This window comes from Jiangella muralis (assembly GCF_001270745.1).
In the GTDB taxonomy this organism is placed as follows: domain Bacteria; phylum Actinomycetota; class Actinomycetes; order Jiangellales; family Jiangellaceae; genus Jiangella; species Jiangella muralis.
Genome location: NZ_KQ434758.1, coordinates 208,275 through 265,945 on the forward strand (window position 1 = coordinate 208,275; position 57,671 = coordinate 265,945).

47 protein-coding genes (1 of these 47 only partly in view) are annotated in these 57,671 nt (G+C 72.8%); 14 read left to right on the forward strand and 33 right to left on the reverse strand.

Going from position 1 to position 57,671, the window contains the following annotated elements; genetic code table 11:
• Together ACW62_RS15910 and ACW62_RS15915 are read right to left on the reverse strand one after the other, a co-directional pair.
• Nucleotides 1-1,588, reverse strand: a 1,588-nt coding sequence (locus ACW62_RS15910; protein WP_053205091.1) for a choice-of-anchor G family protein, incomplete at its 3' end; no start/stop codon positions are given.
• Nucleotides 1,589-1,906: 318 nt separating this feature from the next.
• Nucleotides 1,907-2,599, reverse strand: coding sequence for an acyltransferase (locus tag ACW62_RS15915; RefSeq protein ID WP_053205092.1), 693 nt, complete (start codon nucleotides 2,597-2,599; stop codon nucleotides 1,907-1,909).
• Between the two features lie 67 nt (nucleotides 2,600-2,666).
• Here ACW62_RS15915 and ACW62_RS15920 point away from each other — a divergent pair, with 67 nt between their 5' ends.
• On the forward strand, nucleotides 2,667-3,230 hold the full coding sequence (locus ACW62_RS15920) for a GNAT family N-acetyltransferase (RefSeq protein ID WP_053205093.1): 564 nt from the start codon (nucleotides 2,667-2,669) through the stop codon (nucleotides 3,228-3,230).
• Nucleotides 3,231-3,398: 168 nt separating this feature from the next.
• Here ACW62_RS15920 and ACW62_RS15925 read toward each other — a convergent pair whose 3' ends face one another.
• Both ACW62_RS15925 and ACW62_RS15930 read right to left on the reverse strand, forming a co-directional pair.
• Nucleotides 3,399-4,349 (reverse strand): class I SAM-dependent methyltransferase, encoded by a 951-nt coding sequence (locus ACW62_RS15925; protein WP_053205094.1) that lies wholly within the window; start codon nucleotides 4,347-4,349, stop codon nucleotides 3,399-3,401.
• Nucleotides 4,349-5,128, reverse strand: coding sequence for an enoyl-CoA hydratase/isomerase family protein (locus ACW62_RS15930; protein WP_053205095.1), 780 nt, complete (start codon nucleotides 5,126-5,128; stop codon nucleotides 4,349-4,351). The genes ACW62_RS15925 and ACW62_RS15930 overlap by 1 nt, the downstream gene beginning before the upstream one ends.
• A 66-nt stretch (nucleotides 5,129-5,194) precedes the next feature.
• Between ACW62_RS15930 and glgX the strand changes: the two genes are divergently transcribed.
• Entirely contained in the window at nucleotides 5,195-7,345 is a 2,151-nt protein-coding gene (gene glgX, locus ACW62_RS15935; protein ID WP_053205096.1) for a glycogen debranching protein GlgX, read from the forward strand.
• A 32-nt stretch (nucleotides 7,346-7,377) separates the two neighbouring features.
• Nucleotides 7,378-7,911 carry a COG4315 family predicted lipoprotein gene (locus tag ACW62_RS15940; protein WP_053205097.1) on the forward strand — a complete coding sequence of 178 codons (534 nt, stop codon included), beginning with the start codon at nucleotides 7,378-7,380 and terminating at the stop codon, nucleotides 7,909-7,911.
• Nucleotides 7,912-7,950: 39 nt separating this feature from the next.
• Here the strand turns inward: ACW62_RS15940 and ACW62_RS15945 are convergent, their stop codons facing one another.
• From ACW62_RS15945 to ACW62_RS15955, 3 genes are all read right to left on the reverse strand, one after another.
• Nucleotides 7,951-8,943 (reverse strand): PDDEXK family nuclease, encoded by a 993-nt coding sequence (locus ACW62_RS15945; protein ID WP_157574791.1) that lies wholly within the window; start codon nucleotides 8,941-8,943, stop codon nucleotides 7,951-7,953.
• A 117-nt stretch (nucleotides 8,944-9,060) separates the two neighbouring features.
• A complete protein-coding gene (gene glgP / locus ACW62_RS15950; protein ID WP_053205099.1) occupies nucleotides 9,061-11,610 on the reverse strand; it encodes an alpha-glucan family phosphorylase in 2,550 nt (849 codons plus the stop codon).
• 93 nt (nucleotides 11,611-11,703) lie between these two features.
• Nucleotides 11,704-13,212 (reverse strand): LVIVD repeat-containing protein, encoded by a 1,509-nt coding sequence (locus tag ACW62_RS15955; protein ID WP_083459815.1) that lies wholly within the window; start codon nucleotides 13,210-13,212, stop codon nucleotides 11,704-11,706.
• Between the two features lie 194 nt (nucleotides 13,213-13,406).
• Between ACW62_RS15955 and ACW62_RS15960 the strand changes: the two genes are divergently transcribed.
• From ACW62_RS15960 to ACW62_RS15980, 5 genes are all read left to right on the forward strand, one after another.
• Nucleotides 13,407-14,075, forward strand: coding sequence for a DUF305 domain-containing protein (locus tag ACW62_RS15960; protein ID WP_053205100.1), 669 nt, complete (start codon nucleotides 13,407-13,409; stop codon nucleotides 14,073-14,075).
• 135 nt (nucleotides 14,076-14,210) lie between these two features.
• Nucleotides 14,211-15,911 (forward strand): maltose alpha-D-glucosyltransferase, encoded by a 1,701-nt coding sequence (gene treS / locus ACW62_RS15965; RefSeq protein ID WP_083459834.1) that lies wholly within the window; start codon nucleotides 14,211-14,213, stop codon nucleotides 15,909-15,911.
• Nucleotides 15,908-17,305 (forward strand): maltokinase N-terminal cap-like domain-containing protein, encoded by a 1,398-nt coding sequence (locus ACW62_RS15970; RefSeq protein WP_205629386.1) that lies wholly within the window; start codon nucleotides 15,908-15,910, stop codon nucleotides 17,303-17,305. Before treS ends, ACW62_RS15970 begins: the two co-directional genes overlap by 4 nt.
• A gap of 47 nt (nucleotides 17,306-17,352) precedes the next feature.
• Nucleotides 17,353-19,365 carry a hypothetical protein gene (locus tag ACW62_RS15975; RefSeq protein WP_053205102.1) on the forward strand — a complete coding sequence of 671 codons (2,013 nt, stop codon included), beginning with the start codon at nucleotides 17,353-17,355 and terminating at the stop codon, nucleotides 19,363-19,365.
• A 9-nt stretch (nucleotides 19,366-19,374) separates the two neighbouring features.
• Nucleotides 19,375-19,647: a hypothetical protein gene (locus ACW62_RS15980; RefSeq protein WP_157574792.1), complete on the forward strand. Its 273-nt coding sequence runs from the start codon at nucleotides 19,375-19,377 to the stop codon at nucleotides 19,645-19,647.
• Nucleotides 19,648-19,693: 46 nt separating this feature from the next.
• Here ACW62_RS15980 and ACW62_RS15985 read toward each other — a convergent pair whose 3' ends face one another.
• Nucleotides 19,694-20,713, reverse strand: a complete 1,020-nt coding sequence (locus ACW62_RS15985) for a hypothetical protein (RefSeq protein ID WP_157574793.1) — start codon at nucleotides 20,711-20,713, stop codon at nucleotides 19,694-19,696.
• A gap of 353 nt (nucleotides 20,714-21,066) precedes the next feature.
• Here ACW62_RS15985 and glgB point away from each other — a divergent pair, with 353 nt between their 5' ends.
• Entirely contained in the window at nucleotides 21,067-22,947 is a 1,881-nt protein-coding gene (gene glgB / locus ACW62_RS15990) for a 1,4-alpha-glucan branching protein GlgB (RefSeq protein ID WP_083459816.1), read from the forward strand.
• A gap of 51 nt (nucleotides 22,948-22,998) precedes the next feature.
• Here the strand turns inward: glgB and ACW62_RS15995 are convergent, their stop codons facing one another.
• A complete protein-coding gene (locus tag ACW62_RS15995) occupies nucleotides 22,999-25,755 on the reverse strand; it encodes a S8 family serine peptidase (RefSeq protein WP_083459817.1) in 2,757 nt (918 codons plus the stop codon).
• Nucleotides 25,756-25,972: 217 nt separating this feature from the next.
• Here ACW62_RS15995 and ACW62_RS16000 point away from each other — a divergent pair, with 217 nt between their 5' ends.
• Nucleotides 25,973-28,501 carry a M14 family zinc carboxypeptidase gene (locus tag ACW62_RS16000; protein WP_053205106.1) on the forward strand — a complete coding sequence of 843 codons (2,529 nt, stop codon included), beginning with the start codon at nucleotides 25,973-25,975 and terminating at the stop codon, nucleotides 28,499-28,501.
• A 48-nt stretch (nucleotides 28,502-28,549) separates the two neighbouring features.
• Here ACW62_RS16000 and ACW62_RS16005 read toward each other — a convergent pair whose 3' ends face one another.
• From ACW62_RS16005 to ACW62_RS16065, 13 genes are all read right to left on the reverse strand, one after another.
• Nucleotides 28,550-29,305, reverse strand: coding sequence for a putative protein N(5)-glutamine methyltransferase (locus ACW62_RS16005; RefSeq protein WP_205629387.1), 756 nt, complete (start codon nucleotides 29,303-29,305; stop codon nucleotides 28,550-28,552).
• Nucleotides 29,306-29,351: 46 nt separating this feature from the next.
• The gene (locus ACW62_RS16010) at nucleotides 29,352-30,209 is read right to left on the reverse strand and encodes an HpcH/HpaI aldolase/citrate lyase family protein (protein ID WP_053205107.1); all 858 of its coding nucleotides are present in this window, start codon (nucleotides 30,207-30,209) and stop codon (nucleotides 29,352-29,354) included.
• Nucleotides 30,206-31,393, reverse strand: a complete 1,188-nt coding sequence (locus ACW62_RS16015) for a CaiB/BaiF CoA transferase family protein (protein WP_083459819.1) — start codon at nucleotides 31,391-31,393, stop codon at nucleotides 30,206-30,208. Before ACW62_RS16015 ends, ACW62_RS16010 begins: the two co-directional genes overlap by 4 nt.
• On the reverse strand, nucleotides 31,390-33,306 hold the full coding sequence (locus ACW62_RS16020; protein ID WP_053205108.1) for an SUMF1/EgtB/PvdO family nonheme iron enzyme: 1,917 nt from the start codon (nucleotides 33,304-33,306) through the stop codon (nucleotides 31,390-31,392). The genes ACW62_RS16015 and ACW62_RS16020 overlap by 4 nt, the downstream gene beginning before the upstream one ends.
• Nucleotides 33,306-34,193, reverse strand: a complete 888-nt coding sequence (rbsK, locus tag ACW62_RS16025; protein ID WP_083459820.1) for a ribokinase — start codon at nucleotides 34,191-34,193, stop codon at nucleotides 33,306-33,308. Before rbsK ends, ACW62_RS16020 begins: the two co-directional genes overlap by 1 nt.
• The gene (locus ACW62_RS16030) at nucleotides 34,190-35,524 is read right to left on the reverse strand and encodes an ADP-ribosylglycohydrolase family protein (RefSeq protein ID WP_053205109.1); all 1,335 of its coding nucleotides are present in this window, start codon (nucleotides 35,522-35,524) and stop codon (nucleotides 34,190-34,192) included. Before ACW62_RS16030 ends, rbsK begins: the two co-directional genes overlap by 4 nt.
• Nucleotides 35,524-36,669: an ADP-ribosylglycohydrolase family protein gene (locus ACW62_RS16035; RefSeq protein ID WP_053205110.1), complete on the reverse strand. Its 1,146-nt coding sequence runs from the start codon at nucleotides 36,667-36,669 to the stop codon at nucleotides 35,524-35,526. Before ACW62_RS16035 ends, ACW62_RS16030 begins: the two co-directional genes overlap by 1 nt.
• Nucleotides 36,666-37,712: an ADP-ribosylglycohydrolase family protein gene (locus tag ACW62_RS16040; RefSeq protein ID WP_053205111.1), complete on the reverse strand. Its 1,047-nt coding sequence runs from the start codon at nucleotides 37,710-37,712 to the stop codon at nucleotides 36,666-36,668. The genes ACW62_RS16035 and ACW62_RS16040 overlap by 4 nt, the downstream gene beginning before the upstream one ends.
• 172 nt (nucleotides 37,713-37,884) lie before the next feature.
• Nucleotides 37,885-38,838, reverse strand: a complete 954-nt coding sequence (locus ACW62_RS16045) for an ADP-ribosylglycohydrolase family protein (RefSeq protein WP_053205112.1) — start codon at nucleotides 38,836-38,838, stop codon at nucleotides 37,885-37,887.
• A 34-nt stretch (nucleotides 38,839-38,872) separates the two neighbouring features.
• A complete protein-coding gene (locus ACW62_RS16050) occupies nucleotides 38,873-40,177 on the reverse strand; it encodes an ABC transporter substrate-binding protein (RefSeq protein ID WP_053205113.1) in 1,305 nt (434 codons plus the stop codon).
• A 26-nt stretch (nucleotides 40,178-40,203) separates the two neighbouring features.
• The gene (locus ACW62_RS16055; RefSeq protein ID WP_053205114.1) at nucleotides 40,204-41,040 is read right to left on the reverse strand and encodes a carbohydrate ABC transporter permease; all 837 of its coding nucleotides are present in this window, start codon (nucleotides 41,038-41,040) and stop codon (nucleotides 40,204-40,206) included.
• Between the two features lie 2 nt (nucleotides 41,041-41,042).
• A complete protein-coding gene (locus ACW62_RS16060; RefSeq protein WP_053205115.1) occupies nucleotides 41,043-41,978 on the reverse strand; it encodes a carbohydrate ABC transporter permease in 936 nt (311 codons plus the stop codon).
• Entirely contained in the window at nucleotides 41,975-42,979 is a 1,005-nt protein-coding gene (locus tag ACW62_RS16065) for a LacI family DNA-binding transcriptional regulator (RefSeq protein ID WP_053205116.1), read from the reverse strand. Before ACW62_RS16065 ends, ACW62_RS16060 begins: the two co-directional genes overlap by 4 nt.
• A 408-nt stretch (nucleotides 42,980-43,387) precedes the next feature.
• On the opposite strand from ACW62_RS16065, the gene ACW62_RS16070 reads away from it, so the two are divergent.
• A complete protein-coding gene (locus tag ACW62_RS16070; RefSeq protein ID WP_083459823.1) occupies nucleotides 43,388-45,604 on the forward strand; it encodes an alpha/beta hydrolase-fold protein in 2,217 nt (738 codons plus the stop codon).
• Here ACW62_RS16070 and ACW62_RS16075 read toward each other — a convergent pair.
• The 3 genes from ACW62_RS16075 to ACW62_RS16080 all read right to left on the reverse strand — a co-directional run bounded on the left by ACW62_RS16075 (nucleotide 45,601) and on the right by ACW62_RS16080 (nucleotide 48,537).
• The gene (locus tag ACW62_RS16075) at nucleotides 45,601-46,539 is read right to left on the reverse strand and encodes a tetratricopeptide repeat protein (RefSeq protein ID WP_053205118.1); all 939 of its coding nucleotides are present in this window, start codon (nucleotides 46,537-46,539) and stop codon (nucleotides 45,601-45,603) included. The two genes, ACW62_RS16070 and ACW62_RS16075, sit on opposite strands and share 4 nt — an antisense overlap.
• A 46-nt stretch (nucleotides 46,540-46,585) precedes the next feature.
• Nucleotides 46,586-46,762 carry a hypothetical protein gene (locus ACW62_RS34080; protein ID WP_157574794.1) on the reverse strand — a complete coding sequence of 59 codons (177 nt, stop codon included), beginning with the start codon at nucleotides 46,760-46,762 and terminating at the stop codon, nucleotides 46,586-46,588.
• A gap of 65 nt (nucleotides 46,763-46,827) precedes the next feature.
• On the reverse strand, nucleotides 46,828-48,537 hold the full coding sequence (locus ACW62_RS16080) for a coenzyme B12-dependent isobutyryl-CoA mutase large subunit (protein ID WP_053205119.1): 1,710 nt from the start codon (nucleotides 48,535-48,537) through the stop codon (nucleotides 46,828-46,830).
• Nucleotides 48,538-48,609: 72 nt separating this feature from the next.
• Between ACW62_RS16080 and ACW62_RS16085 the strand changes: the two genes are divergently transcribed.
• On the forward strand, nucleotides 48,610-49,065 hold the full coding sequence (locus ACW62_RS16085; RefSeq protein WP_053205195.1) for an RrF2 family transcriptional regulator: 456 nt from the start codon (nucleotides 48,610-48,612) through the stop codon (nucleotides 49,063-49,065).
• A 356-nt stretch (nucleotides 49,066-49,421) separates the two neighbouring features.
• On the opposite strand, the gene ACW62_RS16090 is transcribed toward ACW62_RS16085, so the two are convergent.
• Nucleotides 49,422-50,411, reverse strand: a complete 990-nt coding sequence (locus tag ACW62_RS16090) for an ABC transporter permease (RefSeq protein WP_053205120.1) — start codon at nucleotides 50,409-50,411, stop codon at nucleotides 49,422-49,424.
• Between the two features lie 101 nt (nucleotides 50,412-50,512).
• On the opposite strand from ACW62_RS16090, the gene ACW62_RS16095 reads away from it, so the two are divergent.
• Nucleotides 50,513-51,103, forward strand: coding sequence for a TetR/AcrR family transcriptional regulator (locus ACW62_RS16095; RefSeq protein WP_053205121.1), 591 nt, complete (start codon nucleotides 50,513-50,515; stop codon nucleotides 51,101-51,103).
• Here ACW62_RS16095 and ACW62_RS16100 read toward each other — a convergent pair.
• The 6 genes from ACW62_RS16100 to mce all read right to left on the reverse strand — a co-directional run bounded on the left by ACW62_RS16100 (nucleotide 51,093) and on the right by mce (nucleotide 55,142).
• Complete coding sequence (locus ACW62_RS16100; RefSeq protein WP_053205122.1) at nucleotides 51,093-51,599, reverse strand: MarR family winged helix-turn-helix transcriptional regulator; 507 nt, start codon at nucleotides 51,597-51,599, stop codon at nucleotides 51,093-51,095. The two genes, ACW62_RS16095 and ACW62_RS16100, sit on opposite strands and share 11 nt — an antisense overlap.
• A gap of 11 nt (nucleotides 51,600-51,610) precedes the next feature.
• Entirely contained in the window at nucleotides 51,611-52,309 is a 699-nt protein-coding gene (locus ACW62_RS16105; RefSeq protein WP_053205123.1) for a PH domain-containing protein, read from the reverse strand.
• A 10-nt stretch (nucleotides 52,310-52,319) separates the two neighbouring features.
• Nucleotides 52,320-52,472: a hypothetical protein gene (locus ACW62_RS34085; protein WP_157574795.1), complete on the reverse strand. Its 153-nt coding sequence runs from the start codon at nucleotides 52,470-52,472 to the stop codon at nucleotides 52,320-52,322.
• Nucleotides 52,473-52,574: 102 nt separating this feature from the next.
• Nucleotides 52,575-53,531, reverse strand: coding sequence for a methylmalonyl Co-A mutase-associated GTPase MeaB (gene meaB / locus ACW62_RS16110; RefSeq protein WP_053205124.1), 957 nt, complete (start codon nucleotides 53,529-53,531; stop codon nucleotides 52,575-52,577).
• Nucleotides 53,528-54,697: an acetyl-CoA C-acetyltransferase gene (locus ACW62_RS16115; protein ID WP_053205125.1), complete on the reverse strand. Its 1,170-nt coding sequence runs from the start codon at nucleotides 54,695-54,697 to the stop codon at nucleotides 53,528-53,530. Before ACW62_RS16115 ends, meaB begins: the two co-directional genes overlap by 4 nt.
• A 19-nt stretch (nucleotides 54,698-54,716) precedes the next feature.
• Nucleotides 54,717-55,142, reverse strand: coding sequence for a methylmalonyl-CoA epimerase (mce, locus tag ACW62_RS16120; RefSeq protein WP_053205126.1), 426 nt, complete (start codon nucleotides 55,140-55,142; stop codon nucleotides 54,717-54,719).
• A gap of 346 nt (nucleotides 55,143-55,488) precedes the next feature.
• Here mce and ACW62_RS16125 point away from each other — a divergent pair, with 346 nt between their 5' ends.
• The gene (locus ACW62_RS16125; RefSeq protein ID WP_157574796.1) at nucleotides 55,489-56,760 is read left to right on the forward strand and encodes a coiled-coil domain-containing protein; all 1,272 of its coding nucleotides are present in this window, start codon (nucleotides 55,489-55,491) and stop codon (nucleotides 56,758-56,760) included.
• 151 nt (nucleotides 56,761-56,911) lie between these two features.
• On the opposite strand, the gene ACW62_RS16130 is transcribed toward ACW62_RS16125, so the two are convergent.
• Nucleotides 56,912-57,671: the final stretch of an FG-GAP repeat domain-containing protein gene (locus ACW62_RS16130; protein ID WP_053205128.1), read on the reverse strand. The gene runs 1,019 nt beyond the window's last position; only the last 760 of its 1,779 coding nucleotides appear in the window; its start codon lies beyond the right edge, outside the window; the stop codon is at nucleotides 56,912-56,914.

Here is a 57,671-nt window from a genome sequence, read left to right on the forward strand (position 1 = left end):
CCACCTCGGTCCCGTCCACCTCAGTGCCGTCCACCTCAGTGCCGTCCACCTCGGTCCCGTCCACCTCGGTCCCGTCCACCTCAGTGCCGTCCACCTCAGTGCCGTCCACCTCGACCTCGGTCTCGCCACCGTCATCAGCGGTGGTGTTGGGACCAACGGTCGACTCGGCGAGGGTGAGCACCGCCGCCGGGGCGTCGGGGAGCGCCGTCACCTCGATGGCGGCCACGCTGTACGGACCGTCCGACGCCCGCGCCTGGGCGCTGACCGGCGCCTCCTGGTCGTCCTGGATGTTGAGCTTGATCGACAGGATCGACGCGAGCAGGTCGCCGACCGGGGTCAGAGACTCCGCCAGCGAGCTGACCAGGCCGGCGACGGTCTCGCCGAGCGTGGTCAGCGGGCCGCCCTCGGCGAACACCGCGTCCTCGATCACGCCGCCGACCGTGCTGATCAGCGTGTCGAGCACGGGCGCGATCAGCGCCGAGATCAGGCCGACGACAACACCCGTGCTGTTGTTGACGAACGCCGCCTCGCCGGTGAGCACGTCACCCAGGGTGCCGGTGAGCTGCAGGTCCAGCGTGCCCGGCAGCAGCCCGCCGACCTCGGCGTAGATCTTCACGTCCAGCGTCGCCGCGTTCAACGCGTTCTCGACCGTGTCGACGATGTCCGTGACCAGCGTGTCCAGCAGGTTGCCGATCGTCTCCGCCAGCTGCGAGATCACCTCGGGGCTGAGCAGCTCGGTGTTCGGCGCCTGGTCGTTCAGGCCGCCGGCCAGCGTATCCAGGTCGACGACCAGCGTGCCCTCGGCCAGGTTCAGCTCGACGCCGGTGCCCTCGCCCAGCGGCGTGGCCAGCAGCTCCTCGACCGCGCCGGCGAGGTCGGTCTCCAGCGACACCGTGATGTCGGGGTTCTCGACGCCGGCGACAGCCAGCAGGTTGAGCAGCCCCTCGACGGTCGAGAGGGTCTGGGCGATGGTGCCCTCGGGCCCGGCCAGCCCGTTGACGACGTCGTCGACGGTGGCGACGGCGTCCTGGACCTGCGGCAGGAGATCGGCGAGCAGGGGAAGAGTCAGCTTCAGCTGACCGCCGGCGATCTCGTAGTCGCGGGTGACCTCGAACTCCTCACCGGACGGCGCCAGGTGCGCCTCCGACGAGATGGCGCCGAGCTCCAGCTCGAGGTCGGCGACGAGGTCGGTGAGGGCCTCGCCGAGCACGTCGGTGAGATCGAACGTCGCGTTGCCGGGGAACCCGGCCTCGGTGCCGGTGCCGACGCCGCCGTTGTCGGCGACCGCACCGGTGGCGGCGTGCGAGGCGCCGCCGTCCTCCGCCGACGCCCACTGGTTGACGGCGCCCAACTGGAGGAGGTCGCTCAGCGCCAGTTGCACGCCGCCGGGGACCGTCACGTTGAGGGTGTCGAGGATGGTGAGGTCGAGCGGGTTCGCCTCGGTGACCGGGTCGGGTGTGCCGAGGTTCTCGACCTCCACGCCGGCCAGTTCGGCGACGGCGTCGAGGTCCGTCCCGAGGATCTCGCCGCTGAGGAATCGCGCGGCCGAACGGGACTCGTCACCCTCGGCTGCCGATGCAGGAACCAACCATGCACCGACGGCGACTACCGGGGCTACTCCGGCTGCCAGGAGCGAAGCCGCTACCCGGCGCCGGCGATGTCTTTCCCAGGAAGTCATTCCTGCTCTCCTTGTGGTCGGGGACGTTGCCTCCGCGCCGTCCGCGTCGAACGCGCGGAACAAAGGGCGCGACCTAGGTCGAGGACCGGCCTGCTGACAGTGCGATATTACTGTCCCGACAAGGCGATTGACCTTCAGAATTGATGAATTACTCGTCCCCAGACGCGAAATGCTCTCGAACTATTCTTAGCGGAGAAAAAGGGACGGATCACGACCGACAGACCGGCGTCAATTCCGCCGATCCGGACAATCGTCCTGGCCTTTTTCTACGGGAACCGCCGGATTCCCGCGGTGCTTGAGAATTCGCGCGGGAACTCCCCCGGCGACGGCCAGATCGGGGATGGTCCCCCGGACGACGGCGTGCGCGGCGAGCACGCAGCCACGCCCGACGACGGCGCCGCGGAGCACCGTCACCTTGACCCCGAGCCAGCAGTCCGGCCCGATCCGCACCGGCGACTTGACGATCCCCTGGTCCTTGACCGGCGTCGCGAGGTCGTCGAAGCGGTGGTCGAAGTCGGTGACGTACACCCAGTCGGCCAGCAGCGTCCGGGCGCCGATCTCGATGTCCAGGTAGCAGGTGACGGTCGACGACGACCCGAGGACGGCCTTGTCGCCGACCCGCAGCGTCCCCTCGTGCGCGCTGAGCCGGGTGCCGTCGCCGATGTGCACCCACCGGCCGAGCAGCACGCGCCCGTACCCGCGCCGGCCGGAGACCCGCGCGCGCCGGCCGAGGAACACCATGCCCTCGGTGACCACCTCGGGGTGCAGCAGCCGCAGCCGCAGCAGCCGCGCGTACCTGACCAGGTACCACCACGTCCACGCCCGGTGCCGCAGCACCCACCGCAGCGACGACGGCGTCAGGTAGCGCGCCTGCCGGGGGGCGCGGGGACGGCGGAACGGCACCGCCTCACGGTATGTCATGACGGCCTGATCAGCCCGTTACGGCGCGGAGACGGCCGCGAAACACCCGGGGCGGAGCCTGGCCGGTATGAAGGACTCGGCTCACCTGTTCTCCGGCTCCGGCGTCACGACCCGGCTCCGCGACGGGCGCTCGGTCACCGTCCGGGCCGCCACGGCGCGCGACGCCGGTGACGTCAGCGCGATGCACCTGCGCTGCTCCACCGAGACCGTCCGGCACCGCTACCACTCCGTCCCGCCGATGACCGGGCGGTTCCTCGCCCAGCTCGTCGGCACCGAGATCGCGCTGGTGGCCGTGGCGCCGAACCGGGCGGTGGTGGCGCTCGCCAACCTCGGCCGCGACGACGGCGACGCCGGCGGCGCCGGCGAGCTGGCCGTCGTCGTTGAGGACCGCTGGCAGCGGGCCGGTCTCGGCGCGACACTGCTGGACCACCTGGTCGACATGGCCCGGCTGGTCGGCTACCACGAGGTCTACACCGTCGGGCTGCCCGGCAACCGCTGGTACCGCACGACGCTGGCCAGGCACGGCCGCACCCGGCTGGAGCGGTCGGACGGCTACGACGCGATGCGGCTGTCGCTGCGCTCGCCGCCGGACCGGCTCCCGGAGGAACTGGGCGCGTCGGCAGCAGCGTGACGAGCCGCTGGTGCTCTGCCGTCGGATGTGACCGCAGAGCACCATCGCGCGATCGAGGTCTGCCGTCGGATGTGACCGCAGAGCACCATCGCGCGATCGAGGTCTGCCACCAGATGCGACGGCAGAGCACCAGCGCCTCGTGCGGCCTCACCGGCGCCCGGCGGCGAGCTACTCCGGCCGGACCGCCGTGACCGACACGTTGTAGAACAGCTCGCTCGGCACCACCCGGGCCAGCACGCGGTCGGCCGCCGACAGCCGCAGCCAGCTCTTGTACGCGAACATCGCCCAGCCCCAGCCGAGCCGGTCGGGGTTGACGGCGTGCTCGAACGTGCGCACCGGCCAGCCGAACCAGGCCGCCGTCAGCTCCTCGGTGACGGCCCGGGTGTGGGTGAACCCTGCCCGGGTGACCAGCGCCGTCAGCGCGCCGGGGTCGAACGTGTGCAGGTCGACGACGGACTCCAGCGCGGCCGCGCGGGACGACTCGTCCAGCTCCTCCTGCGGCCGCGACCACGACCCGCGCAGCCCGGGCAGCCGGGTGGCCCGCGTCGCCGTCCACCAGGTGGCCCGCGACAGCGCCCGGGCGACGCGGTCGCCGTACTTCGTCGGCTCGCCGCAGATGACGACCCGCCCGCCGGGCCGCAGCACCCGCAGCATCTCGCGGAACGCCTGCTCGACGTCGGGCAGGTGGTGGATGACGGCGTGCCCGACGACGACGTCAAAGGTCTCGTCGTCGAACGGCAGCCGCTCGGCGTCGGCCACCTCGCCGGCGATCTCGAAGCCGAGCCCGCGGGCGTTGCGCCGGGCCGCCTCGACCATGCCCGGCGAGATGTCGGTGACGGTGACGTCGTCGAGCACGCCGGCCTGGCGCAGGTTCAGCGAGAAGAACCCGGTGCCGGCGCCGATCTCCAGCGCCCGCTCGTACGGCCAGCCGTCCGCGCCCGCGGCGGCGGTGAACCGGTCGCGCGCGTAGGAGACGCAGCGCTCGTCGAACGAGATCGACCACTTGTCGTCGTAGGTCTGCGCCTCCCAATCGTGGTAGAGCACCTGGGCCAGCTTGGTGTCGTTCCAGGCCCGCTCGACGTCCTCCGCCGACGCCGGCGGCCGCGCGTTCCCGCTCATCAGCGGCCCTCGAACGCGGCCTTGCCAGGGCCGTTCTCGATGAACGAGCGCATCCCGGTCGTGCGGTCCTCGGTCGCGAACAGCCCGGCGAACAGGTGCCGCTCGATCTCCAGCCCGGTGTCGAGGTCGGTGGACACCCCGCGGTCGATGGCCTCCTTGGCCGCCCGCAGCGCATACGCCGGGCCCGTCGCGAACCGCGCCGCCCACTTGACGGCGGCCGCGTACACGTCGCCGTCCACGACGCGGTCGACCAGCCCGATCGCCAGCGCCTCGTCGGCGCCGACCATGCGCCCGGTGTAGATGAGGTCCTTCGCCTTCGACGGGCCGATCAGCCGGGCCAGCCGCTGGGTGCCGCCGGCGCCGGGGATCAGCCCGAGCAGGATCTCCGGCTGGCCCAGCTTCGCGTCGGCCGCGGCGAAGCGCAGGTCGCAGGCGAGCGTCAGCTCACAGCCGCCGCCCAGCGCGTACCCGGTGACGGCGGCGACGGTCGGCTTCGGGATGCGGGCGATGGCGGTGAACGCGGCCTGCAGCTCGACCGACCGGTCGACCATGTCGGTGTAGGTCCAGCCGGCCATCTCCTTGATGTCCGCGCCGGCCGCGAACACCTTCTCGCCGCCGTAGACGACGACGGCGCGCACGTCCCGGCGCGACGTCGCCTCGACGGCGGCCGCCAGCAGGCCGTCCTGCATGGCGGCGTCCAGGGCGTTCATCGGCGGACGGTCCAGCCGGATCGTCCCGACGCCGTCCGCGACCTCCAGTCGCACCACGTTTTCGCTCATCCCGGCACCGTACCCGGCGGGCTCGTCACCTGGTGGAAGAGGTTCTTGCCGCAACCATGAGAAACAATGCCCCGCGTGGATGTCGCGATGGAGCCTTGGCCCGGTCACTGGACCCCGCTCGGAGCCACCTACGACGTGGCGGCCACGAACTTCGCCCTGTGGGCCCCCGACGCCGAGCGGGTCGAGGTCTGCCTGTTCGACGAGGACGACGCCGAGACGCGGCTGGTGCTGCCCAACCGGACGTTCGACATCTGGCACGGCGCGGTCCCCGGGGTGCGGCCCGGCCAGCGGTACGGATTCCGGGTGCACGGCCCGTGGGACCCGGCCACCGGCCGCCGCTTCAACCCGGCGAAGCTGCTCACCGACCCGTACGCCCGCGCCGTCGACGGCGCGCTGACCGCGCACCCGGCCCTCTACGGCCACGTCCGTCCGTCCATGGACGAGGGCGGCGACCACCACGTGCGCGACGACCGCGACTCCGCCCCGTACGTCCCGAAGTCCGTCGTCGTCGACCACCACCCGTTCGACTGGCGCGGCGACGCCCCGCCGCGGGTGCCGTGGGCCGAGACCGTCCTCTACGAGACGCACGTGCGCGGCTTCACCATGCGCCACCCGGACGTCCCCGCCGAACTGCGCGGCACCTACGCCGGGCTGGCCCACCCCGCGGCCATCGAGTACCTCACCAGCCTCGGCATCACGACCGTCGAGCTGCTGCCCGTCCACCAGTACGTCAGCGAGCCCGACTTCCTGCAACGCGGCTCGCTGAACTACTGGGGCTACAACACGCTGGCGTTCTTCGCGCCGCACAACGCGTACTCGTCGGCGGGCACCCGGGGCGAGCAGGTCGACGAGTTCAAGGCGATGGTCCGCGCGCTGCACGAGGCCGGGCTCGAGGTGATCCTCGACGTCGTCTACAACCACACGGCCGAGCAGGGCGACGGCGGCCCGACGCTGGCCTACCGCGGCATCGCGAACGAGGCGTACTACCACGTCGACCCGGCGGACCCGTCCCGCTACCTCGACTACACCGGCACCGGCAACACCTTCCGGGTCGCGCACCCGCAGGTGCTCGGGCTGGTCATGGACTCGCTGCGGTACTGGGTCGGCGAGATGCACGTCGACGGGTTCCGCTTCGACCTCGCGTCGGCGCTGGCCCGCTCGATGCACGACGTCGACATGCTCGGCTCGTTCATGACGGTCATCGGGCAGGACCCGGTGCTGCGCGAGGTGAAGCTGATCGCCGAGCCGTGGGACGTCGGGCCCGGCGGCTACCAGGTCGGCGAGTTCCCGCACCTGTGGACCGAGTGGAACGACCGCTACCGCGACTCCGTCCGCGACCACTGGCGCGGCGCCGCGGCCGGCGTCCGCGACCTCGCGTTCCGGCTCTCCGGCTCGTCCGACCTGTACGCCGACGACCGCCGCCGCCCGTACGCGTCCATCAACTACGTCACCGCGCACGACGGCTTCACCATGCGCGACCTCGTCTCCTACGACCGCAAGCACAACGAGGCCAACGGCGAGGAGAACCGCGACGGGACGGACGACAACCGGTCCTGGAACCACGGGGTCGAGGGCGACCCGGTGCCGCCGGACCCGGCGCTGCGCGAGCTGCGGCTGCGTCAGGTGAAGAACATGCTGACCACGATGCTGCTGTCGACCGGCGTGCCCATGCTGCTCTCCGGCGACGAGGGCGGGCGCACGCAGCGCGGCAACAACAACGCGTACTGCCAGGACAACGAGGTCAGCTGGATCGACTGGTCGCTGGCCGCCGAGCACCCGGAGCTGCTCGAGCACGTCCGCCGGCTGCTGCGGTTCCGCCGTGCCCACCCCGTCGTGCGGCAGCGCCGGTTCTTCGAGGGCGTGCCGGTCGTCGACGGCGGCCGCAAGGACATCGCGTGGTTCGCCCCGTCGGGTGCGGAGATGACCGAGGCCGAGTGGCACGACGGGTCACTGCGCACGCTCGGCATGTACCTGAACGGCGAGGGCATCCGGTCACGCGGCGTGCGCGGCGAGCCGATCCTGGACGAGTCGTTCCTGCTGTACGTCCACGCCGGCGCCGACCCCATCGACGTGCGGCTGCCCGGCCGGTTCTGGGCGGCGTCGTACGAGGTGGTGCTCGACACCGCCGCGGCCACGGCCGAGGGCCGGCGGCACCGCGCGGCCGGCCGGGTGCGGCTGACCGGGCGGTCCTGTCTGCTGCTGCGCGTGATCGACTGAATCCCCGCGGCCGGTTCGGCCGTACCACTGATATGAACACTTCGCTGCACACCGGGTCCCGGCGGCTCCGCCTGATCGGCGTGGCCGCGGCGGCCCTGCTCGCACTGAGCGCCTGCGGCTCGGACGACTCGTCGTCCGGCGACACCGCTACCCAGACGACGGACGGGATCGTCGGAACCCTGGAGATCTCGGACTTCGGCACCGTCCTCACCGACGCCGACGGCAACACGCTCTACACGACCGACGCCGAGGCCGACGGCACCATTCACTGCGTCGACGGCTGCGAGGACTTCTGGCCGCCGGTCGCCGCCACCTCGTCCGACGTACCGTCCGGGGTGTCCGGCGTGTCCGGCACCTTCGCCGTGGCCGACCGCCCGGACGGCTCGCAGCAACTCACCCTCGACGGCAAGCCGCTGTACACCTTCTCCGAGGACTCCGGGCCCGGCTCCTTCACCGGCGACGGCTTCGAGGACGACTTCCAGGGCACCCACTTCGTGTGGCACGCCGTCACCACCGACGGCTCCGCCCCGTCCAGCTCCGACACCGGCGGCGGCTACACCTACTGATGGTTGCGGGATCCGGGTAGCCAGAGCGACCCGGATCCCTCAACCACCGGCGAGGTACGCGGCCTCGATCTCCCGCAGCACCGCCTGTGGCTCGCCGCGCAGCCGCGTCGGCGACACCGGCAGCACCCGCCAGCCCAGCGCTGCGTAGCGTGCCCGTCGCTCCTCGGTGCGCCGGGGCGCGTCGCCGAAACCGTGGAAGCTCTGCGAGTCGACCTCGACCACCAGCCGGGCCTGCGGCCAGCAGGCGTCCGGCACGATCCCTCGGTGGCCCGGCAGCACCTGGTTCCACCGCGGTTCAGGCAGCAGCCGGCTGGTGAGCACGAGGTCCCGTAGCTCGCACTCCGGCGCCGACCGGCAGCCGGCCTCGATGTCCTTGATCCCTTGCCGGGCCAGGGCGCCGCCGCGCCGCGGCGCGGCGTCCACCTCGGTCCGCAGCTCGGCCACCGTCGCGCGACGGCGCTGGACCACTTCACACATGAGTGCCCGGGCGTCGCGCAATGCCAGCGGCCGCCGGGCATGGACGACTGTGTCCACCACGGCGCGCGCCGGCGGCGCCAGAACGACCACGCCGGCGCTCGGTACCATCCCATCGAGGACCAGCTCGAGCGGCGGCCCCGAGCGGCGCAGTTCCCGGAACCGTGCGTCGTCGATGCACCGCCTCGGCTCGGGCAGGTGCGAGGTACGGATGACCCGGACAAAGCCCACGTTCCCGCGATCGTGCCGGTAGTCCAGCAGGGCATCCACCGTCGCCGTCGGATCAGGCCCATACCGCAGCCCCCACCACCGGCACGCCCACGGACCCGTGACCATGCCCCCGGCGCCGACGACGAGTTCCGCGGTGCGAAGCCGGTGGATGTCCTGCAGCGGACCGGTGAAGGTCGCGTAGACACCGGGCACGACGCGCTGCCAGGGCCCGCCCGGCCGGACGGCATGCCGCAGCGCACCGATCGACATGCCCGCCGCCAGCGCCTGGGTCCGGGTGATCAACCCGTCCTGCGCGGCGGCGATCCGGAACACGTTCACGCGAGCCACACGAGCGAGCCTGCTCCACGCTGCGGGCCGGCGGAAGTGGGCTCGGGCGATCTGTGGACAACGCCCGAAGATGGTTGAGGGATCCGGGTTGCCAGGGCGACCCGGATCCCTCAACCATCACTCCGGCAGCGCAGCCAAACCCAGCTCGCTGCCATCCGAGAGCAGGGGGTGGTGGGGGACGACGCGGACGGTGTAGCCGAACGCGCCGGTGCGGTCGAGCTCGACCTCGCCGTCGAAGCGGTAGGCGCCGTCGTCCTGCCGCTCGCTCAGCGTCATCGGCGTGACGGCGGGTTCGCGCAGCGTGTCGGCGTCGTCGACCGGGCCGTGGACGACCTGGACGTCGACGTCGTCGGGGGTGAGCGGGCCGAGGGTGACGAAGGCGTGCAGCCGCAGCGTCTGGCCGCGCTCGAAGGTGTCGGCGGTGGTGGTCTCGACGTGGCCGACGCGGACGTGCGGCCAGGCGGCGCGGACCTGCTCCTTCCAGTCCGCCAGCGAGACCGCGCCGTCGAAGTCGGCGTTCAGGGAGCGGCTGGCCTGCGCCGCCGGCCGGTACAGCTGCTCGACGTAGTCGCGGACCATGCGGGTGGCCTGCACCTTCGGGCCGAGCGTGGTGAGGGTGTGGCGCAGCTGGTCGACCCAGCGGCGCGGGACGTCCTCGCCGTCGACGTCGTAGAAGCGGGGCGCGATCTCGTTCTCCAGCAGCTCGTAGAGCGCCGTCGCCTCGAGCTCGTCGCGGTAGGACGGGTCGTCGACGCCCTCGGCGGACGGGATGTCCCAGCCGTTGACGCCGTCGGACCACTCGTCCCACCAGCCGTCGCGGATGGACAGGTTCAACCCGGCGTTGAGCGCCGCCTTCATGCCGGACGTGCCGCACGCCTCGTACGGGCGCAGCGGGTTGTTCAGCCACACGTCGCAGCCGGGGTAGAGGTCCTGCGCCATGCCGATGCCGTAGTCGGGCAGGAACACGATGCGGTGCCGGATCTCGGGGTCGTCGGCGAAGCGGACCATCTCCTGGATCATCCGCTTGCCGCCGTCGTCGGCCGGGTGCGCCTTGCCGGCGATGACGAACTGGACCGGACGCTCCGGGTGCAGCAGCAGCGCCTTGAGCCGGGCGGGGTCGCGCAGCATCAGCGTGAGCCGCTTGTACGACGGCACCCGGCGGGCGAACCCGATGGTGAGGACGCCGGGGTCGAGGACGTCGTCGATCCAGCCCAGTTCGGCGGCGCCGGAGCCGCGGCCGTGCCAGGAGTCGCGCAGCCGCCGCCGGGCCGACGCGACCAGCCGGGCCCGCAACGTCCGCTTCGCCGACCACAGGTCGGCGTCGGAGACGGTGGCCGTGGCGGCCGTCCAGCCGCCGCCGGCGACGGCCTTCTCCTCCAGCCGCAGGATCTCCGGCGCCACCCACGTCGGCGCGTGCACGCCGTTGGTGATCGAGCTGATCGGCACCTCGCGCTCGTCGAACGACGGCCACAGCCCGGCGAACATGCCGCGGCTGACCTCGCCGTGCAGGGTGCTGACGCCGTTGGCGCGGGCGGCCAGCCGCAGCCCCATGACGGCCATGTTGAAGAAGGACGGGTCGCCGCCCTCGTAGTCCTCGGCGCCAAGCGCCAGGATCTGCTCGACGGACAGGCTCGGGCTGGCGTTGTCGCCGCCGAAGTGCTGCTTCACGAGGTCGACGGGGAAGCGGTCGATGCCGGCGGGCACCGGCGTGTGCGTGGTGAACACGGTGCCGGCCCGGGTGAACTCGAGCGCCGCCTCGTACGTCAGCCCGCGCTCCTCGACCAGCTCGCGGATGCGCTCGAGGCCGAGGAAGCCGGCGTGCCCCTCGTTGGTGTGGAACACCTCCGGCGCCGGCGCGCCGGTGATGCGGCAGTACGCGCGGACCGCCCGCACGCCGCCGACGCCCAGCAGCATCTCCTGCAGCAGCCGGTGCTCGCGGCTGCCGCCGTACAACCGGTCGGTGACGTCGCGCTCGACCGGGCCGTTGTCGTCGATGTAGGAGTCGAGCAGCAGCAGCGGCACCCGGCCGACCTGCGCCACCCAGACGGCCGCCGTCAGCACCCGCCCGCCCGGCATGCCGACGGTGACCTGCGCCGGCGTGCCGTCGGCCTCGCGCAGCCGCACCAGCGGCAGGTTGTCGGGGTCGACGACGGGGTACCGCTCCTGCTGCCAGCCCTCGCGCGACAGCGACTGCACGAAATACCCGTGCCGGTACAGCAGCCCGACGCCGATGATCGGCACACCGAGGTCGCTGGCCGCCTTCAGGTGGTCGCCGGCCAGGATGCCCAGGCCGCCGGAGTACTGCGGCAGCACGCGGGTGATGCCGAACTCGGGCGAGAAGTACGCGACGCCGCGCGGCGCGGCGCCGTCGTGGTCCTGGTACCAGCGCGCCTCGGTCAGGTACTGCTGGAGGTCGTCGTGGGCTGCCTGGACCAGCCCCAGGAACGCGGGGTCGGCGGCCAGCTCGGCCAGCCGCTCCGGCCGCACCTCACCGAGCAGCCGCACGGGGTCGTGCCCGACCTCGGCCCACAGCTCCGGGTCGACGGCCGCGAACAGCTCCTGCGTCGGCTGGTGCCACGACCACCGCAGATTCGTGACGAGTTCGCCGAGCGCGGCCAGCGGCTCGGGGAGGACGGTTCGGACCATGAGTCGTCGGATCGCACGCACGCGGATAACGCTAGTGCCTGACTGTTACATGGGCCTTACCGGCGGACCAGCGGACGGCGACCTGGCCGCCGTCCGCTCGTGCCGTTCGGAACCTCAGTACACCGGTTGCGTCTGAGGATTGAACTCGTCGTACCGGTTGCCCTTGGCCAGCGCGACCCTCGGGTCCCTGATGTTGAAGACGTCGAAGCCGCGCTGGATCTCGTTGGAGTAGACGTAGCCGTTGTAGTAGTACGTCGACCACGCGCCGCCGAGGATCAGCCGGTCGGCGTCGAGCGGTCCGCGGTCGAACCAGGCGATCTCGGTCGGGTTGTACGGGTCGGTGAAGTCGAACACCGAGATGCCGCCCTGGTACCACGCCTGGACGAAGATGTCCTTGCCCGGCACCGGGATCAGCGAGCCGTTGTGCGCCACGCAGTTCTCCGTGTTCGCCTGCTCGCGCGGGATCTTGTAGTACGACGCGAACTCCAGCGAGTCGCCGTCCCACGTGTAGATGGCGTTGGCGCCGCGGACCGGTCCGATGGTCGGGTTGCAGGTGGGACCGCCGCCACCGCCCAGCTCGTCGGTGAAGATGATCGACGTGCCGTCGTTGTTGAACGTCGCCGAGTGCCAGAAGGCGAAGTTCGCGTCGCGCACCTGGTCGAGGATCACCGGGTCGAGCGGGTCGGTGATGTCCATGACGATGCCGTCACCCATGCATGCGCCGGCGGCCAGGCCGAGGTCCGGGTAGGCGGTGATGTCGTGGCAGCCGCTGGTGTTGCGGCCCTGGTTGGCGGCGTCCGGGAAGAGCACCGGCTCGGCCGCGACGTGCGCCGACTCCGGGTCGTCCAGCGGGACGTCGATGATCGAGATCTTGTCGTGCGGCGGCTGGCAGTCGGCCAGTCCGCTGTTCGGGCCGTACGACGAGACGTAGATGTAGACGCTGTCGTCACCCGGCACCAGCGTGTGCGTGTGCGAACCGCACGTGGTCTCGACGGACGAGACGTAGTGCGGGTTGCGCGGGTCGCTGATGTCGAAGATCTTCATGCCCTCCCAGTAGTCCCGGCCGGCCGTGTCGCCGACGCTCGGCAGGTTCGTCGCGCTGCACGAGTCGTCGGTCCAGCGGGAGTCGGTGGACAGGAAGAGCAGGTCGCCGTAGACGGAGATGTCGTTCTGCGAGCCGGGGCAGAGCACCTGCGACACCAGCTGGGGCTTGCGCGGGTTGCGGATGTCGTAGACCGTGAAGCCCTCGTAGTTGCCGGCGAACGCGTACGTGCCCTGGAACGCCAGGTCGGAGTTGAACGCGCCCTCGGCGCTGAACGCGCCGCCCTTCGGCAGGTTCGTCTCCAGGCTCATGTTCGGGGAACTGGCGACGCCGCCGACCGGCAGGATGTCCGACGCCGCCTGGGCGTCCGCGATCTCGGCCTCGGTGAGGCAGTTCTCCTCGAAGTTGTCGCCGGCGCCCTCGAGCGCTTCGGCGTTGGCACATTCCTCGCCGGACGAGTCCCGCAGGAGCTCACCGTCGTCGGCGGCGGAGGTCCCGATGGCGCCGAGGGCCAGGCCGCTGCTCACCAGGGCGACCACGGATAGACCGGCCGCCCTCCTTCTCCATCGATGTCCGATCATGCGCACACCTCACCGGGGTAGAGAGGACGGGGCCGATCAAGGTCAGGGCCGCACAATAACGGCAATCAACCAGATTGGCCATACTTCTGTCACAATCCTGCGAAACCTCGACGTGTCCGGTTCCTGACACTCTTCGGCTGGCGCGGATTCGGCCGTACGCTGGCCCGATCCGTCCCCGGCCGGCTGGAGGAACGATGCGCCGCGCGACCCTCGGCACCACGACGGCGGCGATGGTCGCCGCCCTGCTCGCGCTGGCCGGTTGCAGCGGCGACGACGACGGTGGCCGCGGCGCCGCGCCGAGCACGTCCACCGTGACCGCCGACTCGCGGGTGATCCAGCCGGGCCGCCCGGGCGAGACGGCGGACGTGATCGAGCCGGGCGAGGACGTCGAGATCGTCGACGGCGGCCACAGCGAGACCGACGTCCGGTTCGTCGAGCAGATGATCCCGCACCACCGTCAGGCCGTCACGATGGCCGAGCTGGCCGTGGACCGTGCGCAGGACGAGCGCGTCCTGCTGGTCGCCGACCGGATCATCGCCGCGCAGGGCCCGGAGATCGCCGTCCTGGAGGGCTGGCTGACGGAGCGGGAGCTGCCGGTACCGGCCGCCGGCACCGAGCACGACCACGGCCTGCCCGGCATGATCACGCCGCTGCAGCTGGAGCAGCTGGGCAACATCAGCGGCGCGGAGTTCGACGAGTTGTTCCTCACCTACATGAGCCAGCACCACGCCGGCGCCATCGACATGGCCGCCGCCGAGCTGAACGGCGGCGTCAACCAGCTCGTGCTGGAGATGGCGAGTGACGTGAGCGTCGAGCAGGGCATCGAGATCGACCGCATGCGGGAGATCCTGGACAGCCTCTGAACACCCCGGACGAGGCGGTTTGCCCGCATCGAGGTGGGTATGAAGAATGGCTCAGCGGGCGGGCCGACGCCCGCATCGACACGTCGTCACGAGAGGTAACGTGCGTACCGCCTCTACCATCGAATGGTGCCGGCCATGAGCGAGACGCAGCAGGGCTGGGTCCTGCCCGCCCGCGGCACCGACCCCGAATGGTTCAAGCGTGCCGTCTTCTACGAGGTCCTGGTGCGGTCGTTCTACGACTCCCAGGGCGACGGCATCGGCGACCTCCAGGGGCTCACCCGCAAGCTCGACTACCTGCAGTGGCTGGGCGTCGACTGCCTGTGGCTGCCGCCGTTCTTCCCGTCGCCGCTGCGCGACGGCGGGTACGACGTCGCCGCCTACATGGACGTCGCGCCCGAGTTCGGCACGCTGGAGGACTTCTCCCAGTTCGTCGACGCCGCGCACAGCCGGGGCATGCGGGTCATGACCGACCTCGTCATGAACCACACCAGCGACCAGCACGCGTGGTTCCAGGCCTCCCGCGAGGACCCCGACGGCCCCTACGGCGACTTCTACGTGTGGGCCGACGACGACACCGGCTACCCGGACGTCCGGATCATCTTCAACGACACCGAGACGTCCAACTGGACCTACGACCCGGTGCGCCGGCAGTACTTCTGGCACCGCTTCTTCAGTCACCAGCCCGACCTCAACTTCGAGAACCCGGCCGTGCACGAGGCGATGCTCGACGTCGTCCGGTTCTGGCTGCGCCTGGGGGTCGACGGCTTCCGGCTCGACGCCGTCACGTACCTCTACGAGAAGGAGGGCACCAACGGCGAGAGCCTGCCCGAGACGCACGCCTTCCTGAAGAAGGTGCGCAAGGTGATGGACGACGAGTTCCCCGACACCGTGCTGCTGTGCGAGGCCAACCAGTGGCCCAGCGAGATGGTCGAGTACTTCGGCGACCCCGAGGTCGGCGGCGACGAGTGCCACATGGCGTTCAACTTCCCCGTCATGCCGCGCATCTTCATGGCGGTGCGGCGCGAGTCGCGCTACCCGATCAGCGAGATCATGGCGCAGACGCCGCAGATCCCGTCCGGCTGCCAGTGGGGCGTGTTCCTGCGCAACCACGACGAGCTGACGCTCGAGATGGTCACCGACGAGGAACGCGACTACATGTGGTCCGAGTACGCGAAGGACCCGCGGATGAAGGCCAACCTGGGCATCCGCCGGCGACTGGCGCCGCTGCTCGAGAACGACATGAACCAGATGCGGCTGTTCAACGCGCTGCTGCTGTCGCTGCCCGGCTCGCCGGTGCTCTACTACGGCGACGAGATCGGCATGGGCGACAACATCTGGCTGGGCGACCGCGACGCCGTCCGCACCCCCATGCAGTGGACGCCCGACCGCAACGCCGGCTTCTCCACCGCCGACCCGGGCCGGCTGGACCTCCCGGTCGTCATGGACGCCGTCTACGGCTACCAGGTCACCAACGTCGAGTCGCAGCTGGCGAACAAGTCGTCGCTGCTGCACTGGACCCAGCGCATGGTCGAGGTGCGCAAGCAGAACCCGGCGTTCGGCCTGGGCGACTTCGTCGACCTCGGCGGGTCGAACCCGACGGTGCTCACCTACGTGCGCACGTTCGGCGACGACATCGTGCTGTGCGTCAACAACCTGTCCCGGTTCCCGCAGCCGGTCGAGCTGGACCTGCGCCAGTACGAGGGCATGCAGCCGGTCGAGCTGATCGGCAGCGTGCGGTTCCCCGCCATCGGCGAGCTGCCGTACCTGCTGACGCTCGGCTCGCACGGGTTCTACTGGTTCCGGCTGGCCCGGCTGCCGGAGGAGTCGATGCCGTGACGGTCGACGAACGGTTGTCCGAGGCGGTGGCGCTGCTGCCCGAGTGGCTGCCGCACCAGCACTGGTTCACCGGCGCACGGTCCGCGCCGCTCGGGGTCCGCCCGGTGGCGGCCACGCTGCTGCACGACGGCGAGCCGCGGGTGTGGCACCTGCTGGCCGAGGTCACGCACGCCGACGGCGCCGACGTCTACCAGGTGCCGTTGTCGGTGCACAGCCAGCGCGCCGAGCGCCTCGACCACGTCCACCTCGGCCACACCGCCGACGGCCACGTCTACGACGCGCTGCACGACAAGGAGGCGACGGCGGCGCTGCTGGACCACTTCGCCGCCGACGCGCCCGCAACGGCGGGGCTGCGCTTCCACGTCAAGCCCGACGTCGAGGTGCCGTACGGCGAGCCGTCGCTGGTGCTGCCCGGCGAGCACCACAACACCAGCCTGGCCTACGGCAACGCGGCACTGCTCAAGGTGTTCCGCCGGGTCGACCCGGGCCTGAACCCCGACGTCGAGCTGAACGAGGCGCTCACCGACGCCGGCTCCACGCTGGTCGCGCCCTTCCTGGGCTGGGTCGACGGCGACTGGCCCGGCGCCGACGGGCCGGTATCGGGCAGCCTGGCGATGCTGCGCGGCTTCCTGACCACGGCGTCCGACGGCTGGGCGCTGGCCACCGCGAGCGTGCGCGACCTCTACGCCGAGGGCGACCTGCACGCCGACGAGGTGGGCGGCGACTTCGCGGCCGAGTCGTACCGCCTGGGCATGGCGACGGCGCGGGTGCACGAGACGCTGGCCGAGGTGCTGCCCACCGGCACTATGGCGCCGTCCGGCCTGAACCAGCTGGCCGACGCGATGGCCCGCCGGCTCGACACCGCCGTCGCGACGGTGCCCGAGCTGGAGCCGTTCGCCGCCGGGCTGCGGTCGCACTACGACGTGCTGCGCGAGCACACCGACGCGGTCGCCGTCCAGCGCGTCCACGGCGGCTACCACCTGGGGCAGGTGCTGCGCACCGTGCTGGGCTGGAAGCTGATCGACTTCGAGGGCGAGCTGATGGCGCCTGCGGCCGAGCGCAGGGCCATGCACTCCCCCGTCCGCGACGTCGCGCAACTGCTGCGCTCGTTCGACTACGCGGCCCGGCACCTGCTGATCACCGACCACCCGCCGGACGACCCCGCGCACGACCAGCTGGCCTACCGCGCGCACGAGTGGACGCAGCGCAACAGCGAGGCGTTCTGCAACGGCTACGCGTCGGCGGCGGTCCTCGACCCGCGCGACGAGCCGGAGCTGCTGACCGCCTACGAGACCGACACCGCGGTCTACGAGGTGGTCTTCGAAGCCCGGCGACGGCCCAGCTGGCTGCCGATCCCACTGGCCGCGGTGGAACGGCTGGCGCGCTCCGGCTAGCTCCGGGGTACCCTCTTCTCCGGGCACCTGACCTCGAAGGAGCGTGGATGACGGAGTACGTGTCCGTCCACCCGGACCGGTTGCGTGATCTCGCTCGCAAGCTGCAGGCGGCTGCGGGCACCGTGCGTGAGAAGACCCCTACCATCGTCGATGGCATCAGCGGCTGGGACGGGTCGTTCAGCGGGGCGAAACTGGACGCGCTGGCCGACTGGCTCGACAACCAGTGGGGGCCGATGTTCGACCGCGCCGACCTCGCCACCACCGCCGCCAACCAACCGGCGTACTCCACGCCGGGCAACAGGCTGTACGCCGTGCCGTGGGACGTCACCCAGCAGGACCTCGCCGAAGAGGGCGCCCAGGACGCGCGCGACCTCTCCTTGGCGATGAACAGCGAAGACGCGACCATTCGCGACGAGGCGCAGCGCGAGGCCGCCGAGGCCATGGAGGCGCACGCCGACGATCCCGCCTATCTGCAGGCGTTCTACAACAACGGCGGCGCCGAGGTCATCACCACGATGAACCGGCAGATCGCCGAGCAGGGCGTGCCGCCGTCGGACAAGAACCAGAACCGGCTGCGGCTGTTCGCCACCGGCGTCGCGGCGGTGAGCCGGTTCTCCGAGACCGGCGAGGTCACGCTCACCGAGGGCGCGCTCGACCCGCTGAGCTCGGTCGACAACACGCTCCAGAACGGCATCATGATGATGTACGGGCCGGGCGGCGACCAGTACGGTTCGGCGTTCCTGCGCACCGTCGCCGACAACGCCCTGCAGTGGCGCGAGGACAACGACCCGCCGCGGCCGCATTACAGCGCGCCGATGACCACCGCCGGCGGCTACGTGCCCGGCGGGTACGTCCAGAACGACGACGACTGGTGGACCCGCATCGGCATCGACGTCGACTACCTCGACAACAATGCCGAGGACGCCGCCAACGGCATGGAGTTGATGCAGCAGTTCGACCCCGTCAACTCCATCCTGAACCGCACCGGGGAGAACCCGGAGGCCAGCCGGCAGCTGCTCAGCGGCGACGACGGCCTCGAGAACGCCCAGCGGCTGGTCGACTACGACTGGCAGTCGCCCGGCGCGGTCCAGCACGACGACAGCGGCCCGGCGGCGACGGTGCTGATCGCGGCCACCCAGGACCGCGGCCCGGAGGAGGGCCAGGAGTCCGCGCAGGCGGCGGCGAACATCTTCCAGGCCGGTTACGAACTCAGCAAGCGCGACCGCGACGATTACGACAAGGAGCAGCTCCCGCAGTTGCCGTCGTCGCTGGCCGAGGCGATGGCGGTCGTCGGGTCCACGTACGCGCCCGACATGGCCGCCTCGACCGGTGAGCCCAACGCGACCATCAACGAGGTGGTCCGCGACGGCAACGGCTTCTACGTCTCCACCAACACCGTCGTCATGAACGGCTTCATGAAGGCGTTCATGACCGACCCGGAGGCCGCGGGGGCCTTCCGGGGCGCCGTCCAGGCACAGATGGAGGTGTCGGCCCAGCTGTTGTCGACCAACCAGTCCGACAACCCCGACCTGCTGCGCCAGTTCGGGTTCCTCAACGGCATGGTGTCGGTCGCCTTCGCCGACCAGGACTTCACCGAGGCCGAGGCGCGCGACGCCGCGAACAAGCAGAACCAGATCTACTTCGACGTCACCAAGGACTTCCTCGAGGCCATCCCGATCGCCGGCGAGTCGGCCGACTTCATGCGCTCGGTGGCCACCGCCATCGGCGGCTCGCAGAAGGAGAACCTGTTCCCGACCGACGGCACGCAGCAGGTCGAGAGCGACATCCAGTACCAGATGACCACCGACATCGCCGACATGCGCACCTACGTCGCGCAGGGCTTCATGAACTCGGGGGTCTACGCGCCGCCGGCCGACGCGTCGTACGTGCACGACGGCAAGATCGCGCCGAGCAACGACCAGGAGTGGGCCGAGTTCAACCGGTGGTGGAGCAGCCTGCCGGCCGAGTACGCGAACATCGCCAACGGCGCGCCCGACGGCTTCCGCGACGCCACCACCGTGTTCGCCCCCAACGACGACCGCTTCTCGGAACCGAAGTAGGAGCCCGCCATGCCCATTCCGTACGTGCAGGAATGCAGTGAATCGATGGGGGTCGTCCGCGGTGCGGCGACCGACATCGAGGAGGCCATCCAGGCCGTCCGCGACCTCCTCGGCGCCGAGACGTGGAAGGGTCCCCAGGCCACCAGCTGGGAGACCGACTTCGACGGCTTCGCCACCGAGGCGACCAACAGCCTCGGCACGCCGCTCGACGAGGCCATCCAGCAGTGCCGCGACAACGCCTCCAAGTGGCAGGCCGAGAGCGCGGGGACCGGCGCGAACTGACGTTCCCGCCCGCCGCCGGATCGGTCCGGCGGCGGGCGCGCCGGTGTCAGACGGCGGGCAGCGGCAGCTGCAGCACGCTGCTGCAGAGGTCGTCGAGCACGATCAGGCGGTCCTGCCACACCGTCAGCCCGGCCACGTAGCCCAGCCGGGCGTCCGTCGCGGCGACGTCGGCGTTGTCGCAGTCGGGACCGTCGCCGGACGCTGCTCCGGCGGCCAGCACGTCGACACCGTCGGCGCTGACGTGCAGGACGGCGCCGCCGCGGCTGCCGGGGACGCCGGTGCCGACGAAGAGCCCGTCGCCGCCGTCGCCGGTGACGGCCGTGACACTCTGCCCGGCCAGCTCGGCGGGGATCGCCCAGGGCGTGCGGCCGGTCTCGGTCAGCGACTCGTCCAGCACCACCAGATCGGTCGCGGTGAGGACCGTGACTCCGGTGGCGGTGCGGGCGCTGGCGATGACGCCCTCGACCGGCGGCTCCACCTGCTCCACCCCGGTGGGGTCGTCGACGCCGCCCTCGACCGTCCACCAGGTGCCCGCCCACTGCACCTGGACGCCGTCGGGGAGGTCGAGCAGAGCGGAGACGGGGACGTTCTCGACCTGGTCGGTCAGCGTCGCCACCTCGGTGAACTCGCCGTCGTCGAGGCCGATGGTGCCCAGCCGGGCCTCGGCGTTGTCGTCGACCAGCGCGAGCAGGCCGTCGGCGCCGGCCAGCGCCGTCACCGGCACCGACCACGGGTCGCCGTCGTCGTCGGTCAGCGGCCGGGCGAGGCCGTCGGACGAGAGCCCGAACAGGCCGCGCCGCCACTGGCTGCCGACGAGGTCGCCGCCGGAACCCGGCACGAGGAAGACCGGCTGCTCGAGCCGGGTGTCCGGGACGGCCTGCGCCTCGGTCAGGGGGTCGCCGCTGCCGTCGCCCATGATCCTGGTGAGCCGGCCGTCCTGGAGCGCGGGCAGCCCCGACGGCGTCGGGCTGGGGTCGTCGTCGTCGCCACCACCGCCACCGCCGTCGCAGGCCGCCGCCGTCAGCAGGACCGCGGCCAGGATCGCCGTCACTCTCACAGCTCGCACGAGGCCCAACGCTACCGGGCCCGGCGGCCGACAGGCCCACCCCGGCGCGCCACCGGGGCGAGATCACTGGGTGGGATCACTGTGCGTGCCGGGTGGCGTCGCTGTTGCCAGAGCAACAGTGATTCACCCCACCCGACGCAGTGAACTCACACAGTGGCGTTGGGGATCGCGCAAAGGGACGCGCCGGCCACCGTTGGCGGTACTGGGCCGTCCTCGACTCCCGGAGCCGTCTTCGATAGCGGGAGTCGGCTGCCTGGAACGACTCGGGCCGGCCGCCGAGCTCGCCGCTGCCCGCGTGTCCGAAGTGATCATGGGTCGCCTGTACTGACCCGCGAGGCCGATAGGCTCGGCGGATGATCGACGCGCGGCGACTCCTGGGTGAGGTCGACCTCCACCTCATCGGTGAGGGCCGGCACGAGCGGCTCTGGGACGTGCTGGGAGCCCGGGTCACCACCTTCGACGGCGTCGCGGGCACCGCGTTCACCGTGTGGGCGCCGAACGCTCGGCTGGTGCAGGTGGCCGGCGAGTTCAACGGCTGGGACGGCGGACGGCACACCATGGCCCGCGTGGGCGGCGGCGTGTGGGCGCTGTTCGTGCCGGGCGTCGGCGACGGCGCGCTGTACAAGTTCAAGGTGCACGGCGCCGACGGCAGTTGGCGCGACAAGGCCGACCCGATGGCGTTCCGCACCGAGGTGCCGCCGGCGCAGGCGTCGATCGTGCACGAGTCGCGCTACGAGTGGAACGACGAGGTGTGGCTGGCGGGCCGGCCCACGTCGGCGCACGCGCACCCGATGTCGGTGTACGAGGTGCACCTGGGGTCGTGGCGGCGCGGCCGCACGTACCGCGAGCTGGCCGTCGAGCTGGCGTCGTACGTCACGGAGCTGGGCTTCACGCACGTCGAGCTGCTGCCGGTCGCCGAGCACCCGTTCGGCGGATCGTGGGGCTACCAGGTCACGTCGTACTACGCGCCGACGGCACGGTTCGGCCACCCCGACGACTTCAAGTTCCTCGTCGACACCCTGCACCGGGCCGGCATCGGCGTGCTGCTCGACTGGGTGCCGGCGCACTTCCCGCGCGACGACTGGGCGCTGGCCCGGTTCGACGGCACCCCGCTCTACGAGCACCCCGACCCGCGCCGCGGCGAGCACCCCGACTGGGGCACCTACGTCTTCGACTTCGGCCGTCCCGAGGTGCGCAACTTCCTCGTCGCCAACGCCCTGTACTGGCTGACCGAGTACCACATCGACGGCCTGCGCGTCGACGCCGTCGCGTCCATGCTGTACCTCGACTACTCAAGGGCAGACGGCGCGTGGCTGCCGAACGCGCACGGCGGCCGCGAGAACCTCGACGCCATCGCGTTCCTGCAGGAGACCAACGCCACCGCGTACCGGTCGGTGCCGGGCATCGTCTCCGTCGCCGAAGAGTCCACCGCCTGGCCCGGCGTCACCCGTCCCACCCATCTCGGCGGCCTCGGGTTCGGGCTGAAGTGGAACATGGGCTGGATGCACGATTCGCTGGCCTACCTGTCCCGCGACCCGATCCACCGGCAGTACCACCACCATCAGCTGACGTTCTCGATGATGTACGCGTTCAGCGAGAACTTCGTCCTCCCCCTCTCCCACGACGAGGTCGTGCACGGGAAGGGGTCGCTGCTCGGCAAGCTGCCCGGCGACCGGTGGCAGCAGCTGGCCACCCTGCGCGCGTTCTACGCCTACATGTGGGCGCACCCGGGCAAGCAGCTGCTGTTCATGGGCGGCGAGCTGGCCCAGGAGACGGAGTGGGCCGAGGGCCGCGAGCTCGAGTGGTGGCTGCTCGACCGCCCGGCGCACGCGGGTGTGCAGCGGCTGGTCGCCGACCTCAACCGGGCCTACCGGGCGGCGCCGGAGCTGTGGGCGCTCGACTCCGACCCGGCCGGCTTCGAGTGGATCGACGCCAACGACGCCACCGGCAACGTGTTCTCGTTCCTGCGCCACGGCCCCGGCGGCGAGCTGCTGGTGTGCGTCGCGAACTTCAACGCGCGGCCACACGAGGGCTACCGGCTGGGGCTGCCGCACGCGGGACCGTGGCAGGAGGTGCTGAACACCGACGCCTCGCTCTACGGCGGGTCGGACGTCGGCAACCTCGGCGAGGTCGTCGCCGTCGACGAGCCCTGGCACGGCCGGCCCGCCTCCGCCCGGCTGCGGGTGCCACCGCTCGGCACGCTCTGGCTCCGCCCCTCCGGCGCGGGGACGTGATGGGTGGCGGTTTGCTGGCGCTATAGCCCCAGCAAACCGCCACTCACGGCGTCAGTTCCGGTCGACGACGATGGCCGGGGAATCCCAGGTCTCGACGTGGTCCGGGTCGGACGGGTCGCCCAGCGGCTTGGTCGCCGTCAGCCGCAGGACGTAGCGGCCGTCGGGCACGTCCACCCGCCGGTCGGCGCCGTTGCCGCGCGGCCGGGTGCCGTCCCAGGTGTAGGCGTTGAACGCGGTCGCCGCGCTGCTGCGCCCGACGAAGTCCTCGGAGAGGACGGTGTTCAGCCGGCCACCCGCGTACGGGCGCCCCGCCGTGCCGTCGGCCTTGGCGTGGAACAGCTGCACCGACACGTTCTGCGCCGCGTGCTCCAGGTGCGCGATGACGACCGGGTAGTCGCCCTCGGTCATGGAGAACGTCGCGCCCTCGGGCAGCAGGTCGTACTCGCCGCCCATCGTGCAGTTGACGCCGACGTAGCGCTCGCAGGCAGTGACGTCGCCCAGCGCGGGCAGCCCGAACCCGGCGTCGGTGAGGACCGGCAGCTGCTGGTAGTCGCCGACGAAGCCGGCGTACGGCACCCGTAGCGGCTGGCCCTCGGACGGCGTCAGGACGACCCAGCCGCCGTACTGGCCGAGGTCCGGTTCGGCCGGCGCCGTGACGGTCACGTCCACGGTCGCGGACGAACCCGCGGGCACCGTCACCGACGGAGCCGAGAACGCCACCGAAGCGCCGCCCTCGAAGAACTGCGGGTTGTTCGGCGCGCCCGCCGTGCTGATGCCGTCGGCGTGCGACAACTCGTACGTCACGTCCTCGTCGCCGTCGTTGGTCAGCGTCAGCGTCTGCTCCGACGGCCCCGCCTCGCTCTCACCGAGCGACAGCTTGCCCGGCGCCACGGCGACCGGCGCGAGGATCGCGTCGTCGATGTCGAGCATGCCGGCGCCCTGACGGTGGGCCGGCTCGACGTACCCGGCGCCCGGGACCAGCGACCAGTCGGCCGGGTCGGCGCTGTTCTGCAGCACGTCGCGGACCTGCTCGGGGCTGAGCGACGGGTGCGCCTGCAGCAGCAGGGCGACCGCGCCGGCGACGTGCGGCGACGACATCGAGGTGCCGGAGAGGACGGCGTAGCCGTCGCCCTCGAGCGGGTAGGTCGAGCGGATCAGCCCGCCCGGCGCGCCGAGGTCCGGCTTCAGCGACAGGTCCGACGCCATGCCGTAGGAGCTGAACGACGAGACCAGCCCGCCGGTCGAGTTCTCGACGGTGGTGGTCTGGTCGGTCCAGGTCAGCGTCGTGGCGCCGGCGGCGATGCGGCCGTCCAGCTCGACGCCGGTCTCCTGGTCGACGGCGACGACGGGGACGGTGATCGGCGGGTCGGCCGGGGTCGGCGGCGCCACCGTCGGCGCGAACGCGCCGGGCACGTTGTTGTAGAGGACGACGGCGGCCGCGCCGGCCTGCTGGGCGTTGCGCGCCTTCTCGTAGAACGGGCAGGTGCCGCGCTCGATCAGCGCGACGGTGCCGCTCAGGTCGGGCAGCGCCCCGGCCGCGGTGCACCCGTCCTGGGTGGAGTCGGGCGTGCCGGTGCGCGACAGCGGGACATCACCGGACGTCGGTGCGCTGGGCGCGCCGCTCGCCTCCGCGAAGCCGATCTCGCGGCCGTCCGGGCTGACGGTGAACATCCGCGCGTCGTACTCGGTGTTGTCGAACGACGCGACGCCGATGACCTTCTCGCCGACGCCCGGTGCGCCCGCGGACCAGGTGCCGGACGTGCCGTTGTTGCCGATCGACGCGACCACCACGACGCCGTCGTCGACCAGCGCGTCGCTGGCCGTCGCCGTCGGGTACTCCGGCCAGGTGACGAAGCCGGCGCCGAGGCTCATGTTGACGACGTCCATGTCGTCGGCGTGCGCCCGCTCCAGCGCGGCCAGGATGATGTCGGACGTCGTCGAGCCGCCGCAGCCGAACACGCGGTACGCGCCGAACTCGACGTCCGGCGCCACGCCGGTGACGCCGCCGGCCGCGCTGTCGCCGCTCGCGCCGACGATCCCGGCGACGTGACTGCCGTGTCCGTTGCAGTCGTCCGGGTTGTCGTCGGGGCTGGGAACGGGCTGGTAGGCGGCGGAGGTGTCGTCGGCGTTGTAGTCGTCGCCGACGAAGTCGTAGCCGGCCACGACGCGGCCGGTCGGGAACGCCGTCTCGCCGGGCGTGCCGCCGCCGCCGAGGTCCGGGTGGTCGATGTCGATGCCGGTGTCGACGATGCCGACCTTGAGGCCGTCGCCGCTGAAGCCCAGCTCGCTCTGCGCGATGTCGGCGCCGGTCATGCCCAGCGCGGAGTCCATCGCGGGCTCGGACGTCGCCGGGTCGGGCGCGTCGACGGTGACCACCGGGTACACCGCGGCGACCTCGGCCGAGCCGGCCAGCCGGCTGATGTCGGCCTCGGACGCCGTCACCGACAGGCCGTTCCACAGCCGGTCGTAGGTGTAGCGGACGTCGACGTCGGCGCCCAGCGCGTCGGCCTCGGCGAGGACGCGGTCCTGCTGGCTCTGCGCGGCGGCGCGGCTGCCGCCGTCGGCGACCGGCTTCGCGGTCAGCTCGACGAACCACGCGCCGGTGGGCTCGTGCGTCAGCTCACCGGACGGCTCCGGCAGCCCGGCCAGCTCGGCGAGGGTGCCGAGGTAGCCGTCGCTCGCGGGCGCTGCGGTGCCGGCGGCGACGGTGCCGAGCGTCCCGGCGGCCAGGGCCACCGCGGCGGTCGCGGCGAGTCCGGCGCGCCGGTTGACGGCCCGCCTCCCCGGCGCTCTCGATGGTCGTGTCATCGGCGCTCCTCGTTCAGTCGTACGGCATGACAAGGCCCCGCCGGTCGGACGGGGTTGACCCGTAACCTATGGCCGATATCGCCTCGATTGGAAGCTTTGACGGCAAGTCTGGCTGCCTTGTCACCCCGAATCAGGAGAAAGCACCTCTTGTCATCGCCCGCCCGGAGGCGACAGGATGACCAGACCCTCAGCCCGCCACGTCCCAAGGGGCCGCCTCATGTGGACTCGCTCGCTGCCCGCCGGCCTCGCCGGACTCGTGCTGACGGTGTCGGTGGCGCTGGCCGCTCCGGCCGCCCCCGACGACGGCGCGCTGGCGCCGTCTCAGCGCACCCCCGAGGACCGCACGCAGGCGTCGGACCTGACGCCGTCGCTCGCCCCGGCGGACGCGGCGGCGCTGCTGTCGACGCTCTCCGCCGCTCCGGCCCAGTTGCCCGGCCAGCCGCGCGACGACGTCATCGTCGACGTGCCGGAGAACCCTGCCGACGCGTCGATCCCGCTGAACCTGACGCCGTACCACGCCATCGCGCCGGCGCTGCGCGCGCTGCAGGAGAGCGACCGCGTCAGCGTCGAGATCATCGGGCAGTCCGCGCTCGGCCGTGACCTGCACCTCGTCGTCGTCACCGACCCGATGAGCGACGCCGAGTGGACGGAGTGGCAGCGGCTGTCCGACCTGCGCAGCGCCGACCCCGACGCCGCGCTCGCCGCCATGGAGGCCGGCGAGTACGACGACTGGAAGTCGCCGCTGTTCGTCAACAGCAACATCCACGGCAACGAGTGGGAGGGCACCGACGCGACGCTGCAGGTGCTCGACGAGCTGGCGTTCTCGTCCGACGCCGAGGTCACCGAGCTGCTGGACCAGCACGTCATCGCGATGGTCGTCACGAACAACCCGGACGGCCGCATCGCCGGCACCCGCTCCAACGGCAACGGGTTCGACATCAACCGCGACTACATCACCGCGTCGCAGCCCGAGTCGCGCGCCGTCCGCGCCCAGCTGATCCGCTACGACCCGCTGACGATGCTGGACGAGCACGGCTACACCGGCACGACGCTGATCGAGCCGACCACCGGACCGCACGGCGAGAACTACGAGTACGACCTCTACATCCGGCAGGCCATCCGCAACGGCCTGGCCATGGAGGAGGCGGTGCTGGGGCTCGGCGAGCCGAGTGTCACCGAGGTCAACATCCCGTTCCGGAACCAGACCGACGGCTGGGACGACTGGCCGCCGATCTTCACCCCGATGTACGCGATGTACCACGGCGCCGTCGGGCACACCGTCGAGATCCCGCACAACCCGCGGGACCCGGAGCTGACGCCGCCGGAGCGGCACGAGCTGACCCGCATCAACACCGCCGTCTCACGCGCCACCATCGAGGCCAACTTCGCGTGGGCGCACGAGAACCGGATGAGCCTGCTCGCCGACCAGCTGGAGATCTTCCGGCGCGGCGCGGCCGGCGAGTCGTCGCGGCCGATCGGCGACGACCTCGCCCTGTCGCTCGCGCTCGGCGACAACGCGAAGACGTTCCTGCAGGACTACCCGCGGGCCTACGTCATCCCGGCCGAGCGGCGCGGTGACACCGGCGCCGCGCGACTGGCGCGGTTCCTGCTCGACAACGACGTCGAGGTGCGCCAGGCGCGGCGGCCGTTCACCGCCGGCGGCGCCACCTACCCGGCCGGCTCGTACGTCGTCGACATGTTCCAGGCCAAGCGCGGCCTGGCCAGCACGATCCTCGACGTCGGCCGCGACGTCACGACGAACTTCCCGACGATGTACGACATCTCGGCGTGGAGTCAGGCGTCCCTGTGGGGCGCGGACGTCGCGACGGTGCCGGCCGGTTCGGCGCTGGACGGCCGGGCGCTGTCGCCGATCTCGGCGGTGGCGCCTACGGGGTACGTGCCGCCCGGCCGGCCCGCGCACTACGGGTTCGCCGCCGGCACACTGGCCGGCATCCAGGCGGTGAACACGTTCGTCGACGCCGGTGTCCCGGTGCGGCGGACGGCGTCCGGGGTCTTCGCGGTGCCCGGCTCGGCCCGCTCCCTCGTCGAGGACGCGGCGGCGACGTACGGCATCGCGTTCTCCGCCGTCGGCACCGCGGCGCTGCGGGGCGCCGTCGCGGTGGACGTCGCGCGCGTCGGCACCAGCGCACCGGCCGACGAGCTGCACGCGCTGGCCCGCATGGGCTTCGCCACGACGAACGTCAACGCGGCCGGGTTCAACGCCGGGACGTACGCGTTCGCCGACTTCGACGCCCTGTACGTCTCGACCGCCGGGTTCGACCCGCGGCAGCTGGACGCGACACGGCAGGCGGCGTTCGCGGCCTGGCGGGCGGGCGGCGGCAGCATCGTCGGGCGCGGCGCGAGCGGCTGGGCGTTCAGCGACCGCGCCGCCCTCCTGGACGTCGACCTGGTCGACCCGCGCGAGTGGAACTCCGCCAACGGCATCGTCGCGGTGACGAACGACCCGGCCTCGCCGGTCACCGGCACCGCGTCGCCGTCGTCGTTCGTCAGCAACCCGCAGCACTTCACCGGCCTGGGCGCGGGCGTCCGCGTCGACCAGCGCTTCGGCGACGAGGGCTTCTTCCTGGCCGGTCACTGGATCGGGCACGAGGCCGTCGCCGGTCAGCCGGTCGTCGTCAGCGGCGTGGCCGGCGGCGCCGACGTCACACTGTTCGCCACCGAGCCGCTCTACCGCTCGCATCCGGAAGGCCTGTTCCCGCAGGTCGCGAACGCCCTCTGGCAGTAGCCCACGGGGAGTCGCCGTCCCGCTGCGGAGATGGCGACTCCCCGTTCCTCACGTCCCGGTGACGACGGCCGCCTCGTCGTCGTGGTGCTGTCCGGCCGTCAGGCCCGCGTCGCTCACCGCGCCGGCGGCCGCCGCGGCCTGGGCGGTGCTCAGCTCGATCAGGAGGACGCCGCTGCCGTCGCGCAGCCAGTCCGGCGCCCCGGCGGCGATGCGGCGGACGAGGTCGAGCCCGTCGCCGCCGCCGTCGAGGGCGGTGCGCGGCTCGTGGTCGCGGGCCTCCGGCGGCATCAGCGCGATCGCCGCCGTCGGCACGTACGGCGGGCTGGCCAGCAGCACGTCCACCCGCCCCCGCAGGTCCTCCGGCAGCGCGTCGTAGAGGTCGCCCTGGTGGACGTGGCCGGCCGGTTCGACGTTGCGGCGGGCGCACGCGACCGCGTCCGGGTCGACGTCGGCGGCGTGCAGCTCGACGCCGTCGATCCCGCGCACCGCGGCGAGCCCCAGCGCCCCCGTCCCGCACCCGAGGTCGACGACGACGGCGCCCGGCCGCACCCGCGCCCGCGCGAGGTCGACCAGCAGCTCACTGCGGTGCCGCGGCACGAACACCCCGGGGCCGACGGCGACGCGCAGCCCGGCGAACGCGGCCCAGCCCAGGACGTGCTCGAGCGGCTCGCCCGCCACCCGCCGGGCCACCATCGCCTCGGTTTCGGCCGGGGTGCGCGCGGTCTCCGCGATCAGCCGCGCCTCGTCCTCCGCGAACACGCACCCCGCGGCCCGCAGGCGCCCCACCACCCCGTCGTCCAGCACCCCGTCACCCTAGCCCCGCCAAGTTGATCTTGGAGTAACCGTGGGATCAATCGGACATCTCGCCCCGCGACTCCACGCTTACTCCAAGATCAACGGGGAGTGGGGTGGTGCGGGCGGCGAGGGCGAGCACCCGGCGGGCCTGGGCGACCATGGCGACGTCGACGAAGCGGCCACCGGGCAGGACGGCGACGCCGCCGGCGCCGACCGCGGCGACCACCTCGGCCGCCCGCTCCACCTCGTCCGCCGACGGGCGGAACCCCGCCTCGATGACTGGCAGCTGCTTCGGGTGGATCGCGGCCCGCCCGACGAAGCCGAGCGCGCGTCCGGCCCGGCACGACGCGGCCAGCCCGTCGTCGTCGCGCAGGTCGGCCCAGACGGCCATCGCCGGAGGCGGCAGCCCGGCCGCCCGCGCCGCGACCACCAGCCGCTGCCGGCACCACGCCAGCCCGTCCGGGCCCGAGACGCCCAGGTCGGAGGCGAGGTCGGCCTCGCCCAGCCCGATCGACGCCACACCGGGCGCCGACGCGACGGCGTACGCCGCCTCGACCCCGGCGGCCGTCTCCAGCAGCACGTGCACCGGCCGCGGCCCTGCCACCGCGCGCACGGCGGCCACGTCCGCCGGCGACGACACCTTCGGCACCCGCACCCCGACGGACGGCGGCAGCCCGGCGACCATGGCGAGGTCGTCGGCGCCCCACGGGGTGCCGGGCGCGTTCACCCGCACCTGCACGGCCCGCTCGTCCGTCAACAACGAACCGACGCCGGCCCGCGCCGCGTCCTTCGCCGACGGCGCCACGGCGTCCTCCAGGTCGAGGATCACGACGTCCGCCGCCGACGCGAGCGCCTTCGCCGCGCGGTCCGGCCGGTCGGCGGGCACGTAGAGCAGCGTCAGCACCAGGCTCACACGACCCCCTCCGCCCGCAACGACGAGATGTCGCCGGCCGAGTACCCGAGCGACCCCAGCACCGCCGCGGTGTCGGCGCCGTGCGCCCGCCCGGTCCACCGCACCGATCCGGGCGTCTCGGAGAGCCGGAACAGCACGTTCTGCATCGCGACCTCGCCGAGGTCGTCGTCGGGCATCCGCAGCACCGTCCCGAGCGCGTCCAGCTGCGGGTCGGCGGCGATGTCGGACGCGTCGTAGACGGGCGCCACCGCGGCCTGCGCCTCCTCGAACTCCGCCACCACCTCGGACCGCGTCCGCGCGGCGACCCAGGCCCCAACGGCCTCGTCCAGCTCGTCCACATGCGAAGCCCGGCCGGCGCCGGTCGCGAACCACGGCTCGTCGACGACGTCGGGCCGCCCGACCAGCCGCATGACCCGCTCGGCGATGCTCTGCGAGCTGGTCGACACCGCGACCCAGCGGCCGTCCGACGTGCGGTAGGTGTTGCGCGGCGCGTTGTTCGCCGACCGGTTGCCGGTGCGCGGCTGCACCGTCCCCAACTGGTCCCAGCGGGTCAGCTGCGGCCCGAGCACGGACAGCATCGGCTCGACGATCGCGAGGTCGACCACCTGCCCGCGGCCGCTCGACGCCCGGGCGTGCAGCGCCGACGTCACCGCGAACGCCGTCGCCAGCGCCGTGATGCCGTCGGCCAGCCCGAACGGCGGCAGCGTCGGCGGGCCGTCCGGCTCACCGGTCATCGCGGCGAACCCGCTCATCGCCTCGGCCAGCGTGCCGAACCCGGGCCGCCGCCGGTACGGGCCGACCTGGCCGAACCCGGTGACGCGGGCGAGGATCAGGCCCGGATTGTCGGCCGCCAGCGTGGAGTACCCGAGGTTCCACCGCTCCAGCGTGTCCGGCCGGAAGTTCTCGATGACGACGTCCGCCTCGCGGGCCAGCCGCCGGAACACCTCCTGGCCGCGCTCGTGCGACAGGTCCAGCGTCATCGTCTGCTTGTTCCGGCCGAGCGTCTTCCACCACAGGTTCTGCCCGTCCTTCGCCGGCCCGTGCCCGCGCGACGGGTCCGGGCGGCGCGGGTGCTCGACCTTGACGACGTCGGCGCCCATGTCGCCGAGGTGCATCGCGGCGATCGGCCCGGCGAACAGCGTCGCGGCGTCGACGACGCGCAGACCCGCCAGCGGCCCGCTCACGCCGTCACCCCCACGGCGCAGCGGAACCCGACGGACGGCGAGCGGTCCAGCCCCGCACCCATGAGCAGGTACTTCGCCGAGAAGTCGGGTGTGCGGCGGCCGCCGTCGAAGTACCAGTCCGAGCCGGTCGGCACCCAGTCGGAGCCGCCCTTGAGGACGACGAACCGGGTGCGGCCGTCGGCGTGCTCGCTCTCGGTCAGGTTCCAGACGGCGGGCGCGCCGCGCTCCAGCAGCCCGGCCTCGCCCGCGACCTGCCACTCGTCCTCGGTCGGCAGCCGCAGCCCGGCCCACGCGGCGTACGCGCGGGCGTCGGCGAGGTCGACGTACGTGACGGGGTCGGCGCCGCGCTGCTTCCCGTCGCGCCAGTGCGCGAGGAACCGCTCCGGGCGCACCGGCCGGTACCCGGTCGCGGCGAGGAACGCGGCGAACTCCTCGTTGGTCACCTCGGTGCGGCCGACGGCGAACGGCGGCACCTCCACGCGGCGGTGCGCGGTGCCGTCTGCGTGCAGCCGGGGCGGCAGCGGCTTCCACTCGTCGACGTACGGAGCCTCGTCGTACAGGCCGGTCTCCCGGATCCGGTACCGGACGACGAGGTCGTGCCGGCCGCCCTCCACCCTGGCCAGGCCGGGCGGCGTTTCGGCGACGGCCGCCGACGGCGCCGGCACCCGCACGGCCGGCCGCCGCGGGAACATCGCGTCGTCGTCCACGACCACGGCACCCGGCGCCGCCGCCGCTGCGACGACCGCTGCCACGCCGCCGGCCGGCAGCCGCCCGCCGATCACCGTCCGCCCGTCCTCGTCCTTCGTCACCGACAGCGCGGTGCCGGTGGTCAGCTCGGTGAACGCGCCCGTCGCTTCCACCGCCAGCCACGGGCCGTCCCACTCGGCGTCGCTCCGGTTCACGACGGTCCACAGCGGCACGCCGTCGTGCACCCACCGCGACGCGTACACCGGTGCGCCGTCGCCGGGGTGGTCGGCCAGCGGCGTCCAGTCATCGCCCTGGAGCCAGTCGCGGTACTCGCGCTGCACGCGGCGCATCGAGCGCAGCAGCGACCGGTCGCGCGCGCTCCAGCCCACCCACACCCCGAACACCGTCTCCCACACCAGCAGCCCGGAGCCGTTCAGCCAGGCCGACTGCAGCTCCTCCAGGTGGCTGTGGTTCCAGCGGCGGGTGTGGTGCAGTACGTGCCGCCGCTCGAACCAGGTCGCGCGCAGCACGCCCGGCACCGGCGAGTCGGCGAACCACTGCGCCCACGACATCGTGTGGTCGTGCACGCGGGCCAGCGGCAGCCGCGACTCGCCCTCCATCGACAGCCCCGGCCGCAGCGCGTCCAGCCCGGCCCGGACCTCGGCCGAGCCCTCCTTCGAGCTGTCCAGGAAGACGCCGTCGGCGCCGAGCCGCTCGACCAGCGCGACGACGGCCGCGGGGTCGGACGACTCCCACGGGTAGTAGGAGACGAACACCCGCACGCCGGCGGCCTGGAAGGCGGCGACGACGGACGGCAGCTCGGGCACGTCGAAGAAGGCGAACTGGTCGCGCCCGTCGATGCCCTCGTTCGGGTACGCGTGCCAGAGCACGACCCCGTCGAAGCCGCCGAACTCGCGCGCCGCCGCGGCCAGGTAGCCGTCGACGTCGAACCGGCCGGTCGCGTGGTCGTACAGCAGCTCGTCCCAGAGCCAGGCCAGCGCGACGACGAAGCCGTCGGTCCGCTCGACGTCGTAGCGCGACCCGTCGTAGCCGGCCCGGGCGCCGTCGCGCCAGCGGGTGAGCGCCGCCCGCCAGGCCGGCCAGTCGGCCGGGTCGTCCGGCGCGGCGAAGATCTTCGCCTCGTCCAGCACCGCCAGGTCGGCGTCCGGCGCCAGCGGCACCGCCGCCGGCCGGTCGATCGGGCGCGGCACGTACGGGTTCAGCATCAGCCCTCCGTGAGGAATGCGTCGATCTCGGCTCGGTCCGGCATCGACGACGACGCGCCGGCCCGCCGCACCGACAGCGCGGCCGCCGCCGACGCCCGTCGCAGCGCGTCGTCCCAGTCCAGGCCCTCGGCCAGGCCGACGGCGAGCACCCCGGCGAAGGTGTCGCCGGCCGCCGTCGTGTCGACCGCCTCGACCTCGAACGCGGGCACCCGCGTCTCCGTGCCGCCGCCGACCCGCAGCGCGCCCCGTCCGCCCAGCGTCACGACGACGTCGCCGCCGCCCGCCGCCAGCGATCGAGCCGCCTCGACCGGGTCCGCGAAGCCGGCCAGCAGCGCCGCCTCGTGCTCGTTCGGCACCAGGACGTCGACCGCGGCCAGCAGCTCCGCGGGCAGCGGCACCGCGGGCGCCGGGGTCAGCACCACCCGCACGCCGCGCGACCGTGCGTACCGCGCCGCGGCCGTGACCAGCGGCAACGGCAGCTCCAGCTGCATCATGACGAGCTGCGCCCGGTCCAGCACGGCCCGGTGCGCGTCGGTCAGCTCCGTCACCGTCCCGTTCGCGCCCGGCACGACGACGATCGAGTTGTCGCCGGTCGCGTCGACGGTGATGTGCGCGGTCCCGGTCGGCCGGTCGCCTACCGCCAGCCCGGACACGTCGATCCCCGCGTCGGCCAGCAGCGTCGTGATGCGCCGGCCGAAGTCGTCGTCGCCCACGGCGCCGAGGAACGCGACGTCGCCGCCGGCCCGCGCGGCCGCGAGCGCCTGGTTCGCGCCCTTGCCGCCGGGGACCGTGGTGAAGGTGTGGCCGGTGACGGTCTCGCCGCGGCCCGGCGCGCGGTCGACGGTCGCGACGAGGTCCATGTTGGCGCTGCCCAGGACGGCGATCACGGCGCGCTCACCGCCACCGTCCGGGCCGCGAGCACGTCGAAGCCGATGCCGTCGAACCCGGCCAGCGTCGTGCCGACCCGGTTGCGCAGCGGCGCGATCCACCGCTCGGGCAGCGCGGCGGCGCCGGTCAGCCCGCCGACGACCGAGCCGACGGTGGCGCCGTTGGAGTCGGTGTCCCAGCCGCCGCTGACGACGGCCGTGATCGACCGCTCGTAGTCGCCGCCACCGTGCACCAGCGCGGCCACGACCAGCGCGGCGTTGTTCAGGACGTGCACCCAGTGCAGGTGCCCGTAGCGCGCCTCGATCGCGTCGACGACGGCCTCCCAGTCAGGCTCCTTCTCGGCGGTCGCACGCGCGAACCGGACCGCCTCGGCGTAGCGCGACGACGCCGGGACGACGGACAGCCCGGCGTCGATCACGTCGTCCACCGTCGCCGCGACCAGCGACGCGGCGCACGCCGCGGCCGCGAACAGCTCGCCGTACACGCCGTTGCGGGTGTGGCTGAGCACGGCGTCGCGCCAGGCCAGCCCGGCCGCTCCGGCGGGGTCCCCGGGCCGGGCCCAGCCGAACACGTCGCCGCGGATCTGCGCGCCGATCCAGTCCCGGAACGGGTTGCGCACCGTCGCCGTGGCCGGCGGCAGGTGGCCGAGCAGCAGGTTGCGGTAGGCGACCCGCTCGGCGGTGAACACCCGCCCGGCCGGCAGCTCTGCCAGCCAGCGCTGCGCGACGTCCACGGTGGTGAACCCGGCGCCGTGGGTCTCCAGCAGCGCGAGGTTGAGCATCGGGAAGTTGAGGTCGTCGTCCTCGGGCATGCCGTCGATGTTCTCGGCCAGGCTGGTCGCCGCGCTCCGGCGGTTCCACGGATGGCGGGCCGCGACGTCGGCGGGCAGGCCCACCGCGGTGAACCAGTCGGTCAGCGGCCAGCGGCCGGTCGCCTCCAGGATCTCCCGGATCCCGGCCCGCGAGATCTTCTCCACCGGCTTGCCGAGCAGGCACCCGGCGGCGCGGCCGAGCCAGGCGCCGTGCAGGCGGTCGAGGTCGGCGGCCTCGCGTCGAGCGTTCGCCGGCCAGCCCGCCTCGATCGAGGCCAGGTCCGTCGGCTCCAGAGCGTCGTACGGCGACGGCCGCGTGTCGAGCTCGTCCAGCAGCCGCGCGGCCAGCGCCCGCAGCTCCGGCGCAGGGACGTCCGAGGCCCCCGTCCGCACCGGCGCGTCGTCACCACCGGCCGCGACCCACCGGGCCCGCAGGTCCGCGACGTCGACGCCGTCCTCGTCGGCCTGCGCGAACGCGTGCCCGGCCAGGTCCTCCGGCTGGATCCAGGTGAGCCGCATCAGGCCAGCCCGCCGAAGGCGGCGTCGACGGCCGCCCGCCGGGCCGCGTCCGCAGCCCGCACCGACGCCGTCACCGCCGCCAGCCGCTCCCCCGGCCCGGTGATGTCGACCTTGCTGGCCGCCGCGACCGCCGTCACCAGGTCGGCCGGCACCGCGGCGCGCCCGCCGAGGGCACCGGCGATGGCCCCGGCCATCGACGCGATCGAGTCGGAGTCGCGACCGTAGTTGACGCCGCCGACGACCGCGTCGCGCCAGTCGCCGCCGGCGATGGCCAGGAACCCCAGCGCGACCGGCAGCTCCTCGATGGTGTGCACGCGGCTCGGGCGGCGGGCGCCGAGGCCCTGGTTGCGGTAGTCGTCGCCGACGGTGTCGTACGGGCCGACGGCGGCGCGCAGCTTGCCCGACTCGACCGCCTCGGTCCAGTGCCCGATCGACGCCGCCGTCTCCAGCACCGCCTCGATGCCGGCCCTCGTCCCGTCCTTGGCCAGCCGCACCGCCGTCGCCAGCACGTCGTCGACCGTCGCCCCAGGCGCCGCGGCCGCGGCCACGCAGGCCGCCATGACACCGGCCGCCTCGCGCCCGTAGGACGACTGGTGCGCGCCCGCGACGTCGATGGCCTCGGCGTAGGCGGCGTCCGGGTCGGCGGCGTTGACGATGCCGACCGGCGCGATGTACATGGCCGCGCCGCAGTTCACCGCGTTGCCGACGCCGGCCTCACGCGGGTCGGCGTGCCCCCAGTGCAGCCGCAGCGCCATGAACTTCTCCGCGAGGAAGACCCGCTGCAGCGGCAGCGCCTCGGCCTCCAGCTCGGGGATCCAGACCTTGCGGCCGATCATCAGCGGCACCAGCCGCTCGGCGACGTCGTACGCGGTCAGGTGTGCCCCGGCCTGCTCATACACGTCGACCACCAGGTGCGTCATGAGGGTGTCGTCGGTGACGTGGCCGTCGCCCTTGTGGTACGGCGCGATGGGCCGCGCGGTGCGCCAGTCCTCGTAGTACGGCGGGACGATGCCCTCGACCCAGCCGCCCCACCGGTCCCGGATCTGCTGCGGCGACCAGCCCTCCGTCGCACCACCGAGCGCGTCGCCGACAGCGGCTCCCGTCAGGCATCCGACCGCGGTATCGATGAGTGCGTCGTTGCTCAAAGGATCGTCCTTTCCTCGATGGAGCCCGCCAGCTCGACCAGGTCGAGTCCGGCCAGATCGGGCGCGCAGCAGCCGGCGAGTCGCCGGCACCGCTCGGCCCAGGTCGTGGGGAGTGCGCTCAGGCCGTGCGCCGCGCCGGCGAGGGCTCCCGTCAGTGGCGGCGCGCTGTCGGCCAGGGTGGGCAGGCAGGCGGCGGCGGTGACCGCGGCGATGGGTGGTTCCCCGCCGCGCTCCGCGGCCAGCGCCAGCGCGACGGCGACCGGCAGCGTCTGCGCCGCGGCGACGCCGTAGCTGTAGACGTGACCGGCCGGCTCGTCCAGCAGCGGGACGGCGTCGGCGGCGGTGGTGACCCCGGCCGTCGCCACTTGCGCCCGGGCGAGGTTGTCCGCCAGCAGGGTGTCCGGTGGGACGTGCTCGGCGGCGGCCGCCGCCCATGCCGTGGCCAGCGGTTCGCCGCGGACCAGCCGCGCGATCGTCGCGGCCACCGCCCGCGCCGCGGACACCCCGTCACCGGCGTTCGTCACCTCGGCGTCCCAGCCGGCCAGCGTGGCCGCCGTGCCGCTGCCGTCGGCCACCAGCCCGGCCGCGACCGCCCGCACCGCCGCGGCGTCGTCGAAGTGGTGCGGGTTGTCGTGCCCCGTCACCGGCGGATCGACGTCTCTGCGCAGCGCGTCGGCCGCGGCGGCGACGCTGATCCGGCCGCGCGGCAGTGTCCCGTTCGTGGCCGCCGTCCGCCACCGCTCGTGGACGTCGCCGCGCGTCAGCGGCTTGCTCGCGGCGCCGAGCCAGGTCAGCGTCCACGCCACCCACTCCGCGTCGTCGGACGGGCCCAGCCGCAGCGGCGCCGTCGGCTGATTCAGCGCGAACGGCACCGGCAGGGACGTCACCTGCTCGGTCTCGGCGAACGCGTCCAGCTCGCGGTGCAGCCGCCGGGTCCACGGCGGCAGCAGCGCCGCCCGGTGCCGCGCCGACGGCCACCCCGCGGCGTCGCCGATGGCGAGCCCGAGCAGCGCCCCGGCGATCAGGTCCTGCCGTTCCCTCACGAACCGTCCTCCCGCCGTGCACCGCACCCCGCCGGCCGCGCGTGTCGAACGTTGTCGGTGCCCGCCCCTAGGGTGGGCCCCACCCGGGCCGGGAGGGGTCGACCTACCACCTCGCGTGGCACACAACGCACCGGACGCGAGCTCCGCGGCGCCGTCCGCCCCAGCCGTCCCGTCACTCGTCCTCCAGGTGATCGGCCAGCCGGTCGGCCAGGTCGAGCGGATGCAGCCCCGCCACCACCTCGCCCAGGCAGCGGCCGGTGACCGGCCCGATCTGCTCCCGCCACCGCGCCGGCACCGCGTCCAGGCCGCCGAGCGCCCCGGCCAGCGCCCCGGCGATGGCGGCGGTGGTGTCGGCGTCGCGGCCCATCGACACCGCCCCCGTGACGGCGTCGGCGAACCCGCCGCCCGCCGCGAGGAACGCGCCGAACGCCAGCGCGACCGCCTCCGGCGCCAGGTCCGTCCACGGATACGACCGGACGACGACGGCGTCCAGCAGCGCGGGCACGTCCCCCGCGTGGACCAGCGCCGACCGCAGCGACCGCGCCGTCCACGAGTCGGCCGGGACGGCGGCCAGCGCGGCGGCGCCGACCTCGGCGGCGGAGGCGTTCCCCGTCATCGCGACGGCGACCGCGGCGGCCACCGCGACCCCGGCGTGCACGCCCTCGCCGTCGTGGCTGACCGCGCCGTCGACGGTGGCCAGGCGAGCGGCCAGCAGCGGGTCGCCGGCCGCGTACACGCCGTGCACCGCGGCCCGCATCGCCAGCCCGTCGCTCCAGGAATGCAGGTGCCGCCCGCTGGCCGGCGGCCGCAGTCCGGCCCGCAGGTTCTCGATGGTGCCCAACTCGCTGAACCCGGCGCCGGAGAACCCGCCGGACTGCCCAGCCAGGTGCGTGATCCACGCGTCGGCCACGTGCTCGCTGGTCAGCCTGGCGCCGTGGTCGAGCAGCAGCAGCGCGCTGAACGCGGCGTACTCGGTGTCGTCGGTCCCCGACGGCCGGTCGGTGAGGAACCCCGTCACCGTGCCCCAGCGGGCCGCGATCTGCTCGGCCGTCAGGTTCTCCGCGGGGGCGCCCATGGCGTCGCCGATGGCGAGCCCGAGCAGGCACCCTCGCGCGCGGTCCCTCATCGACTACTCCTCCGAACTCGCCGCGCCACCGCCGTCAGCGGTTGTAGCGCTCCAGGATCTCGTTGCCGTCCTCGGTCAGCCGGGTGCCGAGCTCGTCCAGCGAGATCGCGTTGGCGAAGAACTCCTCGATCGACGGGTTGGCGACCTTGTTCTTCCACTCCTCGTAGCCGCGGACCCGCTGGAACGGCGCCTGCTCGAGGAACGTCCCGGACGCGGCCGCGACGGGCCAGTCCGGCGTCTCGGTCAGGACGGGGTCCTCGGCGGCCGCGGAGCTCGCCGGGATCATCCAGTCGCCCTTCGCCAGCAGCGCCTGGTTCTCCGGGTTGAGCATGTACTCGAGGAAGGCCATCGCCTCCTCGGGGTGCTCGGACTCGGCCGCGACCGAGATCGTCTGCGGCGCCGCCGCCTGCGCCTGCGAGTCGCCCTCCAGCGCCGGGATGGTCACCCACTCGAAGCCCTCGGGGGCCTGGTCGATGATCTGCTGACGGAACCAGATGCCCTTCGGGAGCATGGCGTACTGGCCGGCGAAGAAGCCCGGCAGCGGGTCGGAGCCGCCCATGCCGATGGCGTCGGTCGCGGCGCTCTTGTCCACGTAGAGCTGGTCGTAGATGCGCTGGAACGCCTCCTTCTCCGGGTCGCCGAAGATCGCCGTGCTGGCGCCGTCGGACTCCTCGAAGAACCCGCCGCCGAAGTTCATGGCGAGGTTGAGCATCCGGTTGGCCGGGTCCTTCAACGTCCACGCCACGCCGAACGTGTCGGCGTCGGTGAGCTGCGTCGAGATGTCGGCGAACTCGTCCCACGTCCACGGGTCGTCCGGCGTGGGCACCGCGATGCCGGCCGCGTCGAGCAGCGTCTTGTTGGCGAAGATCACCTGCGCGTCCAGCAGGAACGGCACCGCGTAGACGGAGTCGTCGAACGTGACCGCCTCCCACGCGCCGTCGAGGATGTCGTCGGTCAGCGTCTCCGGGACGAGGTCCGTGAGGTCGAGGATCCAGCCGCGGTCGGCGAAGTCCTGCAGGTAGGACGCCTCGTAGTGGACGAGGTCCGGAGCGGTGCCGCCCTCGAACGCCGTCACCAGCTGGTCCTGCACCGAGGCCCAGTCACCCTGCAGGTACTCGACCTGGATGTCGGGGTTGTCGGCGTTCCACTGCTCGATGATCTGCTGGTTCGCCGCGATGGACTCCGGCTGGAAGGCCAGGCTCTGGAAGGTCAGCGTCACCGGGTCGCCGCCGCTGCCCGTCCCGGCGCCGTCGCCGTCTCCGTCGCCGGAGCCGCAGCCGGCCAGCACGAGGCCGGCGCTGAGGACGCCGGCGGACACGATCGTTGCTGCTCTGCGCACGATCCCTCCTGGGGTGATGTGGGTGGTCAGGACTTCACCGCGCCGCCGAGCATGCCCCCGACGAGACGGCGTTGGATGATGGCGAAGAAGACGAGGCTCGGGATGGTGGCGACGAGCGCGGCGGCCGCCAGCGGGCCCAGCCGCGCCACCCCCTCCGCCCCGATGAACTTCACCAGCGTCAGTGAGATGGTCTGCAGCTCCGGCGTGCGGAGCAGGACCAGGGCGAACAGGAACTCGTTCCACGCCGAGACGAACGCGAACAGCGCGGCCGCGACGACACCGGGCACCAGCAGCGGCGCGACGATGTCCTTGAGCGTGCGGAGCTTGCCGGCACCGTCCATCGCGGCGGCCTCCTCCAACTCGACCGGGATGCCGACGACGTAGCTGCGCAGCATCCACAGCGCGAACGGCATGCTCCAGACGACGTAGACGATGATCAGGCCGAGCTGCGTGTCGTAGAGCCCGGCGTCGCGCAGCAGCAGGAACAACGGGATGATCACCAGGATGAACGGGAACATCTGGCTCAGCAGCACCCAGAGCATCGTCATCCGGCTCAGCGCCGAGCGGTAGCGCGCCATCACGTAGGCCGCCGGGATCGACAGCAGCACCGTCACCAGCGCCGAGGTGCCGGCGATGATCAGCGTGTTGAGCAGCGCCCGGGCCAGCGGCTGCTGCTCGAACGCGAGCCGGAAGTTGTCCAGCGTCGGCTCGGCCGGGATGATCGTCGGATCGATCAGCGCCATCTCCTGCGGCGGCTTGAACGCCGTCGAGATCAGCCAGAGCAGCGGGAAGGCCAGGAACACCAGGTACGCGACCAGCGCCACGTACTTCGCCGGCGTCGCCAGCGTGCGGAAGCCGCGCATGATCAGCCCTCCTCCCGGTAGCGCCGTCGTAGGTAGAACACGACGAACACGGCGATCACCAGCACCATCGCGTTGCCCAGCGCGGCCGCGTAGCCGTAGTTGCCGTAGCGGAAGGCCTCCTCGTACGCGAACAGCATCGGCAGCCGGGTCGAGCCGCCCGGCCCGCCCTCGGTGAGCACGTACACGAGGCTGAAGGAGTTGAAGTTCCAGATGAAGTCGAGCGTCGTCATCGCCGTGACGATGGGGCGCAGCGCCGGCCACGTCACATTACGGAACCGCTGCCACGGTCCCGCGCCGTCGACCGCGGCCGCCTCCTTCAGCTCCTCGGACACGCTCTGCAGGCCGGCCAGCAGCACCACCGTCGTCTGCGGCATGCCCGACCACACGCCGACGACGATGACGGCGGGCAGTGCCAGCGACAGCGAGCTGAGCCATTCGACGTTGGAGTCGATGATCCCGAGATCCTTGAGCGTGCTGTTCAGGATGCCCGCGTTGGGGTGGTACACCAGCCGCCACATGATGCCGATGACGACCGGCGGCATCGCCCACGGCACCAGCGCCAGCGTGCGGGCCAGCCAGCGCAGCCGCAGCTTCTGGTTGAGCAGCAGCGCGAGGCCGAGGCTGGCGAAGAACTGCAGGACCGTGACGCAGAACGCCCAGATCAGCCCGATGCGGAAGGAGTCCCAGAAGTACGAGTCGCCGAGCAGCTGGGTGTAGTTGTCGAAGCCGGTGAACGACGTCTGGCTGTTGCGCCCGGCCTCGGCGTCGGTGAACCCCAGGTAGATGCCGCGCAGCAGCGGGTACATGCTGAACAGCACGACCGGGATCAGCGCCGGCACGGCGAGCAGCAGCCCGTCGCGGTCCAGCCCGAGGAAGCCCTTGCGCTTCGGCTCCGTGGGCCGGGTCGCGGGTCGTCGCGCGGTGGCGGTGGCGCTCATCGGCTGCTCTCCCGGACGGTCAGCGACGGCGGGACGGTGACCCGCTCGGGCGGCGCGTCGTCGCCGTCGAGCCGGCGCAGCAGCAGCTCCGCGGCGATGCGGCCACGGTCGGCCGAGCCGAGGGAGACGCTGGACAGCGGCGGGAAGCTGGTGGCGGCCAGCGGGGTGTCGTCCATGCCGACCACCCGCACGTCGCCGGGGACGTCGCGGCCGAGTTCGCGCAGCGCGTGCAGGGCGCCCATCGCGATGAGATCGTTGGCGCCGAACACGGCGTCGACGTCCGGGTGTTCGGTGAGCAGCTCGCGCGCCGTCTGGCGGCCGGCGTCGAACCGGAAGTCGGTGAACCGGATCAGCGCGTCGTCCGTCTCCCGGCCGGCCGCCGCGAGCCCCATGCGGTAGCCGTCGTAGCGGGCCCGGCCGGGGACGGTGTCCAGCGGGCCGTCGATGAACGCGATGCGGCGGGCGCCGGCCTCGGCCAGGTGCTGGACCGCCAGCTGCGCACCCACCCGCGAGTCGGCCCGCACGTTGTCCACCGGTACGTCGTCCGGCAGCAGGCCGATCACCACGACCGGGACGGCGGTCTGCCGCAGCGCCTCGACGTGCCGGTCGGTGACGCGCAGCGGGCACAGGATCAGCCCGTCGACGTAGTTCTGGCTGAGGCTGGCCAGCACCCCCAGCTCATCCTCGACGTCGGCGCCGGTGCTGTGCAGCAGCAGCCGGTAGCCCTCGTCCCGCAGCGTCGGCTGGATGCGGCGGACCATCTCGAGGTATGCGGCGTTGCCGATGTCCTCCATCGCGAACGCGATCTGCCCCGTGTGCCGCGTCTTCAGCGACTGCGCGACGACGCTCGGGACGTAGCCGACCTCCCGGACCGCGGCGTTCACCCGGGCGACCATGTCGGCGTTGGAGGTGTTGCCGTTGAGCGCGCGCGACACCGAGGAGATCGAGACCCCGGCGACCTTGGCCACCTCGTGAATCGTCGGCCGACGGCGCTGCGACACGTGCGTCCACCTCCTCGTGGATCGGGGCCGGAACCGTTTCCGAGCGACCTTGCAGTGATGGGCGGGGAAACGTTTCCGGGATGTGGTGGACATTGGATCGCGCCGCCCCCGGTCCCGTCAAGTCGCCGATACGAACCCGTGACCCGAACCCCGCGCACGCCCGTCGCCCCGGCCCCGCCGCCGGCCCCGCCCCCACCCGACCCACCCGCGCCGCCGCACCCCGCGGCCCCGCCGCTCACCCCGGCGCCGCCACCCCACCCACCCCGCCCACGCCCGGCGCAGGCGGCGGGGTCTTGACGCGTCGCCGGGAGGCGTGCTGGAGTAGCGCCGACCTCCCGGAATCGCCGAATCCAGCCACCCCGGCCGTCGGCGGAAACGTTTCCGATCCACGGCGCGAAGGAGCGGCGGATGGCGGCATTGAACCGGGCGACGACAGTGGCGGCGGCATCCTTGCTGCTCGCAGCCCTGCACGTCGCCACGTCGGGCTCGGGGTCGGGGCCGGAGTCCGGCACCGAACCGGCCGCGGGCACCGTCGTGACCGGGACGGCGCCCGCCGGGGCCGCCGGCGTGGCCGTCGAGTACGCCGCCTACCTGCCCGCCGGCTACGAGGACGGCGACGACGAGTACGCCACGATCTACCTGCTGCACGGCCGCGGCGACACGATGGCCGCCTGGCAGCAGGTGAGCGCCGACCTCGACCGCCTGATCGCCGACGGGACGGTGCCGCCGCTGATCGCGGTCATGCCGGACGCGCCGTGGAGCGACCGCGGCAACTGGTACGTCGACTCCCTGCACACCGGCGGCGCGGCGGTCGAGACGGCGATCACGCAGGACCTGGTCGCCCACGTCGACGATACCTACCGGACGGTCGCGGACCGCGACGCGAGGGCCGTCGGCGGGTACTCGATGGGCGGGTACGGGGCGCTCCGCTACGCCCTCGCCCACCAGGACGTCTTCGCCGCCGGCCTGGTGCTCAGCCCGGCCGCCTACGTGCCGCTGCCGCCGGCCGACTCGTCGGCGCGCGAGTTCGGCGGCTTCGGCCGCGGTGACGCCGCCTTCGACGACGCCAGGTACACCGAGCTGAACTACCCGGCGCTGCTCGGCGCCGTCGACCCGGAGCTCCCGACGCACCTGTACATCGCGGTCGGCGACGACGAGTGGGCGAACCCGGCGCCCGAGGACGCCCAGCACGACATCGACTTCGAGTCCGCCCGGCTGTACAACGCGGCCAGGCGCGTGGACGGCGTGACGGCGGAGCTGCGCGTGCTCGACGGCGGGCACGACTGGGACGTCTGGCGCCCGGCGTTCCGCGACGGTCTCGCCGACGTCGCCGGCCGGCTGCGCACCACCGACCCGATCCCGCTGCCCGGCGCCATCACCGGCACCGGCGGCGACGACCGCGCGGGCGGCGTCGCGGTCACGGCCGACGGCGGCACCGTCACCGCGGTCAACGAGGGCGGCGCCGGCCCCGTCCTCAGCAGCGACGACGGCTGGACGCTGCGGCTCGTCCCCGCCGGCCGGGTCTACGGCCCGCGCACCGGCCCGGGCGGTGACCTCTACACAGCCGGCTACTCCGGCGGCGACGCGTTCGGAGCGCGGGTGACGCCCGCCGGCGAGACGGCCTGGCTGACGCGGTTCGGCCACCCGGCCGCGGCCGACCGCGCCTACGCGAGCGTCCCGGCGCCGGACGGCGGGCTCTACGTCGCCGGCTACACCAGCGGCAGCGTCGGCGGCACCCCGAACGCCGGCGACAAGGACGCACTGCTGGCCCGGTTCGACGCGGCCGGCGAGCTGCTCTGGACCCGCCAGGTCGGCGGCCCCGGCGAGGACAAGGCGCTGGACGTCACGATCGGCGCCGACCGCCGCGTCTACGTCGCGGGCGTCACGTCGCAGGCGATGCCCGGTGCGACGGCGCACGGCGGCCTGGACGCGTGGGTCGCCCGGTTCACCGACGCCGGCCAGCAGGACTGGCTCAGCCAGTTCGGCACCACCGAGAACGACCAGTTCAGCGCACTCGCGCCGCTACCGACGCAGGGCGTGGTCGCCGTCGGCCACACCGGCGGAACCCTGGGCGCGGCGAGCTCAGGCGGCAACGACCAGCTCGCCGTCGCCGTGACGTCGTCGGGCCGGGCCCGCTGGATCACCCAGGACGGCACCGGCGGCGACGACCGCACGGCCGCCGTGCACGTCGGGACGGACGGGACCATCACCGTCGCCGCCCACACCGACGGGCGGGCCGGCGTCAGCGCGGGCGGCGTGGACGTCGTCGTCAGCACGCTCGGCAGCCGCGGCCAGGGTGTGTCTCCCGGGTCTCGGCCGTCGCGAGCGGCGTCCAGGTGGATGCCTCGCAAGGCCGAGGAAGGAGACATAGCGGTGCCTATGGCGACTGACGAGAACGCAGCGAGGCGCCGCCTGGGCGTCGCGCAGCAGGCCACGGACCCGGGAGACACACCCTGGGTGCGCGAGCGCACCCAGTTCGGCACGCCGGAGCGCGACGGCGCCGACGAGTGGGACGAGGCCAACCTCTACCTCGACGCGACCGGCACCCTGATCACCGGCCTGACGTTCGGCGGCGGCCGCGGGCTCGGTGACGTGTTCACCGGCCCGCTGCCGTCACGCCGCTAGAACAGCGCGCTGGCCAGCGCCGACCGCGCCTTGGCGACGCGCGGGTCGGCGCCGCCGACGATGTCGAACAGCTCGACGACCCGAGCCCGGACGAGCTCGCGGTCGTCGCCGAAGACGCGCCGGACGGTGCCGATGAGGCGGTCGAACGCTTGGTCGACCCGGCCCGACACGACCTCGATGTCGGCGGCCAGCAACTGCGCGCCGACGTCGGTGGGGTCGGCGTCGGCGGCCGCGACGGCCCCCGCCGGGTCGGCGCCCGCGGTGCGGCGCAGCAGCTCGACCTGGGCCAGCCCGGCCTTCGCCTCGGCGTCGGCCGGCGCCTCGGCCAGCACCTGCTGGTAGGCCTGGGCGGCCCGGTCGAAGTCGCCGGCGTTGATGGCGTCGTAGGCGGCCTCGAACCGGGGGTCGATCGGCTCTTCCTCGGCCTCCGCCTCGCCCTCGGCCGGTTCGGCGCCGGCGGCGCCCGGAATCGGGTCGGCCCGCCCGGCGACCCCGTTGGCGACGGCCATCTGCAGCAGCTGGTCGATGACCTGCTGGGCCTGTGCCTCGGGGATGGCGCCCTGGAACATCGGGACCAGCTGCCCGCGCACCACGGCGACGACGGTGGGGATGCTCTGCACCTGCGCGGCCTGCGCGATGGCCTGGTTGGCGTCGACGTCGATCTTGGCGAGGACGAACCGGCCCTCATGCTGCGCGGCCAGGCGCTCGAGGATGGGCGAGAGCGTCTTGCACGGCTCGCACCAGGTGGCCCAGAAGTCGATGACGACGGGCACGGTCATGGACCGGGTGAGCACCTCGGACTGGAATGTCTCCTCGGTGACGTCGATGACGTAACCACCGCCGGAGGCGCCCGGCGTGGCCTGCTGCGGCGTCCCGCCGCCGTTCAGGGCGGACAGGTCGACGGCGCCGGGGCGGCTGAAACTCTGCGAGCTCATGGCCCTATCCTCCCCCGATCAGCCGCCCGGCTGCCACACGGGTCCGTCAGTCCCAGTAGGCGCTGTTCCAGTGTCGGGCATCGACGGCGTGCGCGCGAGGCAGCGGGGCGAGCGGCACGGACGCGGTTCGGCGGACGGGCTCGGCGGCGGCGCGGCGGCGCAACGGGTAGGCATGCGCGAGCAGAATGGCGATCATCGCGGCCAGCAGGATCGGTACCAGCATGCGACCTCCCTGGTCGGAGCGCTGTTGCCCGCATGGTGACAGATCACCGGCGGGCCGTCCACCCGTCAGAACCGGGCCGGCTCGGAGTACACCCCCCATTCCGCGCGCAGCGCGTCGCAGATCTCGCCCAGCGTCGCCTCGGCCCGGGCGGCGTCGAGTATGGCGGGGACGAGGTTGGCGTCGGTGCGCGCGACCTCGACCATGGTGGCCAGCGCGGCCCGGACGGCGGCGTCGTCGCGCGCCGCCCGCCGCCGCGCCAGCACCTGCCGCTGCTCGTCCTCGACCTCGTGCGACACCCGCAGGATGTCGAGCTCGCCGGTGACGGTGTCGGTGTGGACGTTGACGCCGACGACTCGCTTGTCGCCCTTCTCGACCCGCTGCTGGTGCTGGAACGCCGACTCGGCGATCTCACCGGTGAACCAGCCGTTGTCGATGCCGTGCAGGATGCCGGCGGTCATCGGCCCGTACTCGCGGATCCAGCGGGTGTCGGCGGCGCCCATGTCGCGGATGCGGGCGAAGATCGCCTCGGCCTCGGCCTCGAGCCGGTCGGTCAGCGCCTCGACGTACCAGGAGCCGCCGAGCGGGTCGGCGACGTTGGCGACGCCGGTCTCCTCCATGAGCACCTGCTGGGTGCGCAGCGCGATCTCGGCCGACGACTCCGTCGGCAGCGCCAGCACCTCGTCGAGCGCGTTGGTGTGCAGCGAGTTGGTGCCGCCGAGCACCGCGGCGAGCGCCTCGACCGCCGTGCGGACGACGTTGTTGTACGGCTGCTGCCCGGTGAGCGAGACGCCGGCCGTCTGGGTGTGGAAGCGCAGCCACTGCGCCTTCTCGGTCTTCGCGCCGTAGACGTCGCGCAGCCAGCGGGCCCAGATGCGGCGGGCGGCGCGGAACTTGGCGATCTCCTCGAAAAAGTCGACGTGGGCGTCGAAGAAGAAGGACAGCCCGGGCGCGAACACGTCGACGTCGAGGCCGCGCGACAGCCCCAGCTCGACGTAGCCGAAGCCGTCGGCCAGCGTGAACGCCAGCTCCTGCGCGGCCGTCGAGCCGGCCTCGCGGATGTGGTAGCCCGACACCGACAGCGGCTTGTACGCAGGCACGTCGGCCGCGCAGTACTCCATCAGGTCGCCGATGAGGCGCAGGTGCGGCTCGGGCTCGAACAGCCACTCCTTCTGCGCGATGTACTCCTTGAAGATGTCCGTCTGCAGCGTGCCGTTGAGGTCGCCGACGGCGACGCCCTGCCGCTCGGCGGCGACGATGTACATACAGAAGATCGGCACGGCCGGCCCGCTGATCGTCATGGACGTGGTGACGTCGCCCAGCGGGATGCCGGCGAACAGCTCGTCCATGTCGGCTGCCGAGTCGATGGCGACGCCGCAGTGCCCGACCTCGCCGAGGCTGCGCGCGTCGTCGGAGTCGCGGCCCATGAGCGTCGGCATGTCGAACGCGACGGACAGCCCGCCGCCGCCGGAGCGCAGGATCATCTTGTAGCGCTCGTTGGTCTGCTGCGCGTTGCCGAACCCGGCGAACTGCCGGATCGTCCACGCCCGGCCGCGGTACCCCGTCGGGTAGAGGCCGCGGGTGAACGGGTACTCGCCGGGCCAGCCGATGCGCTCGAACCGCGGATCGTCGACGCCGTCGGGCGGCCCGTAGACGGGGTCGACCTCGGTGCCGGACAGCGTGGTGAAGTCGGTGTCGCGGACCTTGCCGGCCGCGATGGCGGCGTCGAGCCTCGCCTGCCAGCGCCGGCGGCCGGCTTCGATTTCGCGGGCATCCATGATGGGGTCTCCATTTTAGTTGGACGTCCTAGTAACTGGCTCCATCGTACCCGCAGTGGAATGATCGGGCACGTGCACATCACAGCGCGCGCCGACTACGCCGTCCGGGCGGTGGTCCAGCTCGCCTCCCTGCAGCCGTCGTCGGCCACCCGGCAGCAACTGGCGGAGGCGCAGGACATCCCCGGCAAGTTCCTCGAGACCATCCTCGGCGACCTGCGCCGGGCCGGCATCCTCGACGCCCAGCGCGGCGCGACGGGCGGCTACCGCCTCACCAGACCGGCGGCCGAGATCACCCTCGCCGACATCGTCCGGGCCACCGAGGGCCCGCTGGCCGCGGTGCGCGGCATGCCGCCCGAGGACACCATCTACCCCGGGCCGGCGCAGCCGCTCACCCGCGTGTGGGTAGCGGTCCGGGCCAGCCTGCGCGACGTGCTGGAGCACACCACCGTCGCCGACGTCATCGCCGACCGCCTGCCGGACCACGTCATCGAACTGCAGAAACGCCCCGACTCCTGGACCCGCCGCTGACCCGGCAGCCTGATCATCCATGATCCGACCCCCTATGGATGGTCGGATCCTGGATGATCGCGCCAGCTCGAGCGGACCAGCGGACGGCACGGGTTCGACGTCCATCATGATCATCCGACTTTTGGGCTGCTCTGACACCCCAGAAGTTGGATGATCATGGCCGACCGTTCGAGTGGCGCCCTCCGGGTGTCGAACGGGTGGGGACGACCGGCACGTTGATCACGCGGTCGGCAGGTCGACGGTTCGCGCGCGCTGGTCTGTCGGTGCCCGCCCATAGGGTGGGCCCCATCCGGGCCGGGAGGGTCATGCCTACCGCCACACGTGGCGCCCGGCAAGGGGGCAGGCGCCAACGTGCTTCACCGGGCCAACGTGGCCGCACCAACGGTGGCAGTCTCCGAGGCCACCGGAGCATCACGCCGCGCACCTACCGCCGCCAACACGAGACCCACGAGCAGCCAGCCGCTCAGCACGAGCACCGGCTGCAGCGCCGCCGCCCCGTCGAAGTAGGACGTCGACCGCAGCAGCGTCCCACCGGCGCCCGGCGGCAGGTACTGGCCGAGCGTCCCCCACCCGGACGGCAGCAGCTCTGGCGCGGACGTCACGCCTGATAGCGGGTTCCCCAGCAGCAGCATGGTCGCGGCACCGAGCGCCGCGCCGGCATGCCCCAGCGCGGCGTTCAGGCCGATCAGCGTGAACGAGGTCGCAGCGAGGATGAACGCGTACACGCCGGCGTTCGCCCACCAGTTGCCGTCGAGGACGCCGAGCCAGCTCTGCATGACCAGCACGGCCACCGCGCCGCCGCCGATCGCCGCCATCGTCGCGCCGGCGACCCGGCGCCAGACCCCGGCGACGACGAAGCTCATCGCCGCGCCGATCGCGATACCGCCGAACACCATGGGCAGCGCACCCGCGCTGAAGCCGGTGCCGCGCGGGTCGCCGGACGGCAGTGGCGCGGCGTCCTCGACCACCGGACCTGACGGCGCCTCCCCGGACGACGCCGCCATCGACGTCGCCACGCCCTGCAGCAGTTGCGCCACGACCGGGCTGGCCGCGGACGCCGTCAGGACGGACGGCGGGCCGGACGGCGACAGGACGATCGCCCCGTACACGTCCCGGTCCGCGATGGCCGACCGGGCCTCCTCCTCTGACGACACGGCGTCGACCGCGAAGCCGTCCGGCACCGCCTGGTCGAGTTGCTCGGAAACGGCGGCGACGGCGTCAGGCGGTCCGGCGACGGCGATGGGCACGTCGCGCGGGGCGATCTCGGAGCTCGGCCACACGAACGCGGTGACGAGCACACCGATGACGACGGACAGGCCCAGCGCGATGCCGATGACCCTGCGCATGGTTCCTCCAGAGCTAAAACGAACGATCGTTCTCCAAGAACCAACTCTGCTCCCGGCCCGCGTCGCGTGTCAAGAACGACCGTTCGTTTTATGATGAATCCATGCCCCGTGTCTCCGAAGCCCACCTTGCCGCCCGGCGCCAGCAGATCCTCGAGGCCGCCTGGCGGTGCTTCAGCCGCCAGGGCTTCCACGCCACGTCCATGCAGGACGTCTTCGCCGAGTCGGGGTTGTCCGCCGGCGCGGTCTACCGGTACTTCCCCAGCAAGGCCGACCTCGTCCGGACGACGGCCGAGGGCATCGCGGGTACCGCCGAGGACGCGTTCCAGGAGCTGCTGGGCGAAGATCCGGTCCCGCGGCCGGACGAGGCGCTGCGACGAGCGCTCATCCACATCACCCAGCACGTCACCGCCGGCGAGGTCGACCGGACGAGGATGGCGCTGCACGTGTGGTCCGAGGCGGTCCGCGACGAAGAGATCCGCGGCATCGTCACCACCATCGCCGACCGCATCATCGGCCTGTGGTCAGAGCTGGCCGTGCGCTGGCTCGACGCCGGCTACCTCCGGCCGGGCAGCGACCCGCGGCAGGTCGCGAGCGCCATGTACGGCGTCATGATCGGCTTCGTCGCACAGCGGCACCTGCTCGGCATCGAGACCGACGACTACCTCGACGGCTTCAGCGCGATCAGTCGCTGAAGTCGCCGGCCGCCACGCGCAGCCCGCGCAGGATGTCGAACACCTGCTTGCGGTCGTCGCCGCCGAGGGCGCGCAGGCCGAACTCGGCCTCCATCAGCTCGGTGGTGACGCGGCCGACGGCGTCGCGGCCGGACTGCGTGATGCGGGCCAGCGTGCCGCGGCCGTCGCGCGGGTTGGGTTCGCGGGTGACGAAGCCGGCCCCCTCGAGCCGCTGGATGGTGTTGGTGACGCTGGTGGGGTGCACCATCAGCCGCTCGCCGATCTTCGCCATCGGCAGCGCACCTGTGCGGCTGAAGCTGAGCAGCACCAGCGCCTCGTAGCGGGCGAAGGTGAGGCCGTAGGGCCGGCAGATGCGGTCGAACTCACCGATCAACAGCTGCTGTACCCGCATGATCGAGGTGGCCGCGGCCATGGCCTCGGACGGGCCGAACCGCTCCCGCCAGATCGACGCGGCGCGCTCGATCGGGTCGAAGTCCAGGTCCAATGGCTCGGCCATGAGCCCCCAACCTAGTAGACGCCCTGCCGGCGACGGGCGGAGGCCGGTCCCGGGTTGCGCGGATGGTCCGGCCGCCGCGGGTTCTTCTTCTTGGGTTCCTCGGCCGCCGGTGCCGACGCGCCGGTGGCCTCGCGGCGCAGCGCATGGATGACCCGGGCGACGTCGTTGGGCCGCGGGATGAAGTGGATGTCGCGCACGCCCTGCTCCTGGGCCGCGTTCTCGAGCACCAGGTGGCCGGAGCGGAACGGCCGCAGCCACCACGGCCGCACGACGGTGATGTCGAGCAGCCGGACGATCTCCATCTCGGCCTCGTTGAGGGAGAACAGCCCCCACACGCGGAACACCCGGGAGTCGGTGACGACGAAGCGGTCGCGGGCGATGTACAGCGACTTGATCAGCGCGTACCCGAGCAGCCCGGCCGCGCCGGCCAGCGGCAGCCAGGCGGTGCGGGCCTGCATGAACGGCGCGACGGCGAGCAGCAGGACGCCGCCCAGCGCGGCCAGTGCCGGCAGGCCGTACAGGATCGCGCTGTGCTTGCACTCGGCGACGATCTCTTCGCCGGCGACCAGCTTCCGCTTGACCAGCCGGTGCCCGAACCACGACGTGAAGTTGCGCCAGAACAGCCGGATCAGGCCGTCCTCGGCGACCCGGTCGAGCCACCGGACGAACCCGTCGGTCAGCCCGTCGACGGTCCTTCTGGGCGTCCACATGGCCCGGGGCTCAGAACAACTCGGTGAAGAACGTCATCACGGCGTCGAAGAAGTCGGCGATGCCGTTGCCGATCTCGCCGAGCAGATCGGCCAGTCCCTCGGGCTCGGTGAGCACGAAGTACACCAGAAACGCGATACCCAGGATGATGAGCGCTTTCCTCACTGCATCATCCTTTCGTACCGGGGCACGCGGACGAGGGCCGCCACGCGCTGCTTCCTGACTTTGTACCTCACGTTGGGCCAAAGACCCCAGCGCCACGCCGGATCATGACACGGCGTCGACGATCTTCTCGGCGGCGGCGTACGGATCGAGCTCGCCGGCCAGGACCGCGCGGGCGAGGTCGTCGAGCCGCTCGTCGCCGTGCAGGCCGGCGAAACGGCGGCGGAGGTCGGTGACGGCGATGGCCTCGATCTCGTCGCGGGCGCGGCGGACCCGGCGCCGCTCGGCCTCGCCACTGCCGGCCGCCCAGGTGCGGTGCGCGGCGATGGCCTCGACGACGTCGTCGATGCCCTCGCCGCGGGAAGCGACGGTGCTGACGATCGGCTGCCGCCAGTCGCCCGGCGCGCGCTCGGCCAGCCGGACGGTGCCGCGGAGGTCGCGGACGACCTGGTCGGCGCCGTCGCGGTCGGCCTTGTTGACGACGTAGACGTCGCCGACCTCGAGGATGCCGGCCTTGGCCGCCTGGACGCCGTCGCCCATGCCAGGCGCGAGCAGCACCAGCGTGGTGTCGGCCAGCGCGGCGACGTCGATCTCGGACTGGCCGACGCCGACGGTCTCGATGAGCACGATGTCGCAGCCGGCGGCGTCGAGCACCCGGACCGCCTGCGGCGTGGCCCACGCCAGCCCGCCGAGGTGCCCGCGCGTCGCCATGGACCGGATGAACACGCCGCGGTCGGTCGCGTGGTCCTGCATGCGGACGCGGTCGCCGAGCAGCGCGCCGCCGGTGAACGGCGAGGACGGGTCGACGGCCAGCACGCCGACCCGCAGGCCCTGGGCGCGGTACGCCCCGACCAGCGCCGCCGTGACGGTGGACTTACCGACGCCGGGCGAGCCGGTGATGCCGACGACGGCCGCGGACCCGGCGTGTGCCACCAGCTCGGCGGTCAGCTCGCGCAGCCCGGACGCGCCGTTCTCGACCAGCGTGACCAGCCGGGCGACGGCGCGCGGGTCGCCGCCGATCGCCCGTTCGACCAGGCCGGCGCCGGCCACGGAGGCCGTCACGGCACCCGCAGCACCAGCGCGTCGCCCTGGCCGCCGCCTCCGCACAGCCCGGCCGCGCCCACGCCGCCGCCGCGACGGCCCAGCTCGAGCGCCAGGTGCAGCACCAGCCGCGCGCCGGACATGCCGATGGGGTGGCCCATCGCGATGGCGCCGCCGTTGACGTTGACCTTCGCCGGATCGACGCCCAGCTCGCGGGTGCTGGCGATGCCCACGGCCGCGAACGCCTCGTTGATCTCGACGAGGTCGAGGCCGGCGGGGTCGATGCCCTCCTTGGCGCAGGCGGCCCGGATGGCGTTGGCCGGCTGGCTCTGCAGCGTGGAGTCGGGGCCGGCGACGACGCCGTGCGCGCCGACGTGGGCGATCGGGGTGACGCCCAGCTCGGCCGCCTTCTCCTCGCTCATGACGACGACCGCGGCGGCGCCGTCGGACAGCTGCGACGCCGAGCCGGCGGTGATGGTGCCGTCGGGCCGGAAGCTCGGCCTCAGCCGGGCCAGCGTCTCGGCCGTGGTGTCGGCGCGGATGCCTTCGTCGCGATCGACGACCAGCGGGTCGCCCTTGCGCTGCGGCACCTCGACCGGCACGACCTCGTCGGCGAACAGTCCGTTCTTCCAGGCGGCGGCCGCCCGCTGGTGCGACGCGGCGGCGAACTCGTCCTGCTCCTCGCGGGTCAGCGTTCGGTTCGCCGTCTCCGTCAGCGCGCCCATGGCCTGGTCGGTGAAGACGTCGTACAGGCCGTCGTAGGACATGTGGTCGAGCAGCGTGACGTCGCCGAACTTGAAGCCCTGCCGCGACTTCGGCAGCAGGTGCGGCGCGTTGGACATCGACTCCATGCCGCCGGCGACGACGACGTCGAACTCGCCGGCCCGGATCAGCTGCGCGGCCAGCGCGATGGCGTCGAGCCCGGACAGGCACACCTTGTTGACGGTGAGCGCGGGCACGGTCATCGGGATGCCGCCCTTGACCGCGGCCTGGCGGGCCGGGATCTGGCCGGCGCCGGCCTGCAGTACCTGGCCCATGATGACGTAGTCGACCTGGCCGGGCGCGACGCCGGACCGCGTCAGCGCCGCCTCGATGGCGAGCCCGCCGAGGTCGGTGCCGGAGAACCCGGACAGCGAGCCCAGCAGCTTCCCGATCGGCGTACGCGCTCCACCGGCGATGACGGCCATGCGTCCTCCTCGACTCGTGTTACACCGAGCGTAGCTGGACGAGTTCGACCAGCACCCCGCCGGCGTCCTTCGGGTGCACGAAGTTCACCAGCGACCCGGACGTGCCGCGGCGGGCGGTGTCGTAGAGCAGCCGCAGCCCCCGCTCGCGCAGCGTCGCGGCCGCCGCCTCGACGTCGTCGACGCGGTACGCCAGCTGCTGGATGCCGGGCCCGCGGGTGTCGAGGAACCTCGCGATGGCGGAGTCCGGCGTCAGCGGCGCGAGCAGTTGCAGCCGCGGCCCGTCGTCGCCGTCGGACACCCGCAGCATCGCCTCGCGCACACCTTGTTCCTCGTTGCGCTCCTCGTGCTCGAGCACCATGCCGAAGTGCTCGCGGTACCACTCGACGGCGGCGTCGAGGTCGGCGACGGCCACCCCGACGTGGTCGATCGTCGTGAACAGCCCCATGTCCAGAACATTACGGCGGTGGGCGTCGGGACGAGAATTCGGCGGATCTGTCCCAACCGGTGGTGAGTTCGCATCTGGACAACTAACGTGTGCTGCTTGGAGGCCATAAGTCGACCTCCGGAGGGATGCCCAGCCCGACTCACCCCACCGATCCCCATCGAGCCGACAGCCCGCGGTGTGCGGACGTCCACCGCCATCGGCACAGGCGCAGTTTCGGAGTACTCTGCGTTGCTATCCGAGGGGCTCGGCGTCCGTGACGGGGAAGACCCGGGCAAGCACCTCGACGGATTTCGACTACCAGTGACGTGTGCCTGCCCCGCGGGGTGGCACCCCGATGAGGGAGAACATGAGCGAGGTAAGGGAAGTGGCGGTCAGGGAGACGGGCGCGGACGGCCTGTCGATCTTCGACGGCTCGCCAACGGGCGGGTTCACGATCGCGATGCGTGGCTACGACCGGGTCCAGGTCGAGCAGCACGTACGGCAACTGGAGGCGACGCTCGCGCAGACGCGCGGCCGCGCCAACGATCTCGACAAGCAGGTCGTCCGGCTCCGCCAGGAGCTGGCCGAGGCCAGCACCGAGCTCCGCGAGGTCGAGCGCCCGACCTACTCCGGGCTCGGTGCCCGGATCGAGCAGCTTCTCCGCCTCGCCGAAGAGCAGGCCAGCGAGCTGATCGCGCAGGCCGACGCCGAGGCCAGCGAGACCCGCGCCGAGGCGCAGGTCATCGCTTCGGAGTTGCGCACCGCGGCCGAGAACGAGGTCAGCGAGCTGCAGGCCAACGCCAAGCGGTCCGCCGACGAGCTCATCGACGAGGCCCGCATCGAGGCCGAGGAGGTCCGCTCGGCGGCCAACCGCGAGGCGTCGAACCTCGTCGAGACCGCCAAGCGCGAGGCCGCCAAGGTCCGCTCGGCCATCGACCACGAGACCAGCGAGCGCCGGGCGCAGGCCGAGCGCGAGCTGAGCCGGCTCCGTGCGGTCGCCGAGCGCGAGGTCACCGAGCTGCGCGCCACGGCGAAGCGCGAGGTCGACGACCAGCGCACCACCGCCAAGCGCGAGGCCGAGGCCATGCGCGCCAAGGCCCAGGCGATCCTCGACGAGGCGCAGCTGAAGGCCGAGAAGGAGAACACCGAGCACGAGCTGCGCCTGGTCGCCAAGCGCGAAGAGCTCGAGCGCGAGATCAACGAGCGCTACGAGGCCTCCGTCGCCGAGACGCAGAAGCTGGTGCACGACGCCGAGAACCGCGCCACCGACGCCGAGGCCCGCGCGGCCGCCGCGCACGAGCGCGCCGAGAAGGTCCGCCGCGAGGCCGACGAGCAGGCCAAGGCCCTGGTCGCCGGCGCCAAGCGCAACGCCGAGCAGCTGGTCTCCGAGGCCAAGGCGCACGCCGAGAACACCGTCGGCGAGGCCAAGTCCGAGGCGACGTCCACGCTGACCGCCGCGAAGCGCGAGGTGGCCGAGCTGAACCGCCAGCGCGACAGCATCACCGCGCACCTCAGCCAGCTGCGCAGCCTGCTGGGCGGCCTGGCTCCGGTCGACCCGACCCCCGCGGTCGGCGGCTCCGGCAAGTCCGACGACGTCGTCGACGCCGAACTGGTCGACGACCCCGGCTCGGACAAGTAAGACAAGTCACCAGTACGACCACCGACGGCCGGGCGCGTCCTCATTTCGAGGCAGGACGCGACCGGCCGTCGTGCTGTATCCCATGATCATCGGCGATCACCGGTGCCAGGACAACAGCGATCGCCGATGATCACGGGTATCCGTGCGTCGGTCAGAGCAGTAGGGCGGAGGCCCACTCGAAGCCGGAGCCGGCCGGCTGGCGGGCCGTCCACGGGTCGGTCGTCGTCGAGCCGTCGTGCGGGTGCAGCCACAGGTCGCCGGCCGCGTCGCGGCTGACGAGGTCGGGCCGGCCGTCGCCGGTGACGTCGCCGGTGGCGAGCACGTCCGAGGCCGCCCAGTCGCCGCCGATCTGGATCGTCGCCACGCCGCTGGTCGGGTAGACCCACAGCGTGCCGTCGTCCTCGTGGTCGACGAGGTCGAGTCGGCCGTCGCCGTCGACGTCGGCCAGCTTCAGGGTCGTCGCGGTGGCCCAGCCGCTGCCGGCCCAGCGCCGCGACACCGTCCACGGGTTCGACGAGGTCTGGCCGCCGTGCGGGTAGATCCACAGCTCGCCGCGGCGGTCCCGGGCCAGGATGTCCGGCCGGCCGTCGCCGGTGAGGTCGCCCAGCGTCAGTTCGGTGACGGTGTTCCAGCCGGTCCCGGCGAAGTACCGCGGCGCCGTCCACGGGTTCGACGACGTCGCGCCGGTGTGCGGGTACACCCAGAGCGTGCCGTTGGTCGCGGCGCGGTCCCGTGCCACCAGGTCCGGCCGCCCGTCGCCGGTAAGGTCGCCGAGCAGCAGCGCGTTCTCGAACGCCCACGTCGAACCGGCCGCGAACCGCGCCGACCACGGCCCGGCGGCGGCCGTCGGGTACACCCACAGGTCGCCGGCGTGCGCCCGGCCGAGCACGTCGTCGCGGCCGTCGCCGGTG

Bases quoted from the DNA above. Each gene is read 5' to 3' on its own strand.
- ACW62_RS16055 (WP_053205114.1), bottom strand. From the start codon at position 41,040: ATGCGCGGCTTCCGCACGCTGGCGACGCCGGCGAAGTACGTGGCGCTG.
- ACW62_RS15975 (WP_053205102.1), top strand. From the start codon at position 17,353: ATGACGGAGTACGTGTCCGTCCACCCGGACCGGTTGCGTGATCTCGCT.
- ACW62_RS16090 (WP_053205120.1), bottom strand. From the start codon at position 50,411: ATGCGCAGGGTCATCGGCATCGCGCTGGGCCTGTCCGTCGTCATCGGT.
- ACW62_RS15925 (WP_053205094.1), bottom strand. From the start codon at position 4,349: ATGAGCGGGAACGCGCGGCCGCCGGCGTCGGCGGAGGACGTCGAGCGG.
- treS (WP_083459834.1), top strand. From the start codon at position 14,211: ATGAGCGAGACGCAGCAGGGCTGGGTCCTGCCCGCCCGCGGCACCGAC.
- ACW62_RS16125 (WP_157574796.1), top strand. From the start codon at position 55,489: ATGAGCGAGGTAAGGGAAGTGGCGGTCAGGGAGACGGGCGCGGACGGC.
- ACW62_RS16100 (WP_053205122.1), bottom strand. From the start codon at position 51,599: ATGGCCGAGCCATTGGACCTGGACTTCGACCCGATCGAGCGCGCCGCG.
- ACW62_RS15960 (WP_053205100.1), top strand. From the start codon at position 13,407: ATGCGCCGCGCGACCCTCGGCACCACGACGGCGGCGATGGTCGCCGCC.
- ACW62_RS16000 (WP_053205106.1), top strand. From the start codon at position 25,973: ATGTGGACTCGCTCGCTGCCCGCCGGCCTCGCCGGACTCGTGCTGACG.
- ACW62_RS15980 (WP_157574792.1), top strand. From the start codon at position 19,375: ATGCCCATTCCGTACGTGCAGGAATGCAGTGAATCGATGGGGGTCGTC.
- ACW62_RS15930 (WP_053205095.1), bottom strand. From the start codon at position 5,128: ATGAGCGAAAACGTGGTGCGACTGGAGGTCGCGGACGGCGTCGGGACG.
- ACW62_RS16115 (WP_053205125.1), bottom strand. From the start codon at position 54,697: ATGGCCGTCATCGCCGGTGGAGCGCGTACGCCGATCGGGAAGCTGCTG.
- glgX (WP_053205096.1), top strand. From the start codon at position 5,195: ATGCCCCGCGTGGATGTCGCGATGGAGCCTTGGCCCGGTCACTGGACC.
- ACW62_RS16070 (WP_083459823.1), top strand. From the start codon at position 43,388: ATGGCGGCATTGAACCGGGCGACGACAGTGGCGGCGGCATCCTTGCTG.
- ACW62_RS16020 (WP_053205108.1), bottom strand. From the start codon at position 33,306: ATGCTGAACCCGTACGTGCCGCGCCCGATCGACCGGCCGGCGGCGGTG.
- glgB (WP_083459816.1), top strand. From the start codon at position 21,067: ATGATCGACGCGCGGCGACTCCTGGGTGAGGTCGACCTCCACCTCATC.
- ACW62_RS16075 (WP_053205118.1), bottom strand. From the start codon at position 46,539: ATGAGCTCGCAGAGTTTCAGCCGCCCCGGCGCCGTCGACCTGTCCGCC.
- ACW62_RS16080 (WP_053205119.1), bottom strand. From the start codon at position 48,537: ATGGATGCCCGCGAAATCGAAGCCGGCCGCCGGCGCTGGCAGGCGAGG.
- ACW62_RS15920 (WP_053205093.1), top strand. From the start codon at position 2,667: ATGAAGGACTCGGCTCACCTGTTCTCCGGCTCCGGCGTCACGACCCGG.
- ACW62_RS16105 (WP_053205123.1), bottom strand. From the start codon at position 52,309: ATGTGGACGCCCAGAAGGACCGTCGACGGGCTGACCGACGGGTTCGTC.
- ACW62_RS15940 (WP_053205097.1), top strand. From the start codon at position 7,378: ATGAACACTTCGCTGCACACCGGGTCCCGGCGGCTCCGCCTGATCGGC.
- ACW62_RS34080 (WP_157574794.1), bottom strand. From the start codon at position 46,762: ATGCTGGTACCGATCCTGCTGGCCGCGATGATCGCCATTCTGCTCGCG.
- ACW62_RS16060 (WP_053205115.1), bottom strand. From the start codon at position 41,978: ATGAGCGCCACCGCCACCGCGCGACGACCCGCGACCCGGCCCACGGAG.
- ACW62_RS16045 (WP_053205112.1), bottom strand. From the start codon at position 38,838: ATGAGGGACCGCGCGCGAGGGTGCCTGCTCGGGCTCGCCATCGGCGAC.
- ACW62_RS16095 (WP_053205121.1), top strand. From the start codon at position 50,513: ATGCCCCGTGTCTCCGAAGCCCACCTTGCCGCCCGGCGCCAGCAGATC.
- ACW62_RS16030 (WP_053205109.1), bottom strand. From the start codon at position 35,524: ATGCGGCTCACCTGGATCCAGCCGGAGGACCTGGCCGGGCACGCGTTC.
- ACW62_RS15995 (WP_083459817.1), bottom strand. From the start codon at position 25,755: ATGACACGACCATCGAGAGCGCCGGGGAGGCGGGCCGTCAACCGGCGC.
- mce (WP_053205126.1), bottom strand. From the start codon at position 55,142: ATGGGGCTGTTCACGACGATCGACCACGTCGGGGTGGCCGTCGCCGAC.
- ACW62_RS15915 (WP_053205092.1), bottom strand. From the start codon at position 2,599: ATGACATACCGTGAGGCGGTGCCGTTCCGCCGTCCCCGCGCCCCCCGG.
- ACW62_RS15955 (WP_083459815.1), bottom strand. From the start codon at position 13,212: ATGATCGGACATCGATGGAGAAGGAGGGCGGCCGGTCTATCCGTGGTC.